Genomic DNA, 56956 nt, shown 5'->3' on the forward strand with positions numbered 1-56956 from the left:
CGTCATCGTTGCGTTTACAGGCATATCGCCATGATATTAAAGGTCTGGTGCTAAGTCCGTTCGGGAATGCCTCGTTTGCCGGGGTTTACCGTGATGAGAGCAGCGAGGAATAAGCATGATCATCTATATATTGCGTCGCCTGCTGTTGCTGCTGATCACCCTGTTTTTATTGTCGCTGGTGAGTTTCAGTCTTAGCTACTTTACGCCGAATGCGCCGCTGGAAGGTGCCTCACTGTTCGATGCCTGGTGGTTCTGGTTTAAAGGCCTGCTGCAATTTGACTTCGGTGTTTCCAGCACCAACGGCCAGCTGATCGACCTGCAACTGCGCGAGGTGTTCCCCGCCACGCTGGAGCTTTGCATTCTGGCCTTCATGCTGGCGCTGCTGGTGGGTATTCCGCTGGGAATTTGCGCGGGTGTGATGCGCAAAAAATGGCAGGATAAAGCCATCAGCGCACTGGCACTGCTCGGTTTCTCGATGCCGGTGTTCTGGCTGGCACTGCTGTTCACCCTGTTCTTCTCCCTGACACTGGGCTGGTTGCCAGTTTCCGGGCGCTTTGATCTGCTCTACCCGGTACAAAACGTGACCGGATTTGCACTGATTGATGCCTGGCTGAGTCCTTCACCGTGGCGCCATGAGATGTTGATGAGTGCCCTGACCCATATGATTCTGCCAGTGGTGGTCCTGGCGGTCGCGCCAACCACCGAGGTTATTCGTTTGCTGCGCAGCAGCACCAGCGATGTCATGGATAAAAACTATGTGAAAGCGGCAGCCACGCGCGGATTATCTCGCTTCACCGTGATTCGCCGCCATGTGCTGCACAACGCGCTGCCGCCCGTCATCCCGCGTCTGGGTTTGCAGTTTTCTACCATGCTGACGCTGGCGATGATTACGGAAGTGGTGTTCAACTGGCCGGGCATTGGCCGCTGGTTGATCAACGCCATTCGTCAGCAGGATTATGCGGCCATCTCTGCCGGTGTGATGGTGGTCGGCGGTTTGGTGATTCTGGTCAGCGTGCTGTCAGATATTCTGGGTGCGGCGCTTAATCCGTTGAAACACAAGGAATGGTATGCCTTACGATGATATCTATGCAGAGAAGCGGCTGCCCAGCCCGTTTCGTCTGTTTTGGCAGCGTTTTTATCGTGATACCAGTGGCATGATCGGATTGTACGGCTTTGGTGCCCTGTTATTCCTGTGCCTGTTTGGCGGCTTATTGTCGCCCTATGGCATTGATCAGCAGTTCCTCGGCTATCAACTGTTGCCCCCTTCCTGGTCGCGCTACGGGGATGTCTCCTTCTTCCTCGGCACCGATGATTTGGGCCGCGATGTATTGAGTCGCCTGCTGAGCGGCGTAGCGCCAACGGTTGGTTCGGCCATCATGGTGACGGTTTTAGCCGCGATCTGCGCCCTGATCCTGGGGGTGCTGGCTGGCATTACCCACGGTTTGCGCTCTGCGGTAATGAACCACGTGCTGGATACCTTGCTCTCCATCCCTTCGCTGCTGCTGGCAATCATTGTGGTGGCCTTTTTAGGCCCACGCCTTGAACACGCCATGCTGGCGGTATTGCTGGCAATCATTCCGCGCCTGGTGCGGGAGATCTATACTGCGGTACATAACGAGATGGAAAAAGAGTACGTGGTGGCGCTGCGTCTGGATGGCGCGCGCAATCTGAATATTCTGTGGAACGCGTTGCTACCCAATGTCCTGCCGCTGCTGGTCGGGGAATTTACGCGTTCACTCTCCATGGCCATTCTCGACATTGCCGCACTCGGTTTCCTCGATTTAGGGGCACAACTGCCCTCACCGGAATGGGGAGCGATGCTTGGCGATGCGCTGGAGCTGATTTATGTCGCGCCCTGGACCGTGATGCTGCCCGGCGTCGCGCTGATGGTCAGTGTGTTGATCGTTAACCTGCTGGGCGATGGCATCCGTCGCGCTGTAGAAGCGGGAGCTGAATAATGCCGTTACTGGATATTCGTAATCTCACTATCGAGTTCATGACCTCAGAAGGTCCGGTGAAGGCCGTTGATCGCATTAATCTGACGCTCAGTGAAGGTGAAGTGCGTGGGCTGGTGGGGGAATCCGGCTCCGGCAAAAGTCTGATTGCGAAAGCGATTTGCGGCGTAACCAAAGACAACTGGCGCGTCACCGCCGATCGTATGGTGTTCGATGATATCGATTTGCTGCGTTTGTCGCCGCGCGAACGACGCCGCATTGTCGGCCATAACGTGTCGATGATTTTCCAGGAACCCCAATCCTGTCTGGATCCTTCAGAAAGTATTGGCCGCCAGTTGATGCAGGCTATCCCGCGCTGGACCTTTAAAGGCCGCTGGTATCAGCGTTTGTGGTTCTGGCGCAAAGCGCGCGCCATCGAACTGTTGCACCGCGTGGGCATTAAAGATCATAAAGACATCATGCGCAGTTTCCCGTATGAATTGACGGAAGGTGAATGTCAGAAGGTGATGATCGCCATCGCACTGGCCAATCAGCCACGTCTGCTAATCGCCGATGAGCCGACCAATGCCATGGAACCCACTACGCAGGCACAAATATTCCGCTTGCTGAGCCGCCTGAATCAAAATAATAACACCACGATTTTGCTGATCAGCCATGACCTGCGCACCATGAGCCAGTGGGCCGATCGCATTAACGTGATGTACTGCGGTCAGACCGTCGAAACTGCGCAGAGTGAAGATTTAATGGACACGCCGCATCATCCTTATACCCAGGCGCTGATCCGCGCGATGCCCGACTTTGGCAGTGCGCTGCCGCATAAAAGTCGCCTGAATACGCTTTCCGGCGCGATTCCCTCACTGGAACATTTACCGATTGGCTGTCGACTTGGCCCGCGTTGCCCGTATGCGCAGCGTAAATGCATTGAGACGCCGCGCCTCACCGGCACTAAATCGCATCTGTTTGCCTGTCACTTCCCGTTAAATGTGGAGGGGCAGTAAGCATGGAAACGCTACTGGAAGTCCGCAATCTCAGTAAAACCTACCGTTACCGCACGGGACTGTTTCGTCGACAGCATGTCGAGGCGGTGAAAGGCGTGAGCTTCACCCTGCGTGAGAAACAGACGCTGGCGGTGATAGGTGAAAACGGCTCAGGCAAATCGACGCTGGCGAAAATGTTGAGCGGCATGGTGGCCCCGACGGCAGGTGAGATGCTGATTGACGATCATCCGCTGGAGTATGGCGATTACGGTTATCGCAGCCAGCGTATTCGCATGATTTTTCAGGATCCTTCGACCTCGCTTAATCCGCGCCAGCGCGTCAGTCAGATCCTCGATTTCCCGCTGCGCCTGAATACCGAACTGGATGATGAAGCGCGAGAGAAGCGCATTATTGCCACACTGCGCCAGGTGGGTTTGCTGCGCGATCACGCCGGTTACTATCCGCATATGCTGGCTCCCGGCCAGAAGCAGCGTCTGGCACTGGCTCGCGCACTGATCCTGCAGCCGAAAGTGATTGTTGCCGATGAGGCCCTCGCCTCACTGGATATGACCATGCGTTCGCAGCTGGTCAATCTGATGCTGGAACTGCAGGAGAAGCACGGCATCGCCTATATTTATGTGACGCAACATATCGGCATGATGAAGCACATCAGCGATCAGGTGCTGGTGATGCATCAGGGTGAAGTGGTGGAACGCGGCGGCACGGCTGATGTGCTGGCCTCGCCACTGCATGACCTCACTAAGCGGCTGATCACCAGCCATTTTGGCGAAGCCTTAACCGCTGAAGCCTGGCGCAAAGTGCGTTGATTGTTCATCACATCGCGAAAACGCGGTGCGATTTACCGCATTTGAGAGAGACGTGCTAGAATCCGCACGTCGATTAACGTCGGTCGCCTACTATTTAATCATTGCGACCGCCAACAACAATGACCATAAGGATTACAGCTATGGGTTTTCTTTCCGGTAAGCGCATTCTGATTACTGGCGTTGCCAGTAAACTCTCTATTGCCTACGGTATTGCACAGGCGATGCACAAACAGGGCGCAGAACTGGCTTTCACCTACCAGAACGACAAGTTGAAAAGTCGTGTGGAAGAGTTCGCTAAAGATTTGGGTTCTGACATTGTTCTGCCGTGCGATGTGGCAGAAGACGAGAGTATCACTGCGCTGTTCACCGAACTGGCAAAAACCTGGCCAAAATTTGACGGTTTTGTTCACTCAATTGGTTTCGCACCTGGCGATCAGCTGGATGGTGACTACGTGAACGCCGTGACCCGTGAAGGCTTCAAAATCGCTCACGACATCTCTGCTTACAGCTTCGTGGCGATGGCGAAAGAGTGCCGTGCAATGCTGAACCCGAATTCAGCCCTGCTGACCCTGTCTTATCTGGGTGCTGAGCGCGCAATTCCTAACTACAACGTAATGGGTCTGGCTAAAGCGTCTCTGGAAGCCAACGTACGTTACATGGCGAACGCGATGGGTCCAGAAGGTACGCGTGTTAACGCCGTATCTGCGGGTCCAATCCGTACTCTGGCAGCTTCAGGCATCAAAGATTTCCGTAAGATGCTGGCTCACTGTGAAGCCGTTACGCCAATTCGCCGCACTGTCACCATCGAAGACGTGGGTAACTCTGCGGCCTTCCTGTGCTCTGATCTGGCGGGTGGTATCACCGGTGAAGTGGTACACGTTGATGGCGGCTTCAGCATTGCCGCGATGAACGAGCTGGAACTGAAATAAGTTCTGAAGGCGAGCCGGGTGCTCGCCTTTTTTCTTAGCGAAGTCTCAGCTGTCTTCACCGATTTTCGCCCTGTTCACTTTCGACTGACGTCTCCCGCAAACTCACCTCTTCCTGCTAGCTACCGCTTGAATTTTCAGGCGTATAGATTCATTCGATCTTAATTATTCCCCTTCATTCTTTTGCCACAGCCAGTGCTTCAGCGACGATAAGCTAGCCTTTTGGTGGCGATGCGCTTTTCAGATTTGCCCGTCGCGTACCCAGACCGTTTTTTGCGCAAGGAATGACCATGGAACAACGCCGTTCTCCCGGCCATGACCACTGGTTTTATGAAAGCCAGACTCGCCCGCACACCCACGCCACCACGCCATTAGTGCCCGAAGCCGCCTTTCTCGAAGATCGCTTTTTATTAGGTCTGCAACAGGAAGCCACTGCTCTTCAGCCCCTGTTTACTCGTTTCCAGCCGGCGTTACTGGCCGCGCGCGATCTGAGCCAGATTTTGCTGCCGGATACGCTGAGCAACTCACTCACGCATACCTTAACGCTCTACGATCGTCTCAGTACCGCGTTGACGGTGGCGCAGGTTGCCGGTGTGCAGAGACTGTGTAATCACTACTCGGCGCGCCTCAACCCCCTGCCGGGCCCGGATTCCTCTCGCGAGAGTAACAACCGCCTGACACAAATCACCCAGTACGCGCGTCAGTTGGCGATGCAACCGGCTCTGATCAATGTCACTGGTATCAGCGCCCTGGATGCCGTCGGGCTCACTGAGCCAGATATCGTCACTCTCAATCAACTGGTGGGATTTGTCAGCTATCAGGCGCGAGTGGTCGCGGCACTGCAAGCCATGATGGGCTTACCGGTACGCTGGATACCTGGCGTATCACCACCAGCGGATGCCGATCCGGCGCTTTTTGACCGCGACACCGCATGGCAGCACGCGCTCAAACCGGTTGAGTTACGCTATGCCAGTGCCGATCAATTGGCGGCGATAACCTTCTGTCAGGGCATCGAAGGATTAGAGGACGCGATTTGGTTGCTGGTGCATGACGCGCAGGCGCTGTATGGCTGGGCGACTTTGCAACAGCGCATCGGTGAACATCATGATGAGCAATCCGCGTTGGCGCTGGCAACCTGCGCGCGCATCCTGGGTTGTCAGCGCCCGTTCACGCGTCATGCCGCTTGCCAGCGCGAAGCGTTGCTTGCAGATGTTGATAAAGCGGGAGAAGTGCAGCCGGTGATTGGCGTTACCGCTCAGCTGGTTCGCATGCCAGAGCGTTTTAGCGCAGCACACTTGCAGCCATTGCTGAATGCGGGATGGGGAACCGAGCGCATTTTCGCTCTGTTGCAAGCAGTGGCGTTTGCCAGCTGGCAGGATCGGTTATGGATGGCGCTGGGTGAAACGCGTTAATCCGGCAGATGGCGCCGCGCTTCGTCAAAGAAATGTTGAGCCAGCGGCGATGCCCTGCCCGGCTCAGCAACCACCAACGCGGCCTGGCGTCCCATGGGTGCCATCGCAATCGGCCTCCGCGCCACATTTTGCAGCATTTCCGGCAGTAAATGTCCGCGCGGCGACACCATCACGCCTAATCCCACCTGCGCGCTCTGTAATAGCTGCATAATCGAGGCACTTTCCACAATCACTCGCGGTAGCAAACCGGTTTCGCGCAGTTGGCTATCCACGTAACGACGGAAATAGCGCGTGGGTTCCGCAAGGCACAGCGGAAGCTGCGCCAGTTGCGCAAGTGAAACCGTGTCGTGTTGAAGTAAATCCGGGAAGTGCTCAGGATTAAAAATCGCCTCCACGCCGGGATCTTTCAACAGCGCGGTCTGAAAGTGTAATTCTCGCAGAGCGGTGAGCTCGAAGAAACCAATGCCGCCGTCCACCGTATGGCTATTAAGTGCCTCCAGCAGTTGGTCCGCACTCATGGCGGAGACACGATAATCCAGCTGCGGATAGCGCGTTTCAACCGCTTTTAATAACGCCGGCAAGGCGACACTGCACTGTGGCATCACGCCCAGGCGCAGCGTGCCGTTGACGCCATGCTTCAGCGACTCGACTTCCAGCTTCAGTCCCGAGTAAACCGACACGATTTCACGCGCCCAGGTCAGCACCCGTTCCCCTTCCGGCGTAAAGCCGTCAAAGTTGTTGCTGCGATTGATCAGCGATAAACCCAGTTCGCGCTCAAGGTTTTTTAACCGCATCGATAAGGTCGGCTGACTGACAAAACTGGCCTCTGCCGCGCGGCCAAAATGGCGCTCGCGCTCAAGATTGCATAAATAAATCAATTGCTTGATGTCGATGTTAATATCCGCCCTGAAGTCACGATCGCGCTATGTTAGCAAACCCGCGCAGCTTTATCCGTTTCACCATGCAAAAAGCACAAAGGCCGCCGTTTGGCAGCCTTCGGTTGAAAGTTAATGCCCCACCCGGCGCTTATCTCCGGCACTCTTAATGGCTTAGCTCTTGAAGGGGCGAAGTCATCATCTCCCATCTCAGCCGTAGGGATTTAACATTGATTGCTAATTTTATTATTAGCGTGATAACTAAATATGTTATGCCACGCCTAAGGCACTTTTCACGTCGTTAGCAATTTTCTCCACCTGCGGACCGTAAATGACCTGCACATCGTGATCGCTGACCCGGTTAACACCGTTGGCGCCAGTGGTCAGCAACGTTTGATCGACCACTTCATTCATCTCTTTCACGCGCACCCGCAGGCGGGTGAAACAGCAATCGACGTCCTCTATATTGGCCTCGCCGCCCAACCCGCTGATGATCACCTTAATACGTTCATCGGCTGTCACCTGCACGGTTTGCGGCTCCTCATCCGATTCTCGTCCAGGCGTTTCCACTCGCATGCGCGTAATGACAAAACGGAAGCCGTAATAGTAGATCGGCGCATAAATCACCCCCAGCGCTACCGTCCACCACCATTGGGTTTTACTGCCACCGAGTATACCGAACACCACCAGATCGATCGCGCCGCCCTGCACGTTGCCGATCATTAAATGCAGCATCGACATCAGCATAAATGACAGGCCGGTCAATAACGCATGCAGGATGTAGAGCACCGGTGATACGAAGATAAAACAGAACTCCAGCGGTTCAGTGATGCCGGTGGTGAAGGAGGTCAACGCACCTGCCATCACCAGCGCTTTAACCCGCTGTTTATGCTCCGGGCGCGCGGTGTGGTAGATCGCCAGTGCAGCAGCAGGCAAGCCGAACATCATCACCGGGATTTTACCCTGAGCCAGGAATTGGGTGGCACTGCGCACCGTCTCATCAGGTATAGCGCCTGGATGGGTGAGCGAAGTGTTGAAGATATTCAGTGCACCAACAATGGTTTGCCCGTCCACCGTCGCCATGCCACCGATAGGGGTGAAACGCACTGTTTCATTGAGTATATGGTGCAAGCCAGTCGGGATAAGCAGACGTTCGCCGGTTCCCAGCAGAAAAGCGCCGTACTGGCCGCTTTTCCCAATCATCTTGCCGACCCAGGCAATGCCTTCGCCGATCGTGGGCCAGATCAAGGCCAGCAGCACGCCAATCAGCGGCAAGACGATAACGGTGACGATGGGAACAAAGCGCCGCCCGCCGAAAAAGCTAATCGCCGTCGGCAATGGTTGCGTGTAAAAGCGATTATGCAGTGCCACGGTGACCAGCCCGGCAATCACGCCGCCAAGCACACTCATGTTGTAAGTAAAGATGCCCAGCATCTCGATGTACTCTGCCGAGGTCATCATCGCCGTGGTTTGATCCAGGCCTGCTTGCTGTAAGGCTTCTGGGGTCGTAGTAGCCGCCGTCAGCCCTTTGGCGGCCAGCGTAGCACTGATGCCCACATTCATCACGACATAGCCAATGACTGCCGCAAAAGCCGCAGTAGGCTTCTCCGCTTTCGCCAGACCGATGGCGCTGGCAACGGCGAAGAACACGGGCAGATTGGCAAATAAAGCCGCCGCCACTTTGCGGATAAAGCCAATAATCAGCTGTGGCACCTGTAGATTGGCAAAGGCATCACCGGTGACGGCGGGATTCTGCATCGCGGCAGCCAGACCGAGAAAGATACCGGCAGCGGCAATAACGGAGATCGGCATCATTAATGCTTTACCGAAGGCATGAATTTGGCTGGCAAGATTCTTCATGGTGCGCGCCCTTTCATCGATAGAAAGAGCAATTATTAGCCAGTTATTGGATTCTCACGTCGCAGCCCGGTCCTGCCAGCGGATAAAGTTTGAACTGCATCACGCTTCTGCGGGCTTGAACGCGATAAACGCCGCCTATCGCACCATTAAACCAATCAATTAGACAACTTTTGCTGTCAGTCGCACACTTCCTCACAACAGAAGTCATATTCTGATAACAATTCATAAACAATAAGCCTGCAACGACTATGAAATTTAAACGTAAAATTCAGCCTTATCGTGCCGCTGCTGGCGGCTGGGGTTCTTTGGAAGCAACCACCCGTTTCGTCCTTGATAGTAAAGCTGCGCTGAAAAACATGCGCAATTTGATGCGCATGAACAAAGCGCGTGGCTTTGACTGCCCGGGTTGTGCATGGGGTGATGACAACAAGAGCACCTTCAGCTTCTGTGAGAACGGCGCGAAAGCCGTGACCTGGGAAGCGACTCGCCGCGTGGTGGAGCCCGAGTTTTTCGCTCAGCACAGCGTGAGCACCCTGTATCAACAGAGCGACTATTTCCTTGAGTATCAGGGACGCCTGACGCATCCGATGCGCTATAACAGCGCCACCGATCACTATGAACCGATCAGCTGGGATGATGCGTTGGCGATGATTGCCCGTCACCTCAAGGCGATGGACCATCCCGACCAGATGGAACTTTACACTTCCGGGCGCGCCAGTAACGAAGCCTCATGGCTCTATCAACTGTTTGGCCGTGTGATGGGCACCAATAACTTCCCTGACTGTTCCAACATGTGCCACGAAGCCAGCGGCACCGGCTTGAAGCGCAGCATCGGCGTCGGGAAAGGCACCATTCGTCTCGATGATTTTGACCACGCCAATGCAATTTTCGTTATCGGTCAAAATCCGGGCACTAACCATCCACGTATGCTGCACAGCCTGCGCCACGCAGCCGATCACGGTGCGAAAATTGTGACGTTCAACACACTGCGCGAGCGTGGGTTAGAACGTTTTGCCGACCCGCAGAAACCACTGGAAGTCGTCACCTCCATGGCGGGAACCATTAGTTCTGCCTATTATCAGCCCAATCTTGGCGGTGACATGGCAGCGATTCGCGGCATGGTGAAAACTCTGCTGGAAGTGCAACGCGAGCGTTTAGCTGCGGGTGAACCGGGCATCTTCGATCAAGAATTTATCGACGCCAACACCCATGGCATTGAGAGCTATCTGGCTGCCGTGGATAACACGCGCTGGGACGATATCGTGCGTCAATCCGGCCTGAGCGAAGCGCAGATTCGGGAAGCGGCCGCGATCTACCAAAGTGCTGAGCGTGTCATCATTACCTGGGCGATGGGCGTGACTCAGCATAAACACTCCGTTGATACGGTGCGTGAGATAACCAACCTGCAACTGCTGTTTGGACAGCTGGGTAAAAAAGGCGCTGGCCTGTGTCCGGTGCGCGGCCACAGTAACGTGCAGGGGAACCGCACCATGGGGATCGATGAGAAACCCAATAAGCCGTTCCTTGATGCCTTAGGCGCGCATTTCGGCTTCGAACCGCCGCGTGAACACGGTCATAACACCGTTGAAGCGCTGGGCGCGATGCTGCGTGATGAAGTAAAAGTGTTAATCGCTCTGGGCGGCAACCTTGCGGCTGCCGCACCCGATTCCCCGGTGACGGAGGAAGCGCTTCAGCATTGCGGTCTGACCGTGCACATCAGCACAAAACTCAATCGCAGCCATCTGGTGCCGGGCCACGAAGGTTTGATTCTGCCGACGCTCGGCCGTACTGAGCGCGATCGTCAGGCCAGCGGTAACCAGTTCATCACCGTTGAAGACTCTTTCAGCATGGTGCACGCCTCAGAAGGTGTGGGTATTCCTCTGGCAGACACCCAGCGCTCCGAAACCGCGATTGTGGCCGGTATTGCACACGCCACGCTGGGCAGTGACAAGATTGACTGGCTGGGCATGGCCGATGATTACAACGTGATCCGCGATCACATTGGCGCCACCATTCCTGGCTTTGCTGACTTCAATAACAAGTGTGATATTCCGGGTGGATTCTACCTGGGTAGCGCAGCAGCGGAGTTGCGTTTTAATACACCAAGCAAACGGGCGGAGTTCAGCGCGGCAGCCTTGCCAACCTCGCTGTTCCCACAGCTGGGCAGCGAAGTGGAGGTGCCGTTCACGTTGCAAACTCTGCGTTCGCATGACCAGTACAACACCACCATTTACGGCCTCGATGACCGCTACCGCGGCGTGTATGGTCAGCGTGAAGTGGTGTTTATCCACCCGGATGACATGGCGTCACTCGGCTTCAGTGAAGGCCAATTGGTGGATATCGAAACACTGTGGAATGATGGCCTGACGCGTCGTGTGAGTGGCTTTAAGCTGGTGCCGTATAACATTCCGCGCGGTAATCTCGCGGCCTATTATCCGGAAACCAACCCGCTGGTGCCGCTCTCCAGCTATGGTGACGGCAGCGGGACGCCGACCTCGAAATCGGTGCCGGTAAAACTGGCGTTAACCGCCGCTGAACCGACCCAACGTATTGCCTGAGTCGTCAGCGTTATCAGAAGGTAAAAAGCCGCGTAATGCGGCTTTTTAGCCTGTTTTGGCCTTGCCGCGCGCCCCTGATTCGCGTAAAACTGTCCACCGCTCTTAGGCCACGAAACTAAATACATTATGTTCCAGGATAACCCGCTGCTCGCGCAGCTTAAAGAGAAGCTTCACGCGCAAACTCCGCGCGCCGAAGGTGTTGTGAAAGGCACGGAAAAAGGCTTTGGCTTCCTCGAAGTCGATGCCCAAAAAAGCTACTTCATTCCCCCTCCGCAGATGAAAAAAGTGATGCACGGTGACCGTATTTCTGCGGTGATCCACACTGATAAAGATCGCGAGAGCGCCGAGCCGGAAACCCTGATTGAGCCGTTCCTGACCCGCTTTGTGGGCCGCGTGCAGAAGAAGGACGATCGTTTGTCGATTGTGCCTGACCATCCGCTGCTGAAAGAGGCGATCCAGTGCCGCACTGCCCGCGACGTCACCCATGATTTTCAGAATGGCGACTGGGCCGTGGCGGAAATGCGCCGCCATCCGCTGAAAGGCGATCGCGGATTCTATGCTGAACTGACCGAATTCATTGTCACTGCGGACGATCATCTTGCGCCGTGGTGGGTCACCCTGTCGCGCCATAATCTGGAGCGCGAAGCCCCGAACGTTGGCTTCGGCGAAATGCTGGATGAGCACCTGCAGCGCGAAGACCTTACCGCGCTGAACTTCGTCACCATCGATAGCGCCAGCACCGAAGATATGGATGATGCGCTGTATGTTGAAGAGCAGGCTGACGGCAATCTGCAGCTGACCATCGCGATTGCCGATCCGACCGCTTACGTAGCGGAAGGCAGCGAGCTGGATAAGCTGGCTTCAAAGCGCGCGTTCACCAACTATTTACCTGGCTTCAACATCCCTATGCTGCCGCGCGAACTGTCTGATGACATCTGTTCGCTGCGCCCAAATGTGCGTCGTCCAGCGCTGGCCTGTCGCGTGACGCTCACGGCAGACGGCAGCGTAACGGGTGAAGTGCATTTCTTTGCGGCCTGGATCGAATCCAAAGCCAAACTGGTCTATGACGAAGTGTCAGACTGGCTGGAAAACGCCGGTAGCTGGCAGCCAGAGAATGAGGCGATCGCCGGGCAGATTCGCTTGTTGCATCGTGTGTGTCAGGCGCGCAGCGAGTGGCGTCAAACTCACGCGCTGGTGTTCAAAGATCGCCCTGATTACCGCTTTGTGCTGGGTGAAAAAGGCGAAGTGCTGGATATCATTTCTGAGCCACGTCGCATCGCCAACCGCATCGTTGAAGAATCGATGATTCTGGCTAACGTCTGCGCGGCCAAAGTGCTGCAGGAGAAGCTGGGCTTCGGTATCTATAACCTGCACACCGGCTTCGATCTGGCAAACGCAGAGCAAGCTGCTGGCGTGCTGGCCAGTCACGGTATTACCGTGGATCCTCAGGCGATCACCACGCTGGAAGGTTTCCGCCAGCTGCGTCGTGAACTGGATGCCCAGCCAACGCAGTACCTCGACAGCCGCATTCGTCGCTTCCAGAGCTTCGCTGAAGTCGGCACCGAACCGGGTCCGCACTTTGGTCTGGGCCTCGAAGCCTATGCGACCTGGACATCGCCGATTCGTAAATTCGGCGATATGATCAACCATCGCCTGCTGAAAGCCATTGTGCGCGGCGACAGCATTGCCCGTCCAAAAGACGAGTTCACCGCCATTATGAGTGAGCGTCGTCGCCTGAACCGCATGGCCGAACGTGATGTGGGTGACTGGCTGTATGCGCGCTTCCTCGCGCCCTCTGCCGGGACCGATCGCAAATTCAGCGCCGAGATCATCGACGTGTCTCGTGGCGGTATGCGCGTACGTCTGCTGGAGAACGGCGCCGTTGCCTTTATCCCTGCCCCGTTCATCCACGCGGTGCGTGATGAACTGGTGTGCTCACAAGAGAGCGGCACCGTGCAGATCAAAGGCGAAGTCGCTTATCGCGTGACCGACATTATCGACGTGACCATCGCCGAAGTGCGTATGGAAACCCGTAGCGTGGTGGCGCGCCCGGCTGCCTGAGCATGAATATCTGCGGGATAACAGCCGTTATCCCGCATTTTTCCCCCTAAGTTTTATCTGTTGTTAAATTTGCCTTCCGCTTCACACTTCTGATTCGAATCCCTGTCGTTAACAATTCATTACATTACTTTTAACTTGTTGTATCCGATCGCCTATTTTCCCGGTCTCTACAAGGAGTTAACTCATGAACAACGTCAAAACCGGATTGATCTGGTTAGCGGTGGCGTTAATTGGTGCGGGTGCGTTTGCCATGCTGGCGCTCAGCCGTGGCGAACACGTCAACGCCGTCTGGCTGGTTATTGCGTCCGTTGCCTGCTACAGCATTGCTTATCGCTTCTACAGCCTGTTTATCGCTGAACGTATTTTCGAACTGGATGATCGTCGCCGCACGCCTGCAGAACGGCTGAATGATGGTCTCGATTATGTGCCCACTAACAAATGGGTGCTGTTTGGCCACCACTTTGCGGCGATTGCCGGTGCAGGTCCGCTGGTTGGCCCAATCCTTGCGGCGCAAATGGGCTTTCTGCCTGGCACCATCTGGATTCTGGTCGGCGTGATGATGGCCGGTGCGGTGCAAGATTTCCTGATCCTGTTCATCTCCACGCGCCGCGATGGTCGCTCGCTCGGCGAAATGGCACGTCAGGAGCTGGGTTCGTTTGCGGGCGTGGTCACCATGCTCGGTGCGCTTGGCGTGATGATCATCATCCTGTCAGCGCTGGCGCTGGTGGTGGTGAAAGCGTTAGCCAACAGTCCGTGGGGACTGTTTACCATCGCCGCAACCATTCCAATCGCGCTGTTTATGGGCGTGTATATGCGCTATCTGCGCCCCGGCAAGATCGCTGAAGTGTCGATTATCGGCTTTGTGCTGATGATGGCGGCGATCATTTACGGTGGCGATGTGGCTGCCGATCCTTATTGGGGACCGCTCTTCACACTGAAAGGCACCGAACTGACCTGGGTGCTGGTGATCTATGGCTTCGTCGCCTCTTCGCTGCCGGTGTGGCTGCTGCTGGCTCCGCGTGATTACCTGTCAACTTTCCTGAAGATCGGCGTCATCATTGGTCTGGCAATTGGCATTGTGTTTGCGATGCCGGAACTAAAGATGCCGGCAGTGACCAAATTTATCGACGGTAGCGGTCCGGTGTTCTCGGGTGCGCTGTTCCCGTTCCTGTTTATCACTATCGCCTGTGGCGCCATCTCCGGTTTCCATGCGCTGGTCTCCAGTGGCACCACGCCAAAACTGGTGGAGCGTGAAAGTCATATCCGATTCATCGGCTATGGTGCGATGCTGATGGAATCCTTCGTGGCGATCATGGCGCTGATATGTGCCTCGGTGCTCGATCCGGGCGTCTATTTTGCGATGAACTCACCCGCAGCACTGATCGGTACCACCGTTGAGAGCGCTTCGCAAGTGATTAACGGCTGGGGCTTTGTCGTGACGCCGGAGATGCTGAGCGGTATCGCGCGCGATGTGGGTGAAAGTACTGTCCTCTCGCGGGCAGGTGGCGCACCAACCTTCGCCGTGGGGATGGCGCACATCATCACCGAGGTATTTAACAGCCGGGTGATGATGGCGTTCTGGTATCACTTCGCCATCCTGTTTGAAGCGCTGTTTATCCTGACGGCGGTCGATGCCGGTACCCGCGCCTGTCGCTTTATGGTGCAGGATTTGGTTGGCACCGTGGTGCCCTCCATGGCCAACAACCGTTCCTGGCTGGGCAATATGGCGGGCACCACGGTGGCCGTAGCCGGATGGGGCTTCTTTGTCTACCAGGGTGTCGTCGATCCGCTGGGCGGCATCAATACCCTTTGGCCGCTGTTTGGCATTGGCAACCAGATGCTGGCCTCAATGGCGTTGATTCTCGGCACCGTGGTGCTGTTCAAAATGAAGAAACAGCGTTACGCGTGGGTGACGATTTTACCGACCGCCTGGCTGTTTGTGACCTCCATGACCGCAGGTTGGCAGAAGATTTTCCACGAGAAGCCCTCCATTGGCTTCCTTGCACAAGCCAACAAGTTCCGTAAAGGAATTGATGAGGGGGTGATTATCGCCCCGGCGAAAACCGTGGCGGACATGCAAACCATCGTGTTTAGCAATCAAATTAACGCGGCCCTGTGTGGCTTCTTTATGCTGGTGGCCGTCACCATGTTGATTGCAGCGTTCTTTGTTATTCGCCGTGCCCTGGGCAGTCAGGTACCTACCACCCATGAGTCCGAAGTCTCCCTGCGTGAGGAGGTGCGGAATGTCTGAGTCCATTCATCGCTGGAAAAAACCGATTGGTGTCTGGCACATTCAGCATTGCTTACCGATCACACCCCAGGCCACCGGGCAAACTCTTAATCGCTGGCAACAAATATGGCAGGGATTGAAGCAAAGTTTTCGCTTAATGGTTGGCGTTCACGACTATCAAACTTATCTGAAGCATATGCGTGAGCACCATCCCGGGCAAACGCCGATGGATGAGCGAGCCTTTCATCGCTACTGCCTTGAGGCCCGTTTTCCCAGCCAGGCAGGCAAGCTCGGCAAGTGTCCTTGCTGACATTTTTAAGCCCCGATTTTCGGGGCTTTTTCGTGCCATTCTTTAGTGAAAACAAAAATATATTTGGTTTGCATCTTGTGCTAACGCAGGAGGTTGAATACTGTTGCTAAAATAATGAGATACCGCCTGCTCAGCATTTCCCCGGAGGAAGTTTCCATGACCGATGAACAAGGGCAAACGTTGCTATACACCCTGTTTGGCACAACCAGCCCTCATTGGCGTTTAACTTCAGATAGCGATGCTTTGCATTTTGCCGAAGATGAGAATGCCAATACCAATTTGGCGGTTCCATTAACCCCCGCGCAGGCCAGTTTGCTGCGTGCGATGACGGTGATCACCTCCAGTATCAACCTGACCCTCTCCCTGCGCGGTGCGCCGGTGCCTATGCACTTTGTCGGCCGCAAGGTCAACCAATCAACATGGGCCGGCACCTCTTCTGCCTGGGGTGATACCTCCTCCGTAGCGCGTGATTTAACGCTGGGTTTATCCTTCGCTGAACAAGTGGTCTCCGAAGCAAATTCGGTGATTGTGATCCTCGACCAACGCGGGAATATTCAGCGATTCAACCGCTTAAGTGAAGAGTACACGGGTCTGAAAGAGCAGGAAGTGATCGGCCGCAACGTGTTTCAGCTGTTCATGACCAAGCAGGAAGCGCAGGCTTCGCGACGCAACATTTCGGGTTTCTTCCGCGATGGCAATTCTTATGAAGTGGAACGCTGGATCAAAACCAAAAAAGGCCAGCGACTGTTTCTGTTTCGTAATAAGTTTGTGCACAGTGGTAGTGGGAAAAATGAAATTTTCCTCATCTGTTCTGGAACCGACATCACAGAAGAGCGACGTGCTCAGGAACGCTTACGCGTCCTCGCCAATACCGATACGGTGACCGGTTTACCGAACCGCAATGCCATCCATCAACAGATTAGTCTGGCACTGGAATTAGCCAATGGCAGTCAAACTGGCGTGGTTTATCTCGATCTGGACAATTTTAAGAAGGTGAACGACGCCTACGGCCATATGTTTGGCGACCAACTGCTGCAAGCGGTCTCCCTCGCCATTCTCAGCTGTCTGGGCAAAGATCAGACGCTGGCCCGTCTTGGTGGGGATGAGTTCGTGGTACTGGCAGAACATACCAGCCAGGCTGCGCTGGAAGCCATGGCATCACGTATTCTTGAGCGCCTGCGTCAACCGTTCCGCGTCGGTTTGATCGAAGTCTACAGCGGCTGCTCGATTGGTATCGCCCTGGCCCCGCTGCACGGCGAGGATCGGGAAAGTCTGATTCGCAACGCCGATACCGCGATGTATCACGCCAAAGAGAATGGGCGCGGTAAATTCTGCGTGTTCGCTAACGAGATGAATCAGCGTGTTTTCGAATATCTCTGGCTTGATACCAACCTGCGTAAAGCACTGGAGCTGGAGCATCTGGTGGTGTACTACCAGCCCAAATTAGATCGTGACGGCGAAGTGCGCAGCGCAGAAGCATTGGTGCGCTGGAATTCCGTCGAGCGCGGTCTGGTGCCGCCTGGCGACTTTATCTCGTATGCTGAAGAATCGGGCCTCATCGTGCCGCTCGGCCGCTGGGTGATGCTGAACGTTCTGCAACAAATTATTCAGTGGCGCAGCGAGGGAATTTACCTGCGCGTTGCCGTTAATGTTTCGGCTAAACAATTGATTGACCAAAGTATCTATACCGATTTAAAGCAGGCGCTGAGCGAAGCCGGCCTCACGGATTGTCCCATTGATATCGAGCTCACCGAAAGCTGCCTGATTGAGAACGAAGCCGGTGCACTCACGCTGATGAAGCAGTTCCAGGAACTGGGGGCTCAGGTTCATCTTGATGACTTTGGTACAGGTTATTCCTCGCTTTCTCAGTTGGCTCGCGTTCCCATTGATGCAATCAAACTGGATCAAAGTTTCGTACGTAACATCAACAAACAACCGGTGGCGCAATCTTTGGTCCGTGCCATTGTCGCCGTGGCCAAAACCCTCGATCTGCAAGTCATTGCGGAAGGGATTGAAACCAAAGCTGAGGAGAAGTTTGTGATGACCAACGGTGTCGATGGGCGTCAGGGTTATCTTTATGCAAAACCAATGCCCGCAGAACAGCTCGGGCATTGGCTGGCTAAGCATCCTGCCCGCGTTTAAAGCTGCTCTCGATTATCCGGCTTTGCGCAGGGATGCGCTATGACGGTTCTGTAGTTGCACCAGTCGTTCCATGTAAGCAATGTCTTTAGGCTCCAGTGTAAAGGCGTAATCCACCCAGTCTTCCGTAATATCCATCAGCTCGGCACGCGAGAGTTGCAGTACGCGCTGGCGCGCTTTCAACATGGCACGCACACCATTCAGCTTCGGACGTAGAGTATCGATAAAGGTACGCGTGGTACGATAAGCATCACCTGGCTGGAAGACTTTATCTACCAGACCGCGCGTCTCATACCACTCTGCGCTATGCGATTCCCCTTCACAGATCAGCTCTTCGGCCAGTTTCATGCCGGAACGCCGTGCCACCAGTGAATAGCCGCCCATGCCAGGGAACAGATTGAACGCGATCTCCGGGAACCCCATCCGTGCAGAGTTCTGCGCCAGAATGAAGTGATGGGCCAGCGCGGCTTCAAAGCCACCACCCAATGCACTCCCTTCAATCATCGCCAGCGTCACCGCTCCGGTATCAAAACCCCGCGCTGCCGAATGGATGCAATCCACGCAGGCACGCGCATAGGCCCGCAGCGCTTCACGACGGTTGTTACGAATGCACTCTACAAAGAAACGTAAATCGCCACCGGCGTTGAACATCTGCGGCACCAGCGAACCCGTCACCCAAAAATCAATCGGCAAACCCGAACGCTGAGCGGCATAGCTCAGATTCATGATCTCCTCGATTAATTCGTGGTTGAAACTGGGGCGCGGTTGGGCACGCAGCATCATCCACATGGTGTGTCGACCCTCTTCATAGTAGGCCGCCAGCTGGGTGGTTTGTCCGACTTCGGTAAACAATCTGCAAGTTGGTTGGTTAATTACTGTCATAGTCTCATCCTCTAGTTATGTGATGCGTTAAACGCAACATCAGCGTAATCCAGAGTGAGGCCAGACCAAATGAGAGATTGATTTATAAAGTAAAATCCAGAGATATCCCCGACCATGGGGTCGGGGAAAGATAAGCAGGCTTACTTGATGGCAGCGCGCTGTCCTACCGCCACATGAAAACGCTTAACGCGTTTTGAATAGACGGCGGTGATAATCGGTACTAATACAGAAGTCACAATAACGGATGTCGCCACCAGTGCGGTGGCTGCGGGAGCGACCGGTTTAAACTGTGGCAGCATCTCGGCAATCAGCACCGGCGTCGCCACTGCCGCGCCTGCGGTGCTGGATGCTGCGATCCCAGCCGTGCCATCACCACCACCAATTAATCGGTCGGCAATAATGAGTGGGATACCGGTGATGATGATGACGGCAACACCGAGCAATACGCCCAATAAACCGGTTTGTGCGATCACCGCCAAATCGATGGTGTTACCCAAAGCGAAGGCAAAGAACGGGATTAAGGTATGTACGGCTTTGCCAAAGAATTCGCGCAATTCCGGGTCAAGATTGCCAAGCGCGAAACCGACAATAAAGGGCAACACCGCGCCAACAAACACGTGTGGCTCAAACGAAGCAATGCCTGCGGTCCCCAGGATCACCATGGTCATCAGCGGACCCGATTCCAGCGACATCAGCACAAACGCGCCTGCTTCTTCTTTTGAACCGTATTGCTGCATGATGGAGGCATAAAGGCCGCCATTGGTCATGTCCATCGCAGCAACCAAAGCTAGCGTGGATAAACCAGCAAACATACCGACTTCTACGCCATTTTCCGGCATCATGCGGGATGCCACGGCAGCCACTACCCAGGCAACGGCGATTTTGGTTAATACCAGGGTGCCGGATTTACGCAGCACGGTTCCGGTTGCGCTGAGTTTGATCGATGCCCCCATGCAGAAAAACCATACCGCCAGAATCGGCACAGTGCCCGTCATCAGGCCGTTAGTAAAAGAGCCAAAGTATTTTCCTGCGCCGGGTGAAAACGTGTGGCAAAGCGCGCCCAAAAACAGCGGGATTAACATCATACCGCCTGGAATCTTATCGATTGCACGTTTGATATGCATAGTTGTGTCACCTTTACTGAGCCAGAAGGAGGTACGTTATCGTTCGCCGGATGGCATGGCAGGCAAGATAACCACTGGCAGTCAGGGAAAAAGTGATCGAATCGATATTAATGAAACGGTGTTTTATTTTTATAGATTTGACATTTCTTTTTTATGATATGCATCGCCATACCAGCGCTAAATAGCAAAAAATTAAGGCGCCCTCAGGCGCCTCAATGAAGTTTCAATGTTTAATTCTGCCCGTACCATGCATTCTTGCCATGCTTACGCAGATAATGCAGATCGAGTAAATTCTGCGAAATCGGAGGCAATTCGCTGCGCAGTTGTTCCGTGTGAAGTGCCATGTAAGCCACTTCTTCCAGCACCACCGCACTGTGCACAGCTGCATCCGCGTCTTTACCCCAGGCAAAGGGGCCGTGCGAGTTGACCAGCGCAGCAGGAATGTCGGTGGGTTTAATGCGGCGTTGCGCAAAGCTTTCGATAATCACCTGCCCGGTGTTCCATTCATACTCTTGTTGTATCTCTTCACGCTTCATCGCACGCGTACAGGGAATGGTGCCGTAGAAATCATCCGCATGTGTTGTACCCAGAGCCAAAATGTCGCGTCCGGCCTGCGCCCAGATTGTGGCGTGGCGTGAATGGGTATGTACGATGCCACCAATCTCCGGCCAGGCAAGATACAGCGCGCGATGGGTGGCCGTATCGGATGACGGACGTAGCGCCCCTTCCACCACTTTGCCGCTGGCTAACTCCACCACCACCATATCGTCGCGCTGCATATTCTCGTATTTCACGCCCGAAGGTTTGATCACCAGCAGACCATGGTCGCGGTCAATGGCGCTAACGTTGCCCCAGGTGAAAGTGACCAGGTTATAGCGCGGTAAGTCAAGGTTGGCTTCCAGCACCTGCTGCTTGAGCAATTCCAGCATGATTATTTCTCCTGCGAACTGTGATAGCTGAATTGTGCTGAACAAGCAGAGAAAACGTTATGGATCGAATCGCTGTAAAAGCAGCGGAAAGTCGCTGAGACCGAAGAAGTGTGGCGTAAATTAAGAATTTTCTATCCTGGAGGAATTTAGCTTTGCTTCAGCTGGCTAAAGTCAGGAGCGGTACGGTTTCCACCGGTTAATTCGCCCATTAAAGCGCTGTACGCGGGCATCAAAGTGAACAATGAATGACACGCAGGGATGACGTACTTCGTTGCGCAACATCTATACTTACAAGGTTGCCTCTGTACATACAATCAAGGAGAAAGAGATGACGACAACAATGAAACGTATGACCGTTGCGGTATTAGCTGCCACCCTGGTTGTTGCCTTGAGTGGTTGTTCGAACTGGTCAAAACGCGACCGTAATACCGCCATCGGGGCGGGTGCGGGTGCAATCGGTGGTTCTGTCCTGACTAACGGAAGTGCACTGGGTACAGTGGGTGGTGCAGCCGTTGGCGGTATTATCGGCCATCAGGTTTCTAAATAACGATAAAGATTCAGGCTACGCAGCGCATCTACAGCATCACGGGCCGCACAGTGTGCGGCCCGTTTTTATTAACCACCGGCTAATTTAACCTTCATGCCTTTGGCTTCAAGTAGTGCTTTCAAGAGATCACGTTTATCGCCTTGAATCTCGATCACGCCATCTTTGAGTGACCCACCACAACCACATTTTTTCTTCAGTTCTGCTGCCAGCTTGTTGAGCGCATCGTCATCCAAATCGATACCGGTAATCAGGCAGACGCCTTTGCCTTTACGGCCGCTGGTCTGGCGTTGAATGCGCACTATGCCGTCCCCTTGCGGGCGCGGCGCTTTTTCTTCTTCCTGTGCGATTCGGCCAGTTTCAGTGGAGTAAACCAGTCGGTTGTCCTGAGCCATTAGGCCTCCTGTAAACTTTGCAGGATAGTGTGCAGCGTTGCAGCCGGATCATTGGATTGGGTGATCGGACGCCCAATCACCATGTAATCCACGCCAGCCAGTTTTGCCTGCTGTGGCGTCATGATACGGCGTTGATCGCCCGCATCACTGCCTGCCGGACGAATACCTGGGGTCACCAGTGCGAAATCCTGACCTAACACCTGTTTAAAGTGCTCAGCTTCCTGAGCGGAACAGACCACGCCATCCAGGCCACACTCACGCGTCAGGCGAGCCAGACGTTCCGCCTGCTGAGCGGGAGAAAGCGTAATGCCGAGACCTCTGAGATCGTCTTCATCCATGCTGGTTAATACGGTTACCGCAATCAACAATGGCGCATCTTTGCCAAAAGGCAGCAGCGCTTCACGAGCCGCATTCATCATCCGCGCCCCGCCACTGGCGTGAACATTAACCATCCACACACCGAGATCGGCAGCCGCGGCTACCGCGTGCGCGGTTGTATTCGGAATATCATGAAACTTCAGATCGAGAAAAACGTCAAAACCACGCGACTGCAGTGTTTTCACCAGTGACGGGCCAAATAGCGTAAACATCTCTTTGCCGACTTTCAGGCGGCACTGGCTCGGGTCAATGCGGTCCACAAACTGCAGTGCGCTGTCGAGATTATGATAGTCGAGCGCCACCAGAATCGGTGAAGTGGTTACAGGCATAACGTTTCCTCAAAGGCAGGCACCCGCGGGCGCAATGGACAAACGGCAAGCATTCTACCCGTGCATGCCCTTCCCGACAATCTCACAGCGCGCTTTAAACCGATGATCGACCGAAGGCTGCACAGTGCCACGACTCTCTCTAAGAATTCAAGATCATAGTATGTTGTAACTATCATGCGGTTATAATAAAAAAACGGCCGTTACTGGCCGTCAAGTCCGCGGATTGGTTTCACAGAAGACCATGCGCGGCAGGATGGGCAATGCCAATAAAGCGCATGCGCGGTAAATCCGCACTTTTGGCAGCGGTAGCGTGGTTTGGTGCGAATCTGTTCGCCCACCATATCGCGCAGCACCATCAGGCTCTCTTTGGCACGACCGTCTTCTGCTTCATGCAGGTGGAAATCCATCAAGCGATGGAACACGCGCATGGTCGGATGGCGCTGTAACTGGCGATTAATGTATAACTGCGCCGCTTCAGGCCCCTGCTGCTGTTCGAGGATATCAGAGAGGTAAAGTTCAGCGGCCGCGCCGGTATTCTCCTCAACGCAGCGTTGTAAAAATTGCGCCCAATCTTCAGGCTGATTCAGTCGCTGATAGCAGGTTTCGAGCATCGATAAGGTTTCGCTCACCAGCTCTTTATCTTGATCCAGTACGCGCTGCAGGCGGGCCGTTGCTTTAGCGTATTCGCCCTGCTCCATAAAGATGCGGCCCATCATAATGGAAACGCGCGCGCTTTGGTGATCGGCCGATTCACCCTTTTTCAGTAAGCTCATGGCGCGATCAAGATCGTCACTGCTCAACGCCTGAAGCGCAAGCTCGCAGTAGAAATGGGCAATTTCGCCCTTGTGCTTCTCTTTGCCGAGCTTGACCAATCTTTCCGCCACTTCGATGGCTTTCTGCCAGTCACTGGTTGCCTGATGAATCTGTATCAGCTGTTGCAGCGCACCGATACGGAAGTCGGTTTCATCAATAAGCTGGCTAAACATGTCCTCGGCGCGATCGTAAAACCCGGCGGCCATGTAATCGCGTCCCAGTTGCTGGATAGCCAACAGGCGCTGTTCATAGCTCAGGGAAGCGCTTTCCATCAGGGATTGGTGGATGCGAATGGCGCGATCAACTTCGCCGCGTGAACGGAACAGATTGCCGAGCGTCAGGTGAGCTTCAACTGTGCCGCTGTCCTCCTTCAGCATATCCAGAAAGAGATCGACAGCTTTGTCCTGTTGATTGGAAAGCAGGAAGTTTACGCCGGCAACGTACTCACGTGACAGACGATTGGCTTCCTGTTGCTTATCCTGATGTGCACTGCGACGGCCCATATACCAGCCATACGCCGCAGCAACAGGGAGAAGCAAAAACAGCAATTCAAGCATCGAAACTTAATCCCGACGACCAGCAGTAGAAGAATTTGTCACAGCCGTTGATTGTTCGTTCTGCGCCTGCATGCGTTTCAGCTTGCGCTGCGCGTGAGCGAGAGAAACACGTATCCGCAACCAGAAAAGACAGCAAATTGCCCATCCAAGCAGGAATCCGGCACCAAACAGGCTCGCCAGCAATGTGGAGATGCGGAATTCACCCTGCGCCAGCAGATAGTTAAAAGTGACGATTTGGTCGTTATGCGCTCCAAGCGTGACGGAGATGATAAAAATGACCAAAACCACGAGAAAAATCAGCAAATATTTCACAATGCGTCCTGTCGTGAGGTTATCCAGTAGAAGTATGCCAAAAAAGTGCCGCCGATGCTGCTTATCAGCACATCACTTAGCGCATTTTCCGTAAGCGCAATCAATCATATGGGGGCGCGCGCAGAAATTACAATCCATCATCACGCTGCTTAATCTCCTGCTGCTCTTCGCGCGGCACCGTAAGCGGGCCACAAAAACGCTGCGCCAGCCATGTGGCAACCGTAACCAGCAGCCAGGAAATCAGGGTGGCCACCACCAAATCGCGCGGCCAATGCATACCCAGCAGTAAACGACTGCCCATGACCATGGTAGCCCAGGAAAACAGCACGACCACGGTCACGATGTGGCGCCTTGGCCAGAGTAAGCCAATCACCAGCAGCGCCCAACTGGCAGCAAACATGGTATGTCCGGAAGGAAAGGCAAAGCCGGTTTCAAACGCCCAGTGTTTTTTTAGCCATTGCGGCAACTGAGTGTCGTTAGCCACTAAAGTCGACACCAACTGACTGCGCCCCTGACGGTTTTGCTGATAAAACGCCCCTTCATCAATACCGTAACTCTTCTCCAGCCAAACCACATAGGGACGGGGTTCCTGCACCTGCTCTTTAATGAAAGATTTGGTGTACTGGCCAGCAAGAATAGCGCCGTTCATGAAGAGGATCAGTAAAATGGCGGGTTTAAGCCGGAAGCGTAAGCACCATAAAACCCAGGCGCTGAGGATAACGCTGGTCAAAATGCCCCATGGGCTGGTGACGGTTTCGGTCATCCAAAAGAGTACCCGTAAAAACGCGCTACTCTCACCTGGCTGCCATTGCCAGCCAGAGAGCCAGACAGCAACTGGCATGATTAATAACAAAAGCATTCCCAGGGTGGTGCGCTGCGCAATTTTTAACATCCGTTTCCTTTTAGATCCGCTGATATTCGCGTGGCTGGCATAACTTTAGCTGAAAAAAGAATAACATACCCGTTGCAGCTTAGATAATTGTGCTTTATCACTACAATAACTCTGACTGATTAACGGCCCGGGTACAGGTTGTGGCACAATATTGTCAGTTTTGTCGGGCCAATCGGGCCCGTGCGTTGTCATGATGATAGCGCATCCTCTGAAGGTTCTGGAGAGTCACATGCAGCTTAAACGGGTAGCAGAAGCCAAACTGCCCACGCCATGGGGAGATTTCCTGATGGTTGGTTTTGGAGAACTGGCAACCGGCCAGGATCATGTCGCGCTGGTTTACGGTGATGTTAGCGATCACAATCCAGTGCTGGCCCGCGTTCACTCCGAGTGTCTTACCGGTGACGCACTGTTCAGCCTGCGCTGCGACTGTGGTTTTCAGCTGGAAGCGGCGCTCACCGCTATCGCTGAAGAAGGTCGTGGCGTGCTGTTATATCACCGTCAGGAAGGCCGTAATATCGGTCTGCTGAACAAGATCCGCGCCTATGCCCTGCAGGATAAAGGGTACGATACGGTGGAAGCGAATCATCAACTGGGATTTGCCGCTGATGAGCGTGATTTCACCCTGTGTGCCGATATGTTTAAACTGCTGGGCGTCAATGAAGTCCGCCTGCTGACGAACAATCCACGCAAAGTCGAGATTCTGAGCGAAGCGGGAATTAATATTGTTGAGCGCGTGCCATTAGTGGTCGGGCGCAACCCCAAAAATGCCCACTACCTTGATACCAAGGCGGAAAAAATGGGTCATCTGCTGCCAAAAGCGTAACGCAGAAAGCAAAAAGCCGGGAAATCTCCCGGCTTTTTCTTTAGTTCAGCATATTACGTATCACATAATGCAATATGCCGTCGTTCTGGTAATAGGTCAGCTCATTGCCGGTATCGATACGACACCGGGTTTCCAGCGTCTCTTTTTTACCATCGACGCGCGTCAGGGTGACATTCACAGTACAACCCGGTTTCAACTGGGAAAGGTTTTCGACATCAATAAACTCCTCCCCGGTTAATCCCAGTGTTTTGCGCGTGACGCCAGCAGGGAATTCCAGCGGCAGGATCCCCATGCCGATCAGGTTAGAGCGATGGATACGCTCGAACGACTCAGAAATAACCACGCGCACACCTTGTAAACGTGGGCCTTTCGCAGCCCAGTCGCGGCTGGAACCTGAGCCATACTCCTTCCCGGCGACCACTGCCAGTGGCACACCTTCGGACTGATACTTCATGGCAGCATCGTAGATCGCCAGCTGTTCATTGCTGGGGAAGTGTTTGGTGTATCCCCCTTCCACGCCCGGCACCATTTCATTACGAATACGAATGTTGGCAAAGGTCCCGCGCATCATCACTTCGTGGTTACCACGACGCGAACCGTAGGAGTTGAAATCGGTGCGCTCAACACCATGCGACAGCAAATAGCGTCCAGCAGGACTTTCCGCTTTGATGCTGCCCGCTGGCGAAATATGGTCGGTGGTGACAGAGTCACCCAGCATTGCCAGAATGCGCGCGCCTTTAATATCCTGGACAGGCTCCGGTGTTTTGCCCATATCGTCAAAGAACGGCGACAGGCGGATGTATGTCGATCCCTCATCCCAGTCATAAGTCGCGGCTTCACTGACTTTGATTTGCTGCCACTCAGGCGTACCGTCGAAGACCTCGGCGTATTCCTTATGGAACATATCACTGGTCACTTTCTGCACTGCGGCGGCGATCTCTTCTGGTGATGGCCAGATATCCTGCAGAAAGACATCCTTGCCCTGCCGGTCCTGCCCGATGGGATCGTTCTGCAGGTTGAGTTTCATGTTACCGGCAAGTGCATAAGCCACCACCAGCGGTGGCGACGCCAGCCAGTTAGTTTTCACCAGCGGATGGATGCGCCCTTCGAAGTTTCGGTTACCCGACAGCACAGCACCGACGGTCAGATCGCCCTCTTTAATCGCGCTTTCAATTTCATCTGGCAATGGGCCCGAGTTACCGATGCAGGTGGTACAACCATATCCCACCAAATTGAAACCTAATTCATCCAGATAAGGTGTCAGTTGAGCCACCGCGAGATAATCCGACACCACTTTTGATCCCGGTGCCAGCGAGGCTTTCACCCAGGGTTTGCGCATCAAGCCACGCTCAACCGCATTTTTCGCCAGCAGGCCCGCCGCCATCAAGACGCTGGGGTTGGACGTATTAGTACAAGAGGTAATGGCAGAAATGACCACCGCGCCATCTTCCAGCTGATAGCTATCGCCGGTCTCGCTGTCGCGATACGTGACGGTCTTGTGCGCTTTCTGCGCATGGTTAACTTCAAGTTCGTTGCTGGCATCAAAAGCGGCGGGTACCTCGCCTAAAGAGACGCGGTCCTGCGGTCGTTTTGGACCGGCAAGGCTGGATTCAACGTCTGCCATATCCAGTGCCAGTGAACTGGTAAAACGGGGTTCATCACCCGGATTACGCCACATCCCCTGTTGCTTCGCATACGCTTCAACTAATTCGACTTGTTCAGCATCGCGCCCGGTCAGCGTCATGTAGCTCAGGGTGACCTCATCGATGGGGAAGAAACCGCAGGTTGCACCATATTCCGGTGCCATATTGGCGATGGTTGCGCGATCAGCCAGCGGCAAATCGGCCAGGCCATCACCGTAAAATTCCACGAACTTACCCACCACGCCATGCTTACGCAGCATTTGCGTCACGGTTAACACCAAATCGGTCGCGGTAATACCAGGGCGTAGTTTCCCGGTGAGTTTGAAACCGACAACGTCGGGGATTAACATAGACACGGGTTGCCCTAACATAGCGGCTTCGGCTTCAATACCGCCAACACCCCAGCCTAATACGCCCAACGCGTTGATCATCGTGGTATGGGAATCTGTGCCGACTAAGGTATCAGGATAAGCGACCTCTTTGCCTTCTAGCGTTTCATGCCAGACGGATTTCCCCAGGTATTCCAGGTTAACCTGATGGCAGATACCGGTGCCGGGCGGCACTACGCGGAAACGATTAAACGCTTTTTGCCCCCAGCGCAGGAAAACGTAGCGTTCGTGGTTGCGCTCCATCTCCAGACGCACGTTTTCTTCGAAAGCATCTTCATCACCAAAATGGTCAACGGTCACCGAGTGGTCAATTACTAAATCGACCGGTGATAAGGGGTTAACTTTGGCCACATCGCCGCCGAGGCGTTTTACCGCTTCACGCATCGCCGCCAAATCCACTACCGCTGGCACACCGGTAAAGTCTTGCATCAACACGCGTGCTGGGCGATAGGCAATTTCCCGATCGGCATGGGCATCTTTCTGCCAGCCAACCAATGCCTGAATATCTTCAGCCGTCACCGAATCCCCATCCTGCCAGCGCAGTAGGTTTTCCAGCAACACCTTCATGGATTTGGGTAAGCGATCGATATTGCCCAGTTGCTGGGCGGCTTTAGGCAGGCTGTAGTAGTGATATTTTTTTGCCCGAACGTCCAGCGTATCCTGACTTTGCTCCCGTAACGTTAACGACATAGCTCCTCCTTTAATGGGCCTCTCTTTTAAACCTCAATAACCGCAAGGTTTAGCTTAAAGATAGACCACATTTTCGTTAACGATTTGATAACAACACGAAATGACACATAAAGGCACAAACAAAAATGCCCCGACGTTTGTCGGGGCATTAATAAAAGTCAGTACAATTTGAGTTATTGGATTATATCATTGCCCACACGGCCGCAGCCCAAAATGCAATGGAAAAGGCATAAACGCCAAACCATGAAAAAGTCGTGGTATTCATTGAGTCGCTCCCTCCCGTATTCCGGGCAAAAAAAGTCCACCGTCTTCAGCGTTGTACTGATGACACCGTTTTTTTAGAGCTGAGTGTTAAAGGACGGGCTTTTAAAATGCCCACCGGATAATCCGGTAAAGAGAGGAATAGATGTCTATATATAGAACAAAACGCAGACTGCGTTATTTCGACTTCGGATCCATGAAAGATTCGATAAAGTTACGCTGGTTGTCACTCAGTTCCCACGACGCAGGAATCGCCACAGGCTGTTCAGCGCTCTTGACTTCTTTCGCTTTGCACGTTGACGTGTTCGGCTGACGCGCAGAAACCGGAGACTTACGGCTGAGTGTATTTGCCCACATGGCTTAACCCCACATACGCCAGATCATCAATGCCACCACTACCCAGAACAGTGCTGAAGCAGCGAAGACGGTCAACCAAGCCTTGCGACGCACGTTACCAGAGCGCTCAACCTTGGCAGTTTTAGTACGAAAATCTTGTTGTACAGTCAGTCTAGTATTCATAGTTTTTGATAATCACTCTCAATAAAACGATTGTTGATAACGATTAAGATTTAGGACGAATCCTAAACTTGTTAAGTCCGAAAATCCAGTTATTTTTATTGAGCACAACGATTAACACTATTTATCAAAACCCAAACAATTGATGAGATAAATTTAATTACTGATCAAGCTATTCATCTAATACATACATTGTAAATTTGGGTTAAAACAAATTTAGTACCATTCTAAATTTGAGTTTAATTTAAAGAGCCCCACGAAAAGGCCTTTCTCATCAGTTGATAACTGGAGTATGGGAATATTCCTGGCGGTCCGCAAAGCGGCAGCGTCAATTTTGTGTACTGTTTCTCATTTAATGACTAACAATGAAAAAACATGTGATCGATGTTTCATTTACAAAAAAATAATGAAGTTTTTTGAGAATCTTGTGGCGCTAACCAGAGAGAATTTCACAAGATGCCCACTGGACACCTCGTGAAAATAATGAGTTAGGGGATTATTTGAAAGGTAACTTGATATCGCGGAACATCGCTTCGATATCTTCATTAGAACGTAATGCGACCGCGGCATCCACGACATCACGCGTCAAATGCGGTGCGAAACGTTGAATAAAATCATACATATAGCTTCGCAGGAATGTGCTGCGCCTAAAGCCAATTTTGGTTGTACTATTGGTAAAAATTTCTGATGCTTCGATTCGCACCAAATCCGGATCGGAAACCGGATCCACTGCCATACTGGCAATCACACCTACCCCTAAGCCCAGACGCACATACGTTTTGATCACATCAGCATCGGTGGCCGTAAAGACAATACGCGGCGTTAATCCTGCACGGTTAAATGCGGTATCCAGCTCTGAACGGCCGGTGAAGCCAAAGGTGTAGGTCACGAGCGGGAAATCAGCCAGCTCTTCAATCGTCACATTCGATTTGCCTGCTAGCGGATGGTCTGGCGTCACGACAATGGCGCGGTTCCAGTGATAGCACGGCAACATAATCAGGTCGTCGTACAGATGCAGCGCTTCGGTCGCGATCGCAAAGTCAGCATTCCCCTTCGACACGGCTTCAGCAATTTGCGTTGGCGATCCCTGATGCATATGCAGCGATACGCGTGGGTAACGCTCGATGAAGCCTTTAATCACGCCAGGCAAGGCATAACGCGCCTGAGTATGCGTGGTCGCCACATACAGCGAGCCTTTGTCGGGCCAGGTATGTTCACCCGCGACAGATTTAATCGCATCGACCTTCGATAACACTTCACGTGCTATCCGGATGATCTCTTCACCCGCAGGCGTCACCTGAGTGAGATGTTTCCCGCTACGCGCAAAAATCTGCACGCCGAGTTCATCTTCCAGCATACGCACTTGCTTACTGATACCCGGTTGTGAGGTATAGAGACCTTCAGCGGTGGAGGAGACGTTGAGGTTGTGATTAACCACTTCAACGATGTAACGCAACTGCTGCAATTTCATAGTTATATCTTCCCGGTAGCGACAGAGGGGCATTCCCTGCAGGCGTGTTTCCGCCTTGATTAAGGGTTGAAGGAGGGAAAGCGTGTCAGCGAAACGAAAAAAAAGCTATAACCACTATATCAGTTAAAGAAAGAATGTAGAACGATTAGCTATAAGGATGATGAAAAGGCCAGCAGATGCTGGCCTTGAGGGGAATTACTTCTTCGCTTCCTGCCACTTACCGTCGATATAGAACATCGACCAGCCTGTCGCTTTGCCCTCCTTCTCGGAGGAAACATACTGCTGCTTAGTTTTACGGCTAAAACGCACTAACGTTTTATTGCCTTCCGGATCCGCCGCTGGCGCTTCCGCCAGGTATTTCAGCTTCTCTGGCAGACGGTCAGCAAAACGTTGCAGCTCTTCCACCAGCGGCGCACGCGTTTCACGCGATTTCGGGAAGGTGTTGGCCGCCAGGAATACCCCTGCCGCACCGTCACGCAATACAAAGTAGGCATCTGATTTTTCACACGCCAGCTCAGGCAACGGTACCGGGTCTTCCTTCGGTGGTGCAACTTCACCATTGCGCAGAATCTTGCGAGTATTTTTACACTCGTCGTTGGTGCAGGCCATGTATTTGCCGAAGCGCCCCATTTTCAGGTGCATTTCGGAACCACACTTTTCACACTCTACGATCGGGCCGTCATAACCTTTGATGCGGAATTCGCCCTGTTCGATTTCGTAGCCGTCACATTCCGGGTTGTTACCACAGACGTGCAGCTTACGCTGATTGTCGATCAGGTAGCTGTCCATCGCGGTGCCACACTTCTGGCAACGACGACGGGCACGCAACGCATTGGTTTCAGCATCATCGCCTTCCAGTACGTTGAGAACCTCATTTTCCGGAATCAGATTGATGGTCTGTTTGCAGCGTTCTTTGGGTGGCAGCGCATAACCGGAGCAGCCGAGAAATACGCCGGTACTGGCGGTACGGATACCCATTTGCCGGCTACAGGTCGGGCAGTCGATCGAGGTCAGCACCATCTGGTTCGGCTGCATGCCGCCCTCTTCTGGCTCTTTCTCGGCCTGACCTAACTGCTGACTGAAATCGCTGAAGAAGGAATCCAGCACCGCTTTCCACTGCGCTTCATTATTGGCGACCTGGTCAAGGCTGTCTTCCATGCGCGCGGTGAAGTCATAGTTCATCAGTTCACGGAAATTCTGTTCCAGACGATCGGTGACAATTTCACCCATCTTCTCAGCATAGAAGCGGCGGTTTTCTACCCGCACGTAACCGCGATCCTGAATGGTGGAAATAATTGAGGCATAGGTCGATGGACGGCCAATACCCCGTTTTTCCAACTCACGGACTAAGGAAGCTTCGCTGAAGCGGGCTGGCGGCTTGGTGAAGTGCTGGCTTGGCATCAGCTCCTTCAGGTCAAGCATGTCGCCGACATTGACCGGTGGCAGCGTCAAATCTTCATCGTTTTTACGCAGGGCTGGCATCACTTTTGTCCAGCCATCGAAACGCAAAGTGCGGCCTTTCGCTTTCAGTTTAAAGTCTGCTGCACCCACCGTCAGGGTGGTGGAGTCATACTGCGCCGGCACCATCTGGCAGGCCACAAACTGACGCCAGATCAGCTGGTACAGTTTCTGCGCATCAGCTTCCATATCTTTCAGCTGTTCTGCCTGGATGTTGACATCCGAAGGTCGAATCGCTTCGTGAGCTTCCTGCGAATTATCTTTACTGGCGTACGTGATTGGCGACTTTGGCAGATACTTCTTACCAAAACTCTTCTCCACAAAGCCGCGTGCCATCGCCACCGCATCCTGACTCAGGTTGGTGGAGTCAGTACGCATATAGGTGATGTGACCCGCTTCGTAGAGACGCTGCGCCATCATCATGGTTTTCTTCACGCCAAAACCAAGACGAGTACTCGCCGCTTGCTGCAGCGTCGAGGTAATAAAAGGCGCAGAGGGTTTGCTGCTGGTCGGTTTGTCTTCACGATCCAGCACTTCGTAACGCGCTTTTTCCAGCACGGATACCGCAGCATGAGTTTGCTCGCGATTAACCGGACGGAACGCTTTATCACCCTGATGCGTGACCTGCATTGCCAGCGCGTCGCCTTTCGGCGTAGAGAAATCCGCATCGATTTCCCAATACTCTTCCGGCACGAACGCTTTGATTTCGTGCTCGCGCTCAACCACCAGTCGCACAGCCACAGACTGAACACGACCCGCCGACAAGCCACGGGCAATTTTCTTCCACAGCAGCGGGGAAACCATGTAACCCACCACGCGGTCCATAAAGCGACGCGCCTGCTGCGCATTAACACGTTCAATATTCAGTTCGCCCGGTTTTTCAAACGCCTGACGAATCGCATTTTTGGTGATTTCGTTGAACACCACGCGGCTAAACCGCTTGTCATCGCCACCGATCACTTCCCGCAGGTGCCAGGCAATGGCCTCCCCTTCGCGGTCAAGGTCCGTTGCGAGGTAGATGTGGTCAGCATCGGCGGCAAGGCTTTTCAATTCGGCTACGACTTTTTCTTTACCCGGCAGAATCTGATAGTCCGCTTCCCAGCCATGCCAGGGATCGACCCCCATGCGGCTGACCAATGCGGCCTTCTCATCCTTCTTAACCTTTTTTCCTGTTTTCGCCTTTTCCCCGTCGGTAGTTTTACGGGCAGTTGAACCGCTGGTCGGCAAATCACGGATATGACCGACGCTGGATTTCACCACGTAGTCATTACCGAGGTATTTATTGATTGTTTTGGCCTTTGCCGGGGACTCAACGATTACGAGTGCTTTACCCATATGTACCTTTACCTAATTGAAACGTCCTGATAAACGGGAGAGGATTCGGTGCCCCAAAACCCAACGGGTTCAATATTGCTGCCAGCTTTTCACATTTCAAGGCAGCGGGGATAATCTCAGGTCAGATTGCATCGACTTATGCAACTTTATGATTAGAAGCGGGTTTTCCATCTGACAGCACCACACATCCGGGTGTGATCTCCCTGAAAGCTGAATCGCCCACACTCTACCTGATAAAATCCGTTACGCAACTTAATTAGCATTCTGATTAATTTTGCGCCAGTTTTGCTGGCGGACGTTGATTTGATGAACAGCGCAACTCGCTAGTAATATAGAAGGAGAACGATTGCTGTCAAAAAAGAGGTGAACAATGTCAGTAGAAACGGAATCCATTTCACGCCAGGCGTTACTGGAAATAGCCAATCAAATGATCAAGCAGCACGACGATTATTTAGCCGGGATGGAAGCCAATGACGTGATTCAGCAGGGCGAGATATTGGTGTTTCGTGGGCCTTATTTCTTAGATGAAGAAGGCCTGCCGAGCGCGAAAACCACCGCTGTGTTTAACGTGTTTAAATCCCTTGCCGTTGAGCTCTCCTCACGCTATCACCTGGCATAAAAAAGCCCGGCATTTGCCGGGCTTGCTCACAACAGTGGCTTATCACCACGCTGCCATATTTTCAGAATTAACCGCTCGGCCGCCAGACTGGCGCTGTTGGTGAAGCGATCCATCATTTTCTTCTTCCGCGCATAGTGCACGCCCAGCACATTGAACCGATCCATCTGCTTGATAATCAGCGCATCGCTGGTGCCGATCTCATCAATCAGCCCCAAATCCAGCGCCTGGCGTCCATACCAGTGTTCCCCGGTGGCCACTTTTTCCAAATCCAGTGTCGGACGCATCTGCTGGACAAACTCTTTGAACAGCAGATGGGTTTCGTTGAGATCTTCCTGGAATTTTTCACGTCCCTCATCGGTGTTCTCACCAAACAAGGTCAGCGTGCGCTTATATTGACCCGCGGTGTGCAGTTCAACGTCGATATCATTGCGTTTCAGCAGACGGTTGAAGTTGGGAATCTGCGCGACCACACCAATTGATCCAATGATAGAGAATGGCGCCGCGACGATGCGATCCGCGACACAAGCCATCATATAACCCCCGCTCGCCGCCACTTTATCGACGACGGCAGTTAACTGCAGGCCCGCATCACGCAGACGCTGCAGCTGAGAAGCGGCCAGGCCATAACCGTGCACCACGCCACCCGGGCTTTCCAGACGCAGCAAGACTTCATCACCCGGCACAGCCACCGCCAGCACCGCGGAGATCTCCTCACGCAAAGAACTGACTTCGCCCGCATCCATACTGCCTTTAAACTCCAGCACATAGAGTGTCGGTTTAGCGGCTTCGCTCACACCAGCTTTGGCATTGCGCTTCTCGGTTTTGGCTTTTTGCTTCTCTTCTTTTTTATGCTGCTTCAGCCACACTTTTTGCGCCTGTGGCTTCATCTTCGCCAACTGCAGGTCTTCCTTCATTTCACGATAATCATCGTCGAGATGAGTCAAGCGCAGTTGACCACCGCTGTGGCGTTTACGCATCGCGGCATTGAGCACAATCAGAACAATAGCTGCGAACGCCACCACCACGGTGACGGCCTTGGCCAGAAATAATCCATAACTGGAGAGTAAATCCATTCTGCCGCCTTATTAAACAGTGAATTACAAACAATGGCTGAGTTTACCCGCTTTAACGACTTTCGTCGCCTGAAATGCCCGCAGGCGGCACAGAATGCGAGGCGCGGTGATTGCACCTGGCGACAAATTGAGGCATAAAGCCCAAAACCCTCTGACTTGCCAAAGGACATCGCTGTGCATTATCAACCGAAAAGCGATCTGCTGGAAAATCGCATTATCCTCGTCACCGGCGCTTCTGACGGCATTGGTCGCGAAGCGGCGCTGACCTATGCGCGCTATGGCGCACGCGTCATTTTGATGGGCCGCAACGCCGAAACGCTGCAGCAGACTGAACACGCCATCAATCAGCTGAATAAGCAGCCCGCATCCCATTTGCTGCTGGACTTGTCGCATGCCACGCCAGAAAGCTGCGCTGAGGTGGCCGATCAGATCGCCTCCCTGGTGCCACGGCTCGATGGTGTACTGCACAATGCCGGGATTCTGGGTGAGATCGTCCCACTGGCGGAACTCGATCCTGCCGTCTGGCGCAAGGTGATGCAGATCAATCTTGACGCCACCTTTTATTTAACTCAGGCCTTGCTGCCGCTGCTGCTGAAATCAGACGCCGGTTCACTGGTGTTTACCACGTCGAGCGTCGGCCGTACCGGCCGTGCAGGCTGGGGGGCCTATGCGGTGTCGAAATTCGCCACCGAAGGCATGATGCAGGTACTGGCGGATGAGTATAAAAATCGTCATCTGCGGGTAAATTGCATCAATCCTGGTGGCACTCGCACTAAAATGCGCGCCAGTGCTTTCCCGGAAGAAAATGCCAGTTTACTGAAAACGCCTGCTGATTTGATGCCGCTTTACCTTTATTTGATGGGTGATGACAGCCGTCGCAAAACCGGGATCAGTTTTGATGCCCAGCCGGGACGTAAACCGGGGGCAGCCAGCGCATGAGTGATCGTCATCAGCAACGACAGCAGCGTTTAAAAGAACAGGTTGATGCGCGGATTGCTGCCGCGACAGAAGCGCGCGGCATTTTGATGGTGTTCACCGGCAACGGCAAAGGCAAAACCACCGCCGCCTTTGGTACGGCTTTACGCGCTTGCGGGCACGGTAAAAACGTTGCCGCCGTGCAGTTTATTAAAGGTGAATGGCCAAATGGTGAGCGCAATTTGCTGGAACAGCATGGCGTGGAATTTCAGGTGATGGCCACCGGCTTTACCTGGGATACTCAAAATCGGGAGACCGATACTGCCGCCTGCCAACAGGTTTGGCAGGCGGCAAAGCGTATGCTTGCCGATGAGCATGTGGATTTAGTGATCCTCGATGAAATCACCTACATGGTTAGTATGGATTATCTGGATCTGGATGAACTGGTGCGCGTGCTGGGACAACGTCCGGTTCAACAAAGTGTGATTATCACCGGTCGAGGCTGCCATCGAACCTTGCTCGAGATGGCGGATACCGTGACCGAGATGCGCCCGGTTAAGCATGCATTTGATGCAGGCATTCAGGCTCAGCAGGGAATAGATTGGTAAAACAGTGACGCCGCTGCATGCGGCGTCACGGGCATATCAGGAACCGCGCTTGTTAGTTCCACTGGTCCGCGTGCTGCTGTTGCGGCTGCTACTGCTGCCGCCGCGACGTGGGCTGCCGCTTACATTACTATGACGTTTTACCGCGCGACGAATCTGATTGGCTTTAGTACGACGACGGTCTTTTTCAACCGCGACTTTCGTCACCGTCTCTTCCGGCATATCCACCAGCGTACGCAGGTAGTTAACCGCCGGTAATTCCATCTCCATCCAGCCACCGCGAGGTAACCCTTTTGGCAACTGAATATCGCCATAACGGACGCGCATCAGGCGGCTAACCTGCACACCTACGGCTTCCCACAAACGGCGGACTTCACGGTTACGTCCTTCGGTCAGGGTGACGTTATACCACTGGTTGATGCCTTCACCGCCAGCAAACTTAATGGTTTTGAACGATGCCGGGCCATCTTCTAACTGCACACCTTTACTGAGCTGACGAATTTTATCGTCATCCACTTCGCCGAATACACGCACCGCATATTCACGCTCAACTTCACGGCTTGGGTGCATCAGACGGTTCGCCAGTTCACCATCGGTGGTGAACAACATCAGACCACAGGTGTTAACGTCCAGACGACCCACAGCGATCCAGCGTGAACCGCGCAGACGCGGCAGACGGTCGAATACCGTTGGACGCCCTTCAGGATCGTTACGGGTACAGAGTTCGCCTTCTGGTTTGTAATACGCCAGCACGCGGCAGACTTCAGTGGCGGATTCAGCAATCGAAACCAGATGGCCATCAATACGAATTTTCAGGGATTTATCATTTTCAATGCGATCGCCCAGCGTCGCCAGTTTGCCATCGACGCTGACGCGTCCGGCTGAAATCATCGTTTCAATTTCGCGGCGTGAACCGTGACCAGCACGCGCTAATACTTTTTGTAGTTTCTCACTCATGGAGATGCCTCGTTGTCGCCTTCCCAGGCGTCGTGGTAAGAAGAGGTACGATACGGGGATTACCAGTTCCCATATCAGAATCTGTTACCGCTGAGCATAGCGCATGCCATCTCAGGCGGCCCGCGATTTTACACTAACGCAAGTTTCGTTAACACCTTTTCCTTTGCTGCCGATAATAAAGGCCAAAGGCTGCGTCACCCGTTTAGTGCCATATGCCTAAACATTTACGCTGCTTATAGATACACCAACCACACTTCTCTTCTTTATGCGCCAAGTGACTGAATTTTTAACATTTACTCTTGGCTCTATATGCCTGGTTATTACCCCCCTCTTTAGACCCGTGATACATTAGCACTTTTCAAGACTGGTCTGCTAGGATTGCGCACCACGCTTAAGGATAATCCCAAACATAAAATCTAAACCCAAACTGCAAAACAGGATAAAAAACTAATTAACCGGGATAAATAAGGCTCATTAGTCCAGTAATTTTAAATTACCAGTTAATTGGCGCTGCAGGTTGGATTAAGTCTGTATTTTCGCATTATTTGATTCAGATTAAATTTGATGAATTGTTCTGATAAAAAAATTGTGTAAAATTTAAGCCTGAAACAGAGTGTGCCGTATTTATAAAAGCGTAACCTTTACTATTTACACTCGTTTCTCTAACAAGCCACTAACAAAATCACTGTGGCATTGTTGATAATATAAACCGGCGCACGCAGGAATTGACGCGTTTATTCATTCACGGAATGAATTTAATTTGCATGTCGAAAGTCTTCACCAGGGATTTTCCTGACATGCTTAAAAGAAGATGACTATCATGAAAACCTCTCTGCTTTGGCCTGCCCTCGCGGCGCTGGCACTGAGCGGCTGTTCCGTGGGCCATACTGAGTATAGTCGAGCGGCGCTTGAACACGTGGATATGAGCGTGACAGGCATCCCGACGGTATTGGGTCTGGGTATCCTCGGTACAACCATCCCTTTAACACCAGAGTACAGCCTGACAGCTGCGCACGTCGCCACCACTGCCGTACAGCGTGTGAAGGCTTATCATCCTTATTGCGACGTCGCCATTATCTATCATAAGAATAGCCCGGAAACGCTGGCAAAATTCCGCACCAGCAAAGTCGGTGAACCCATTAAGATGTACGGCTACAGCTTTATTTCAGCCATGCCCGTGGAATCAAGTGGTGTTAATTTAGCGCGCACCGCTATTACCAATAAATGGAATAAAAAACCGTGCATGGCAATGGCATCAAATGCTGGCGTTGTACAGGGAATGTCGGGGGGCGCGGTATATAATGCTGACCAGACAATTGGCGGAGTGATTGTGGGCTACAGCCATGAAATTTCCAATGTGCGCAGCAAACAAGTCATTCTGAAAGATGTTTCGCTGTATATTCCGTACGGTGATTTTAAACATTGGCTGGAAAAGAATATAGGCCAGACGACGTTAACGCCGCCTGACCACGCGTGATTAGAGGAACGGGCGCGTGTCGCCGACCCCTTCACGAACCACAACCGGTACATCGCTGGTGAGATCGATCACCGTCGTCGGCTGCTGCCCTAACGTGCCGCCATCAATGATCAGATCCACCAGCTTACCGATGCTGTGCTGAATCTCTTCCGGATCCGATTCCGTGAAGTCATTACCGGGCAACATCAGCGAAGTAGACATCATCGGCTCATTCAATCTCTCCAGTAACGCCAGCGCCACCGGATTGGAAGGTACGCGCAAACCAATAGTTTTACGCTTGTCATTCATCAAACGACGCGGCACCTCTTTGGTCGCTTTGAGAATGAAGGTGTAACTGCCCGGCGTATTGTTTTTCAGAATACGAAACGCGGTATTGTCCACCTGCGAATACGTCGAGAGCTCAGACAGATCGCGACACATCAACGTAAAATTGTGGTTGCCATCTAACTGCCGGATACGGCAGATACGCTCCATCGCGTTCTTCTCTTCCAGTCTGCAGCCTAGCGCGTAACCCGAATCGGTGGGATAGACAATCACGCCACCTTTATTAAGATAATCGACCGCCTGATTGACCAGACGCGGTTGCGGGTTATCTGGATGAATGTGAAAAAATTGACTCATAAAAACCTCATGTCACCTGTCTGCAATAGCCACGGCGGGCGCTAACGCGGGAAAGCGTTCCCAGATGGGTTCAACGCCGCCCGGCAGCCATAACTTGCGCCCCAGTTCTATCCACGGACAGGGTTGGTGAAAATCTGATCCCTGCGATCCCGCCAGCTGATTGTCGCGCGCATAAGTCGCGAGCTGCGTGCGCTCGTTGGGTGCCTGCTGACACTGTGCCACTTCCATTGCATCACCACCGACCTCGGCGAAATGGGCAATCAGTCGCTTAAGCCACTTTGCAGACAATCCATAGCGACCCGGATGTGCGAGTACCGCAACGCCGCCAGAATGATGAATGGCATCAATAGCTTGTTTAATTGTACACCATTGCGGCGGCACATAGCCGGTTTTCCCACGGGCAAGATAGTTCTTGAACACTTGCGCCATGTTATCGGCTTTACCCATCTCGACCAGATAACGGGCGAAATGACCGCGGGTGATCACACCGCCCTGAGCCAGGCGTTGCGCCCCAGCCAACGCATCAGGAATGCGGGCACGTTCGAGACGCTCTGCAATCAGCTGAGCCCGTTCAACGCGGCATTGATGCTGTTGCTCAAGAAACAAGGTCAGTGCCGGATGCTGGCAATCCACATTTAAACCTACGATATGAATTTCGTGGTTTTCCCACAATGTAGAGGCCTCTAATCCGGCCAGAATACGAATCGGTAGATTCTGTTGCTGCACAGCGGCTTGCGCTTCTGCCACGCCAGCAACGGTGTCGTGATCGGTAATCGCCAGTACCCCTACTTTCATTTCGACGGCACGTTGCACCAACTCGGTAGGGGTCAGCAAACCGTCAGACGCCTGGGTATGGCTGTGTAAATCGTAAAGGGGAAAACGGGCAATATCCGACAAGGTAACTCCAGCAGCAACTTAACTCGGCTGGCATGATAACGATTTTGACCCTGACTGAAAAAGGGTATTGACTTTTTTCATCTGAACCAGTTAACTAGTACACAAGTTCACACGTAACGGGTATCTCATCATGACTAATTTTGGTACGCATGCAAAAGGTTGGTGGCGCGATAATCCTTTAAACGGGCGACGTCGTCGTGCACAACATGCGTAACCATTGTGCAGATACCTGAGCCCGCCACCGAGCGGGCTTTTTTTTGAGCGAAATTCAGAGATGACAATAATGGCTAATGCGAAACCTACATTGAAGTTGATTACCGGTACCGCGCCCTACCGCGAAGATCCGGCCGCAGTGTTCCATCAAATTTGCGGCGCACGTCCGGCAACTCTGCTGCTTGAATCTGCCGACATCGACAGCAAAAAGAATCTGAAAAGCTTACTGATTGTGGATAGCGCCCTGCGCATCAGCGCACTGGGCAACGTGGTGACATTACAGGCGCTGTCAGAAAACGGTCGCATCATTCTGCCACTGCTGGATGAAGCACTGCCGCAGGATGTCAGCATTGAAGCGCGTCCGGATGGCCGCGTGCTGCATTTCCCGCTGCCTCAGGGGTTGCACGATGAAGATTCACGTCTGAAAGCATTGTCTGTTTTCGATGCGCTGCGCCTGATTCCGCAACTGGTGAACAGCCCAGAGGAAGAGCGTGAAGCGATGTTCCTCGGCGGATTGTTTGCTTATGACCTGGTGGCCGGATTTGAAGATTTACCCGAGCTGCGTAATGAGCAAAGCTGCCCGGATTACTGCTTCTACCTGGCAGAAACCCTACTGGTGATTGATCACCAGACGCGCAGCGCTCGTCTGCAGGCGAGCTTGTTCAGCCCGTCCACCAGCGAATTCCAGCGCTTGCAGAGCCGTGTTGAGCAGCTGCGTGGTCAAATGACGCAGCCTGCCCCGGCTTTGCCGGTTCAGCGCGTTGAGCAAATGGCGTTGAGCACCAACCAGAGCGATGAAGAGTATTGCAATGTGGTGCGTGAAATGCAGGAAGCGATTCGCATTGGCGAAATCTTCCAGGTGGTACCATCACGCCGCTTCTCGCTGCCGTGCCCTTCTCCGCTGGCCGCTTATGACACGCTGAAGCACAGCAATCCAAGTCCGTATATGTTCTTTATGCAGGATCAGGACTTTGCGCTGTTTGGCGCTTCACCAGAAAGCTCACTCAAGTATGACGCCACTTCACGTCAGATTGAGATCTACCCGATTGCCGGTACGCGTCCACGTGGCCGACATGCCGATGGTTCACTGGACCGCGATCTCGACAGCCGTATCGAACTGGAAATGCGCACCGACCACAAAGAGCTGGCGGAACACCTGATGCTGGTGGATCTGGCGCGTAATGATCTTGCTCGCATCTGCGTGCCTGGTAGCCGCTATGTGGCAGACCTGACCAAAGTAGACCGTTACTCTTTCGTGATGCATCTGGTCTCTCGCGTGGTTGGCACGCTGCGTGACGATCTTGATGTCCTGCACGCCTATCGCGCCTGTATGAACATGGGCACCTTAAGCGGCGCGCCAAAAGTGCGTGCCATGCAGTTGATTGCTGAGAAAGAAGGCACGCGTCGCGGCAGCTACGGCGGTGCGGTAGGTTATTTCACCGCACACGGCGATTTGGATACCTGCATCGTGATTCGCTCCGCTTGGGTGGAAGATGGTGTTGCAACCGTCCAAGCCGGTGCCGGTGTGGTACTGGATTCTCAGCCTCAGGCTGAAGCGGATGAAAGCCGCAATAAAGCGCGCGCGGTATTACGTGCCATCGCCACAGCCCATCATTGCAAGGAGATTTTCTGATGGCCGATATCCTGTTGCTCGATAACATCGACTCCTTTACCTATAACCTCGTTGATCAGCTGCGCACCTTTGGTCACAACGTGGTGATTTACCGCAATAACGTGCCGGCTGAAGTGCTGATTGAACGACTGCAGCAGATGGAAAATCCGGTGCTGATGCTGTCGCCAGGCCCCGGCGCGCCGAAAGATGCCGGCTGCATGCCTGCGTTACTGCAAGCACTGCGTGGTCTTCTGCCGATTATCGGCATCTGCCTCGGTCATCAGGCGATTGTTGAGGCTTATGGTGGTCATGTAGGCCAGGCCGGTGAGATTCTGCACGGCAAAGCCTCTTCGATTAATCACGACGGTGAAGCGATGTTTAGCGGCCTGAGCAATCCGCTGCCGGTGGCCCGTTATCACTCGCTGGTGGGCAGCAATACGCCTGCCGAATTGACCGTTAACGCCAGCTACAACGGCATGGTAATGGCCGTTCGCCATGATGCCGACCGTGTGTGTGGCTTCCAGTTCCACCCCGAATCCATTCTCACCACCCAGGGCGCACGTTTGTTAGAGCAAACGCTGACCTGGGCGTTGGCGAAATAATAGGGAGATTGTGATGCAAAATATTCTGGAAAAACTTTACCAGGCACAAACCCTGAGCCAGGCGGAAAGCCATCAGCTATTTAGCGCCATTATTAAAGGTCAGCTCGAGCCGACCCAACTAGCCGCTGCGCTGATTGCAATGAAAGTCCGTGGCGAGCGCCCGGAAGAGATCGCGGGTGCCGCTACGGCACTGCTGGAAGATGCGAAACCGTTCCCGCGTCCGGATTACACTTTCGCCGATATCGTTGGCACCGGCGGTGACGGCAGTAACAGCATTAACATCTCCACCGCCAGCGCCTTTGTCGCCGCAACCTGTGGGCTGAAAGTGGCCAAGCACGGCAATCGTAGCGTGTCGAGCAAATCCGGCTCGTCCGATCTGCTGGCGGCTTTTGGTATCGATCTGGATATGCCCGCTGAAAAAGCGCGTAAGGCACTGGACGATCTTAACGTCTGCTTCCTGTTCGCGCCGCAATATCACAGCGGATTCCGTCACGCGATGCCAGTGCGTCAACAGTTAAAAACCCGCACCTTGTTTAACGTGCTGGGCCCTTTAATCAATCCGGCGCGACCCCCACTGGCGGTTATCGGCGTGTACAGTCCGGAACTGGTGCTGCCGATTGCCCAAACCCTGAAGGTGCTTGGCTATCAGCGTGCGGCAGTGGTGCATGGCGGCGGGATGGATGAAGTGGCGCTGCACAGTGCGACTCAGGTCGCTGAGCTGCGTGACGGTGAAATCACCAGTTATCAGCTGACGCCTGAAGACTTCGGTTTTGGCTTCCATGATAAAGAAGCCCTGGCGGGCGGCACGCCGGAAGAAAACCGTGACATTCTGGCGCGTTTGCTCCAGGGTAAAGGCCAGCCAGCCCATGAGCAGGCCGTTGCGGTGAACGTCGCAATGTTGCTGAAAGTATTCGGAAATGAAGATTTGCGCGACAACGCTCAGCGCGCCATCACCGCAATTCGCAGTGGTCAGGCTTACGAGCGCGTTGTTGCTCTGGCAGCGAGAGGATGAGATGAGTATTAAGGGCACCGTTTTAGAGAAAATTGTTCAGGATAAAGCCGTCTGGGTTGAAGCACGCAAGGCACAGCAGCCTCTGGCGACCTTCCAGAACAGCTTGCAGCCTGCAGGACGCCACTTTTACGATGCGCTGCGCGGCACGCGCACCGTGTTCATCCTGGAATGCAAAAAAGCCTCCCCGTCGAAGGGTTTGATTCGCGAAGATTTTGATCCTGCGACCATCGCCGGCGTTTATCGTCATCACGCCTCGGCCGTTTCCGTCTTAACTGACGAGAAGTATTTCCAGGGTGATTTTGAGTTTCTGCCGATCGTCAGCGCCGCGATTACTCAACCGGTACTGTGCAAAGACTTTATTATCGATCCTTACCAAATCTACCTGGCGCGCCACTATCTGGCCGACGCCATTTTGCTGATGCTGTCGGTTCTGGATGATGAGCAATATCGTCAGCTCGCCGCCGTGGCGCATAGCCTGAAAATGGGCGTACTGACTGAAGTCAGTAATGAAGAAGAACTGGAGCGTGCGATTGCGCTGGAAGCTAAAGTGGTCGGTATCAATAACCGCGACTTGCGCGACCTATCGATTGATCTGAATCGCACCCGTCAACTGGCACCACGTTTAAGCCACGGTGTGACGGTCATCAGCGAATCGGGCATCCATAACTATGCGCAGGTGCGTGAGCTGAGCCACTTCGCCAACGGCTTCCTGATTGGCTCCGCACTGATGGAAGAAGCCGATCTGAATGCTGGCGTGCGTCGCGTATTGCTCGGTGACAACAAAGTCTGCGGCCTGACCCGGCCTGACGATGCACGCATTGCGCACGAAGCGGGCGCGATTTATGGCGGTGTGATTTTCGCCGAAGGTTCACCGCGTGAAGTCAGTGAAGAACAAGCACAAAACGTCATAGCGGCTGCGCCACTTAAGTATGTCGGCGTATTCCGCAATAACTCTGTAAGTGACATTGTCACGCATGCCAGTTCACTCAAACTTTCCGCTGTGCAACTGCATGGTGATGAAGATCAGGCGTTCGTCGCAGAACTGCGCAGCGCCCTGCCAGAAGAGGTGAAAATTTGGAAGGCGCTGAGCATTAGCGGCAGCCTTCCAGCCCGCGATTGGCCGCATGTGGAGCGTTACGTGTTTGATAATGGCCAGGGCGGCAGCGGACAGCGATTCGACTGGTCACTGCTGCAGGGTGAAGATCTCAGCAACGTGCTGCTGGCCGGCGGATTAAGCGCCGACAACTGCGTGGAGGCTGCACAACTGGGCTGCGCCGGACTGGACTTTAACTCTGGCGTTGAATCCGCACCCGGCATCAAAGATGCCAGTAAAGTCGCGGCGGTATTCCGCACGCTGCGCGCCTATTAATTTCGCTCGCCCGCCGATGCGCGGGCCGCATAAGGAAGATGAGAGATGACGACGTTATTGAATCCCTACTTTGGCGAGTTTGGCGGTCAATATGTACCGCAGATTCTGATGCCCGCTCTGCGCCAGTTGGAAAGCGCCTTTGTCGAAGCGCAGCGCGATCCAGAATTTCAGGCTGAATTTACCGATCTGTTGAAAAACTATGCTGGCCGTCCCACCGCATTAACGCTTTGCAGCAATCTGACCAAAGGCACAAAAACCCGCCTGTATCTGAAGCGTGAAGATTTGCTGCACGGCGGTGCACATAAAACCAACCAGGTGTTGGGCCAGGCGCTGCTCGCCAAGCGCATGGGCAAAAATGAAATTATCGCTGAGACCGGAGCCGGGCAGCATGGCGTGGCTTCAGCGCTGGCGTGCGCGCTGCTGGGCATGAAATGCCGCATTTATATGGGTGCAAAGGACGTTGAACGTCAGTCACCTAACGTGTTCCGTATGCGTTTGATGGGCGCGGAAGTGATTCCGGTGCACAGTGGTTCGGCCACGCTGAAAGATGCCTGTAACGAGGCGCTGCGTGACTGGTCTGGCAGCTACGAAACCGCGCACTACATGCTCGGCACCGCAGCGGGTCCGCATCCCTTCCCGACTATTGTGCGTGAGTTCCAGCGCATGATTGGCGAAGAAACCAAAGCGCAGATTCTGGAGCGTGAAGGTCGTCTGCCGGATGCAGTGCTGGCCTGTGTGGGTGGCGGTTCAAATGCCATCGGCATGTTCGCTGACTTTATTGATGACACCAGCGTCGGTCTGATCGGCGTTGAACCTGCGGGTCACGGCATCGAAACCGGCGAACACGGCGCGCCACTCAAGCACGGTCGCGTCGGTATCTACTTCGGCATGAAAGCGCCAATGATGCAGACTGAGGAAGGCCAGATCGAAGAATCCTATTCGATCTCAGCCGGCCTCGATTTCCCTTCTGTTGGCCCACAGCACGCCCATCTCAACAGCATTGGTCGCGCCGAGTATGTGTCGATTACCGATGATGAAGCGCTGTCAGCGTTCAAAGAGTTGTGTCGTGCAGAAGGCATTATTCCGGCTCTGGAATCCTCTCATGCTCTGGCGCACGCCTTGAAAATGATCCGCGAGAACCCAGAGAAAGAGCAGTTGCTGGTGGTTAACCTGTCCGGTCGCGGCGACAAAGACATCTTCACCGTTCACGATATTTTGAAAGCTAAGGGAGAGATCTGATGGAACGTTATAATCAGCTGTTTCAACGTCTGTCGGCGAAGAAAGAAGGCGCATTTGTTCCTTTCGTCACCCTTGGCGACCCGACCCCTGAACTGTCACTGAAGATCATCGATACATTGGTAGCAGGCGGAGCCGATGCGTTAGAGCTGGGCATTCCGTTCTCCGATCCGCTGGCGGATGGCCCAACGATTCAGGGGGCAACCCTACGTGCCTTCGCGGCGGGTACCACTGTCGCGCAGTGTTTCGAGATCCTTGCCGCCGTGCGCCAGAAGTATCCTGAACTGCCGATTGGGCTGTTGATGTACGCTAATCTGGTGTTCAGCAAAGGTATCGACAACTTCTACGCACAATGTGAAGCCGTCGGCGTTGATTCCGTTCTGGTGGCGGATGTACCGGTTGAAGAGTCTGCACCGTTCCGTCAGGCTGCGATGCGACATAACGTTGCACCCATCTTCATCTGCCCGCCGAATGCCGATGATAATTTGCTGCGGGAGATTGCCTCACACGGTCGCGGTTATACCTATCTGCTGTCGCGCGCGGGCGTAACGGGTGCAGAAAATCGCGCCAGCCAGCCGCTGAATCATTTGATTGAGAAGCTGAGCGAATATCATGCTGCACCACCGTTGCAGGGATTTGGTATCTCAGAAGCAAGCCAGGTGAGAGAAGCCATCGCGGCAGGCGCAGCGGGTGCGATTTCGGGATCAGCTATTGTGAAGATCATCGAACGTAACCAGAACGATCCCGACACGCTGTTAGCGGAACTGAAAGCGTATGTCAGCGATCTGAAAGCTGGCACGCGCTAAATCCTCAGGACCCTGTTCGCGATGGCGGATAGGGTCTTCTCTTGATTATTCCAGCCTGAACGTTTGCTCATCGCCTGAGCCATCAGGATAAGTCAGCTTCATCGTCAGCTTGTCGTTTCTGATTTGCCACGTCAGCTTCTCGTCTTCTGGCCCCTCACGCCAACGTCCACTGCTATCTGGATTATCTGACATCAAGATAACGCTCTCGCCCTGGACCCGGCAGCGCACGGCCCAGCGTGATTGATCGGAGGGCCGGATATAGTGCACCCACGCCACGCCCTGCTCATCCACCTTATCCAGCTGCATGATTTTGAAGCTGCGACCAAAGCTCAGCGCGGTAGCCGCTTTGCACAAGGTCCCCAGGTGTGGATTGATTAACGGTTCTGCCTGCGCGCTGGGCACTGGCAAAATTTGTGAAGCAAATAGCTGGAGGTAGGACAGATAGCTCATTGTCGCTATCGCCAGAATGGCACGCTTTTTCATTATTGTTTTCCCTGCCTGATGCTTAAATTTGCACCTGTCGGCTTATCGTCTTGTTGTTTTATTATTCGTTTTGCCCTGCTTTTTTAGCTTACCGTTTGCCTTGCTGCCGTCATTGGATCAATAAGTGGTAAAAATCGCGTATTTCCATCTTTTTCACCCCAGGCGATTTGCCGATTTGCAAAGCGCATACCACAATTAATCTCACCGTCTCGTCGCGGTGAAACACCATCTAAGACAGGGAGATAACCAATGAATTTTTTCAAAGTCGTTGCAGGATTATTAATGGCTGCGGTCATGGCGATCACACTTAGCGCCTGTGCACCAACAGCAACAAAGGAAGGAACCGGGGGCTATATCGATGATACGGTGATCACCACCAAGGTTAAGGCACAGTTGTTGAATGACGACTCGCTGAAATCCACCGAAATCAACGTCGAAACCTTTAAAGGAAAAGTGCAGTTAAGCGGCTTTGTCAGCTCACCGCAGATGGCGAACCGTGCAGTGACGGTGACCCGCAGCGTGGCAGGGGTTAAATCTGTGGTTAACAATATGCAGATTAAGTAATAGCGTATCGATACTGCAGCGGGCGGCCTTTGGGTCGCCCGTTGTGTTTCAGCGGGTGCCTCAGAAACGGTAACCCACACCAAAGAAGAACACCCACGGATCGATGCGCGTGTTGATATTCTGTTGTTCACCGTTGGCTTTAAATTTCACTTCAGTATCGATGTCCATGTACCACAGCGATGCGTTCAGCATCCAGTCGCGGTTGATTTGATAATCCATCCCCACCTGACCCGCCACACCCCAGGAATCTTTGACGCTTAAATCACTTAAGCCCGCGTCCTGGCCGGTTTGATTAAATTTGGCATCGTAGAACGTGGTGTAGTTGATACCTACGCCAACATATGGGCGCACCGGGCTGCGGCTATCGAAGAAATAATACTGTGCCATCAGCGTCGGCGGCAGCTGGCGCACGGTAGCCAGATTTCCGGTGGCACCAAGACCAACCTTGTGACGGAACGGTGTCGCCGCCAGCAGCTCCACACCGATGTTGTCTGTCGCCATGTAGGTGAAGGTCAAGCCTAGTTGGGTGTCGTTACTCACGTTAAAGCCGCCCATACCCAGCACATTGTCAGAGCCTTCGGTTGGACGAACAGTCGCGCTACCGGCACGCATGAAAAAATCCCCCGCCTGATGAGCCAGTGCCAGTTGCGGGATAGCCAGAGCCATGAGCAATGCGCATTTTGCCAGTTTCATAATCACTCCTTTGCAGAAAAGTAAGGTCTTAATCGGGATCGCGGCACAAGATCTAACCCTTTTTCGGTAAAAGATCATCTGCATCAATTCAAATTAATCACTTAAAAAACAATGAATTGATTCAGATCAATTTTCGGCATTGCGCGCCTGAAAGAAAAAACGCTGAGGAGGTTTTGAGGGCAGATGAAGAGGCTTTGCTGCTTTTATGAACCGGGTACGAACTTTAATTCCCCATTCTTTACCGGAGATGACACAAAGTTATGGTCTTGCGGGTGCCCGCCAGCCCACAGAACATGTACAATCGCCGGGTTAATTAACCCGGTTCCATCAAGGAGAGTACATGTCTATCACGGCAAGCTCGTTATACCGTGACACAGGAAATTTTCTGCGTCATCAGCTGGTTACTATTGTGCTGATGGCGTTGTTGACGTCGTTCATTACGGTGATTGTCGGTCATGCATTAACCCCAGGCGAAGACCAGTTATCCCTGCTTAGCCAGGCTGACGACAGCGCGACATCACTGTTTGAATTGGTACAGAATATGTCACCGGATCAGCAGCGCATCCTGCTGCGCGCTTCCGCAGCCGGCACCTTTGCCGCGCTGATCGGCAACACGCTGCTGCTGGGCGGTATGCTGTGCCTGATCCCGCTGGTCTCCAATGGCCAACGCGTGAGTGCCCTGCGAGCAATCGGTGCCTCCGCGCCACTGCTGCCGAAACTGCTGCTGCAGACCTTCCTGATTACCTTGCTGGTGCAAATTGGCTTTATGGTATTGATGGTGCCTGGCGTGATTCTGGCGATTCTGCTCTCACTGGCACCGGTAATGCTGGTCAGCGAGAAAATGGGTGTGATTGGCGCGATGCGCGCCAGTATGAAACTGGCATGGAAGAACATGAAAGTCATCGCCCCTGCCATTGTGCTGTGGTTGCTGGCGAAGATTGTGCTGATGTTCCTCATCTCATCACTCACAGTGCTGCCGGTGAACATCGCGTCGGTGGTGATGAACGCGCTGGGTAATCTGGTCTCCGCGATTCTGATTATCTATTTGTACCGACTGTATATGCTGTTACGTTAACAGCGATGGCGCTCTGCGGAGCGCCTTTATTGAACGCTCCTGCCCTAACTGGAAACGCTATGAAGCAGTTACTCGATTTTCTTCCCCTGGTAGTTTTCTTCATCTTCTACAAGCTGTACGACATCTTTGTCGCTTCTGGTGCCCTGATTGTCGCCACGGGCCTGGCGTTGGTGGTCAGCTGGGTGCTGTATCGTAAACTGGAAAAGATGACCCTCTTCACCTTCGCACTGGTGACGGTATTCGGCACGTTGACGCTGGTGTTCCATAACGATGAGTTCATCAAATGGAAGGTCACCGTGATCTATTCCCTGTTCGCGTTGGCACTGCTCTACAGCCAGTTCTTTATGGAACAGCCGCTGATTCAACGCATGCTCGGCAAAGAGCTGCAGTTGCCCGGTGTTGTGTGGCGTCGATTGAATATTGCCTGGGCCATCTTCTTCTTCGTCTGCGGCCTGGTAAATATCTATGTTGCGTTTTGGTTATCACAAGAGTTTTGGGTTAACTTTAAAGTGTTTGGTCTGACCGGCCTGACCCTACTGTTTACTCTGTTTAGCGGCGTGTACATCTGGCGACAGATGCCGCAACAAGAACAAAAATAAGCTACTCCGCCCGACAATGTCGGGCTTCTCTTCACCTGCAGAAGAACTGAGCAATGGACGAAAAACATAAATTGCCGCAAGGCGAAATGGTCTCGCGCACCCTGGCGATGCCAGCGGATACCAATGCCAATGGTGATATTTTTGGCGGCTGGTTGATGTCACAGATGGATATGGGCGGCGCTATCATGGCCAAGGAGATCGCTGAAGGTCGTGTGGTCACCGTACGCGTTGATGGTATGTCGTTCCTGAAACCGGTAGCCGTGGGCGATGTCGTGAGCTGCTATGCGCGTTGCATACGTACCGGCAACAGTTCGATGACCATCAATGTAGAAGTGTGGATCAAGAAGGTTTCGTCTGAGCCAATCGGTCAAACGTATTGCGCCACTGAAGCGGTATTTGTTTACGTTGCCGTGGATAACAGCGGGAAATCCCGTCCGCTGCCACCTGGCAAAGCCAATCTTGCCGTTTAACAGCGATAAAAAAAGCGGTCAATGACCGCTTTTTCTTTGCCTTCAACCCAGGCTTACTCGATGTTAGCGCCGCCGTTGATGCGGAACACGATGTTCATGGTCAGTCCTTTTCCTGGACGACCCGGCTGATAACGCCACTTTTTCATCGCCTGCTTCACTTCACGCTCGAACATGTTGCGCGGTTCGGCTGACAGAACTTCCACATTATCGACACGACCGTCGCTATCCACATCAAACTGCACGCGTACACGGCCTTCCACGCGTAATGCAAACGCACGCGCCGGATAGGCAGGTTTGCTCACGTTCATCGCCTTAGGCCCGTCAGAGACGGTTTGCGTTGGCGCTGGGTTACTCTTCGGTGCCGTGGTCGGACGCGTCTGAGTGGTCGGGATATCCTGCTTGACCGGATTCTCCTGCGGCTTCACTTCCTTACGTGGCTTCGGCTCGACCTTTTTCTCTACCTTCGGCTTAGGTTTTGGCTTGGGCTTTGGTTCAGGTTTCGGAATCGGCACCGGCTCGACTTTAGGCGGCTCGGGTGCAACCTCCGGCTCAGGTTCGGGCTCTGGCGGCGGCGGCGTCACCACCGCGGGGGCCGGTTCTGGCTGCACTTCAGGTGCCACCATGGTCACGCTGATTGGCTGGGATGCTTTCGGAACCTCAATGGTCTGATGAAACGATGCATAGAGAATGCCCGCAATCAGCGAGCCGTGGAGTACCACGGACAAGATCATAGCTACGGGGGTACGTGTAGGAAGAGGCGTAGTCAACGTCGTCATATCAGTCATATTCATTGAGTGAAGCGCAGATTTTAAATGCAAATAGCAATCAGTTTCAATAAGCGATGTGTATGCCACTCGCAGAAAGGCGTTTTTTAGCGGGGATTGCGCTATATGACGGTGGATTTATCTTTCATTTGCACTCTGATTAACGATCACTTAACGTGTCTCGCAATTTCGGCAAGTCTAACGGGAGTACCCCATCGTGCTTTACGTCATTTATGCGGAAGATACCGCAGATTCACTGGAAAAACGCAATTCCGTACGCCCTGCGCATCTCGCGCGCTTGCAGTTACTGCAGGATGAAGGTCGGCTGATCGCCGCTGGCCCAATGCCTGCTGTCGATAGCAACGATCCGGGTCCGGCAGGCTTTACCGGTTCAGTGATCATTGCCGAGTTTTCCTCGCTGGAAACCGCACAATCCTGGGCTAATGACGACCCGTACATTGCCGCTGGGGTGTATGAGAAAGTGGCGGTCAAACCGTTCAAGCGCGTATTTTAATCGATGTGGCAGTCTGTTTTACTGCTGGTAGCGGTGTTAACGCTGATTGGCAGAGCACTCTGGATTTGGCGTCAGCAAGGCTGGCGCCAGGCCCGGCAGCACATTGTGATGTTAGTCGTGCTGGCGGCCGCATTACAGATCGTCAATGTCTCTCTGGTGTTACGCGGCGCTTAACGGCCGCGTAAGCCATTTACATATTCTGCGTGATGAACAGGATAGATCGGCGATGCTGCTGCGCCACCTGATGACGAATGGCATGGATACGTTTATAGCGACGTGACTGCCCTTCCAGCCAACGTGCACGACGGCGGTGTACCTGACGTAACATTCTCCAGCGTGCCACTTCATTTCTGCTTCGTCTCATCACATCCTCATCAGACAGGCTAAACTCGCCAGGCATTATAAAGATCTGATTGAAAATGCCAAATCGAAAGCTTCATTGAACTGTCATTCACGATTAAAGGTTTCACTAGTGCTATTCAGCACGTAAACTTTCCTCATCAAAGCGCGAACAGGATGTCCACTTAATGACTACATTTTATACCCTAATCAGTTGGTTGCTGCTGTTCGGCTACTGGTTGCTGATTGCGGGTGTCACGCTGCGTATCCTGATGAAACGCCGCGCAGTGACGTCTGCCATGGCCTGGTTGCTGATCATCTATATTCTGCCGCTGGTGGGTATTATCGCGTATCTGTCTTTTGGTGAACTTCATCTGGGTAAACGCCGGGCTGAGCGCGCACGCACCATGTGGCCCTCCACCGCCAAGTGGCTTAACGACCTCAAACAGTGCCGCCATATCTTTGCCACCGAACACAGTGACGTGGCACGTTCATTATTTGAACTCTGTCACCATCGTCAGGGCATTGCGGGTGTCAAAGGTAATCAGCTACAGCTGCTCACTAACTCTGATGATGTGATGCACGCGTTGATTCGTGATATCCAACTGGCTCGGCACAACATCGAGATGGTGTTTTACATCTGGCATCCGGGCGGCCTGGCGGATGAGGTCGCGGAGTCACTAATGGCGGCTTCACGCCGGGGTGTACATTGCCGCCTGATGCTGGACTCTGCGGGCAGCGTGGCATTTTTCCGCAGCCCATGGGCGAATATGATGCGCAATGCCGGTATCGACGTGGTTGAGGCGTTACAAGTGAGCCTGCTGCGTGTGTTCCTGCGCCGTATGGATTTGCGACAGCATCGTAAAGTGGTGCTCATCGATAACTATATTGCCTACACCGGCAGCATGAACCTGGTCGATCCTCGCTACTTCAAGCAGGATGCAGGCGTGGGCCAATGGATCGATTTGATGGCGCGTATGGAAGGGCCGGTCGCGACCACGATGGGCATCGTTTACGCCTGTGACTGGGAGATTGAAACCGGCAAACGCATTCTGCCGCCCGCGCCGGATGCCAACATCATGCCCTTTGAGCAGGAAAGCGGTCATATCATCCAGGTGATCGCTTCGGGGCCGGGCTTCCCGGAAGATATGATTCATCAGGCGTTGTTGACGGCGGTCTATTCCGCACGCGAACAGCTGATCATGACGACGCCCTATTTCGTCCCCAGTGACGACCTGCTGCACGCCATCTGCACCGCTGCGCAACGCGGTGTGGAAGTCAGCATTGTGGTGCCACGCCACAATGATTCGCTGTTGGTGGGCTGGGCCAGCCGCGCGTTCTTTACCGAGTTGCTGGAAGCAGGCGTAAAAATTTATCAATTTGAAGACGGTTTGCTGCATACCAAAAGCGTGCTGGTCGATGGACAGCTGAGTCTGGTCGGTACCGTAAACCTTGATATGCGCAGCTTGTGGCTTAATTTTGAAATCACGCTGGTGGTGGATGATGATGGATTTGGCAGCGATTTGGCCACGGTGCAGGATGACTATATCGCCCGCTCACGCTTACTGGATGGTGCGCGCTGGGCTAAACGTGCGTGGTGGCAACGCATCGTTGAACGACTGTTTTACTTCTTTAGCCCTTTACTGTAAAACGAGCGACAAGATTACCGCCTCAGAGTAAGCAGGAATGACCATGGATTTAAATAATCGCCTTACCGAAGATGAAACGCTGGAACAGGCCTACGACATTTTTCTAGAACTGGCCGGTGATAACCTCGATCCGGCTGACATCATTCTGTTCAATCTGCAGTTTGAAGAGCGCGGCGGTGCGGAGTTGTTTGACCCGTCGGAAGACTGGCAGGAGCACGTCGATTTCGATCTCAACCCGGACTTCTTTGCGGAAGTGGTGATTGGTTTGGGTGAAGCGGACGGCGAGCCGATTACCGATGTGTTTGCGCGCGTGCTACTGTGCCGCGAGAAAGACCATAAGCTGTGCCACATTCTCTGGCGTGAATAATCGCTGACGCATAAAACAACGCCGGGCAATTGCCCGGCGTTTTCTTTTCGACCTTATAAGGGGTCGACCTTCAGACAGGATACTGCGTGGCGGAAACTGCCCTCCAGCAACGGACGCGTTTTTGCACACTCAGGTCCGGCAATCGGACAGCGAGTGCGGAATACGCAGCCCGAGGGCGGATTGATCGGTGAAGGCAGTTCACCCTCCAGTAGCTGGATCTGTTTGTTTTTTTCCAGATCCGGATCCGGAATGGGTACCGCAGACATCAGTGCACGGGTGTAAGGATGCTGTGGATTGTTGTACACCGAGTCATAAGTGCCCAACTCAACCGCATGACCGAGATACATCACCAGTACACGATCAGAGATGTGCTTCACCACCGCAAGGTCATGCGCAATGAAAATGAGCGATAATCCCATTTCACGTTGCAGCTGCTGCAGCAAATTCACTACCTGCGCCTGAATCGACACATCCAGCGCCGAAACCGGTTCATCGCAAATAATCAGCTTGGGTTCGAGGATAAGCGCACGCGCAATGCCAATACGCTGACACTGACCACCGGAAAACTCGTGTGGATAACGGTTGATGAGGTTTGGCAGCAACCCAACCTTCATCATCATGTTTTTTACCTTATCCTTCACTTCCTGCTTTGGCATCTTCGGGTAATAGGTGCGCAGCGGCTCGGCAATGATGTCGCCAATGGTCATGCGCGGGTTCAGCGAGGCCAGCGGATCCTGGAAAATCATCTGGATATCGCTGCGCGCCTGGCGCCACTCATCCTGACTCTGCCCCAATAAATCACGTCCCAGCCAGGCCACACGACCGTCGGTGGCTTTCACCAGGCCGATGATGGCGCGTGCCAGGGTTGATTTACCACAGCCCGATTCGCCCACTACGCCGAGGGTTTCCCCCTCATACAAGCGCAGGCTGACGCCATCCACTGCTTTCAGTGTTTTTGGCGGCTGCCAGAACCACTGTTTGCCGTCTTTAATTTCGAAATGCACCTTAAGATCGGCGATTTCCAGTAAGACTTTCTTCTCTTCGATGACGGTGCTCATGCTAATTCCTCCACCGGTTTGAAGCAGGCACGCAGACGCCCTTCCGCGAAAGGCTCCAGCGGCGGTGACTTGGCACAAACGTCCATCGCAAAGGCGCAACGTGGCTGGAACGGACAGCCCTGTGGCAAGCGCAACAGGTTAGGCGGGTTGCCAGGAATGGTGGTGAGTGACTCACCCTCTTCCGCATCCAGACGCGGCACCGCACTCAGTAGGCCAATCGAGTAAGGATGCGCAGGCTGATAAAACACATCGCGTGCACGGCCATACTCCATGGTACGCCCGGCGTACATCACCAGCACTTTGTCACAGATACCCGCAACCACACCAAGATCGTGGGTGATCATGATGATCGCGGTATTGAACTCGCGTTTCAGCTCGTTCAGCAGCGTCATGATCTGCGCCTGCACCGTCACATCCAGTGCCGTGGTCGGTTCATCAGCAATCAGCAATTTAGGACGACATAGCAGCGCCATGGCGATCATCACACGCTGACGCA

At 53.5% G+C, this 56956-nt stretch carries 56 protein-coding genes, 1 pseudogene and 1 other annotated feature (2 of these 58 running past the window's edge); of the genes and pseudogenes, 31 read left to right on the forward strand and 26 right to left on the reverse strand.

Annotated elements, in window-relative coordinates:
* From sapA to QMZ65_RS01605, 7 genes are all read left to right on the forward strand, one after another.
* Nucleotides 1-113 carry the 3' end of an ABC transporter substrate-binding protein SapA gene (gene sapA, locus QMZ65_RS01575; protein WP_283215262.1) on the forward strand. Its footprint begins 1510 nt before the window's first position, so 113 of the gene's 1623 nt are visible here — the last part of the coding sequence; its start codon lies off the left edge, out of view; it ends in the stop codon at nucleotides 111-113.
* A gap of 2 nt (nucleotides 114-115) precedes the next feature.
* The gene (gene sapB / locus QMZ65_RS01580; protein WP_034821411.1) at nucleotides 116-1081 is read left to right on the forward strand and encodes a putrescine export ABC transporter permease SapB; all 966 of its coding nucleotides are present in this window, start codon (nucleotides 116-118) and stop codon (nucleotides 1079-1081) included.
* Nucleotides 1068-1958 (forward strand): putrescine export ABC transporter permease SapC, encoded by an 891-nt coding sequence (sapC, locus tag QMZ65_RS01585; protein ID WP_283215263.1) that lies wholly within the window; start codon nucleotides 1068-1070, stop codon nucleotides 1956-1958. Before sapB ends, sapC begins: the two co-directional genes overlap by 14 nt.
* Nucleotides 1958-2953, forward strand: a complete 996-nt coding sequence (gene sapD, locus QMZ65_RS01590; RefSeq protein WP_045814412.1) for a putrescine export ABC transporter ATP-binding protein SapD — start codon at nucleotides 1958-1960, stop codon at nucleotides 2951-2953. The genes sapC and sapD overlap by 1 nt, the downstream gene beginning before the upstream one ends.
* A gap of 2 nt (nucleotides 2954-2955) precedes the next feature.
* Entirely contained in the window at nucleotides 2956-3759 is an 804-nt protein-coding gene (gene sapF / locus QMZ65_RS01595) for a putrescine export ABC transporter ATP-binding protein SapF (protein WP_160867428.1), read from the forward strand.
* 140 nt (nucleotides 3760-3899) lie between these two features.
* Complete coding sequence (fabI, locus tag QMZ65_RS01600; protein WP_007892455.1) at nucleotides 3900-4688, forward strand: enoyl-ACP reductase FabI; 789 nt, start codon at nucleotides 3900-3902, stop codon at nucleotides 4686-4688.
* Nucleotides 4689-4975: 287 nt separating this feature from the next.
* The gene (locus tag QMZ65_RS01605) at nucleotides 4976-6097 is read left to right on the forward strand and encodes a CMD domain-containing protein (protein ID WP_160833596.1); all 1122 of its coding nucleotides are present in this window, start codon (nucleotides 4976-4978) and stop codon (nucleotides 6095-6097) included.
* Here QMZ65_RS01605 and QMZ65_RS01610 read toward each other — a convergent pair.
* A complete protein-coding gene (locus tag QMZ65_RS01610) occupies nucleotides 6094-6990 on the reverse strand; it encodes a LysR family transcriptional regulator (protein ID WP_097117015.1) in 897 nt (298 codons plus the stop codon). The genes QMZ65_RS01605 and QMZ65_RS01610 overlap by 4 nt on opposite strands.
* A 252-nt stretch (nucleotides 6991-7242) precedes the next feature.
* The gene (locus QMZ65_RS01615; protein ID WP_283215264.1) at nucleotides 7243-8832 is read right to left on the reverse strand and encodes a PTS transporter subunit EIIC; all 1590 of its coding nucleotides are present in this window, start codon (nucleotides 8830-8832) and stop codon (nucleotides 7243-7245) included.
* Nucleotides 8833-9080: 248 nt separating this feature from the next.
* On the opposite strand from QMZ65_RS01615, the gene QMZ65_RS01620 reads away from it, so the two are divergent.
* The 5 genes from QMZ65_RS01620 to pdeR all read left to right on the forward strand — a co-directional run bounded on the left by QMZ65_RS01620 (nucleotide 9081) and on the right by pdeR (nucleotide 18133).
* Complete coding sequence (locus QMZ65_RS01620; RefSeq protein ID WP_097117013.1) at nucleotides 9081-11390, forward strand: FdhF/YdeP family oxidoreductase; 2310 nt, start codon at nucleotides 9081-9083, stop codon at nucleotides 11388-11390.
* 126 nt (nucleotides 11391-11516) lie between these two features.
* Nucleotides 11517-13451 (forward strand): exoribonuclease II, encoded by a 1935-nt coding sequence (locus QMZ65_RS01625; RefSeq protein ID WP_283215265.1) that lies wholly within the window; start codon nucleotides 11517-11519, stop codon nucleotides 13449-13451.
* A gap of 184 nt (nucleotides 13452-13635) precedes the next feature.
* Nucleotides 13636-15702 carry a carbon starvation CstA family protein gene (locus tag QMZ65_RS01630; protein WP_211728451.1) on the forward strand — a complete coding sequence of 689 codons (2067 nt, stop codon included), beginning with the start codon at nucleotides 13636-13638 and terminating at the stop codon, nucleotides 15700-15702.
* Nucleotides 15695-15991: a YbdD/YjiX family protein gene (locus QMZ65_RS01635; RefSeq protein ID WP_160833601.1), complete on the forward strand. Its 297-nt coding sequence runs from the start codon at nucleotides 15695-15697 to the stop codon at nucleotides 15989-15991. Before QMZ65_RS01630 ends, QMZ65_RS01635 begins: the two co-directional genes overlap by 8 nt.
* A gap of 156 nt (nucleotides 15992-16147) precedes the next feature.
* Entirely contained in the window at nucleotides 16148-18133 is a 1986-nt protein-coding gene (pdeR, locus tag QMZ65_RS01640; protein WP_034821445.1) for a cyclic di-GMP phosphodiesterase, read from the forward strand.
* Nucleotides 18134-18145: 12 nt separating this feature from the next.
* On the opposite strand, the gene QMZ65_RS01645 is transcribed toward pdeR, so the two are convergent.
* The 3 genes from QMZ65_RS01645 to araD form a co-directional block, all read right to left on the reverse strand.
* The gene (locus QMZ65_RS01645; protein WP_034821448.1) at nucleotides 18146-19012 is read right to left on the reverse strand and encodes a crotonase/enoyl-CoA hydratase family protein; all 867 of its coding nucleotides are present in this window, start codon (nucleotides 19010-19012) and stop codon (nucleotides 18146-18148) included.
* 140 nt (nucleotides 19013-19152) lie between these two features.
* Complete coding sequence (kdgT, locus tag QMZ65_RS01650; protein WP_211728450.1) at nucleotides 19153-20136, reverse strand: 2-keto-3-deoxygluconate transporter; 984 nt, start codon at nucleotides 20134-20136, stop codon at nucleotides 19153-19155.
* Between the two features lie 230 nt (nucleotides 20137-20366).
* Nucleotides 20367-21065: an L-ribulose-5-phosphate 4-epimerase gene (gene araD / locus QMZ65_RS01655; RefSeq protein WP_097117009.1), complete on the reverse strand. Its 699-nt coding sequence runs from the start codon at nucleotides 21063-21065 to the stop codon at nucleotides 20367-20369.
* 328 nt (nucleotides 21066-21393) lie between these two features.
* On the opposite strand from araD, the gene osmB reads away from it, so the two are divergent.
* Nucleotides 21394-21612 carry an osmotically-inducible lipoprotein OsmB gene (gene osmB / locus QMZ65_RS01660; RefSeq protein ID WP_034821457.1) on the forward strand — a complete coding sequence of 73 codons (219 nt, stop codon included), beginning with the start codon at nucleotides 21394-21396 and terminating at the stop codon, nucleotides 21610-21612.
* Between the two features lie 68 nt (nucleotides 21613-21680).
* Here the strand turns inward: osmB and yciH are convergent, their stop codons facing one another.
* From yciH to pgpB, 5 genes are all read right to left on the reverse strand, one after another.
* Complete coding sequence (gene yciH / locus QMZ65_RS01665) at nucleotides 21681-22004, reverse strand: stress response translation initiation inhibitor YciH (RefSeq protein WP_097117008.1); 324 nt, start codon at nucleotides 22002-22004, stop codon at nucleotides 21681-21683.
* Nucleotides 22004-22711 carry an orotidine-5'-phosphate decarboxylase gene (gene pyrF, locus QMZ65_RS01670; RefSeq protein WP_283215266.1) on the reverse strand — a complete coding sequence of 236 codons (708 nt, stop codon included), beginning with the start codon at nucleotides 22709-22711 and terminating at the stop codon, nucleotides 22004-22006. Before pyrF ends, yciH begins: the two co-directional genes overlap by 1 nt.
* A 200-nt stretch (nucleotides 22712-22911) precedes the next feature.
* Nucleotides 22912-24081, reverse strand: a complete 1170-nt coding sequence (gene lapB, locus QMZ65_RS01675; protein ID WP_058959800.1) for a lipopolysaccharide assembly protein LapB — start codon at nucleotides 24079-24081, stop codon at nucleotides 22912-22914.
* 6 nt (nucleotides 24082-24087) lie between these two features.
* Nucleotides 24088-24393 carry a LapA family protein gene (locus QMZ65_RS01680; RefSeq protein WP_283215267.1) on the reverse strand — a complete coding sequence of 102 codons (306 nt, stop codon included), beginning with the start codon at nucleotides 24391-24393 and terminating at the stop codon, nucleotides 24088-24090.
* A gap of 127 nt (nucleotides 24394-24520) precedes the next feature.
* On the reverse strand, nucleotides 24521-25285 hold the full coding sequence (pgpB, locus tag QMZ65_RS01685; protein ID WP_211728446.1) for a phosphatidylglycerophosphatase B: 765 nt from the start codon (nucleotides 25283-25285) through the stop codon (nucleotides 24521-24523).
* Nucleotides 25286-25514: 229 nt separating this feature from the next.
* On the opposite strand from pgpB, the gene ribA reads away from it, so the two are divergent.
* Complete coding sequence (ribA, locus tag QMZ65_RS01690) at nucleotides 25515-26108, forward strand: GTP cyclohydrolase II (protein WP_283215268.1); 594 nt, start codon at nucleotides 25515-25517, stop codon at nucleotides 26106-26108.
* Nucleotides 26109-26148: 40 nt separating this feature from the next.
* Here the strand turns inward: ribA and acnA are convergent, their stop codons facing one another.
* From acnA to topA, 5 genes are all read right to left on the reverse strand, one after another.
* Nucleotides 26149-28830: an aconitate hydratase AcnA gene (gene acnA, locus QMZ65_RS01695; protein WP_283215269.1), complete on the reverse strand. Its 2682-nt coding sequence runs from the start codon at nucleotides 28828-28830 to the stop codon at nucleotides 26149-26151.
* Nucleotides 28831-29268: 438 nt separating this feature from the next.
* Nucleotides 29269-29448 (reverse strand): YciX family protein, encoded by a 180-nt coding sequence (locus tag QMZ65_RS01700; RefSeq protein WP_097117004.1) that lies wholly within the window; start codon nucleotides 29446-29448, stop codon nucleotides 29269-29271.
* 3 nt (nucleotides 29449-29451) lie between these two features.
* The gene (locus QMZ65_RS01705; RefSeq protein ID WP_071845610.1) at nucleotides 29452-29610 is read right to left on the reverse strand and encodes a YmiA family putative membrane protein; all 159 of its coding nucleotides are present in this window, start codon (nucleotides 29608-29610) and stop codon (nucleotides 29452-29454) included.
* 493 nt (nucleotides 29611-30103) lie between these two features.
* Entirely contained in the window at nucleotides 30104-31078 is a 975-nt protein-coding gene (cysB, locus tag QMZ65_RS01710; protein ID WP_034821485.1) for an HTH-type transcriptional regulator CysB, read from the reverse strand.
* 195 nt (nucleotides 31079-31273) lie between these two features.
* A complete protein-coding gene (topA, locus tag QMZ65_RS01715; protein WP_283215270.1) occupies nucleotides 31274-33871 on the reverse strand; it encodes a type I DNA topoisomerase in 2598 nt (865 codons plus the stop codon).
* Nucleotides 33872-34241: 370 nt separating this feature from the next.
* On the opposite strand from topA, the gene QMZ65_RS01720 reads away from it, so the two are divergent.
* On the forward strand, nucleotides 34242-34490 hold the full coding sequence (locus QMZ65_RS01720) for a YciN family protein (protein ID WP_097117002.1): 249 nt from the start codon (nucleotides 34242-34244) through the stop codon (nucleotides 34488-34490).
* A gap of 26 nt (nucleotides 34491-34516) precedes the next feature.
* Here the strand turns inward: QMZ65_RS01720 and sohB are convergent, their stop codons facing one another.
* On the reverse strand, nucleotides 34517-35563 hold the full coding sequence (sohB, locus tag QMZ65_RS01725) for a protease SohB (protein WP_097117001.1): 1047 nt from the start codon (nucleotides 35561-35563) through the stop codon (nucleotides 34517-34519).
* A 174-nt stretch (nucleotides 35564-35737) separates the two neighbouring features.
* On the opposite strand from sohB, the gene QMZ65_RS01730 reads away from it, so the two are divergent.
* Complete coding sequence (locus QMZ65_RS01730; RefSeq protein WP_283215271.1) at nucleotides 35738-36502, forward strand: YciK family oxidoreductase; 765 nt, start codon at nucleotides 35738-35740, stop codon at nucleotides 36500-36502.
* A complete protein-coding gene (gene cobO, locus QMZ65_RS01735; protein WP_058959807.1) occupies nucleotides 36499-37086 on the forward strand; it encodes a cob(I)yrinic acid a,c-diamide adenosyltransferase in 588 nt (195 codons plus the stop codon). The genes QMZ65_RS01730 and cobO overlap by 4 nt, the downstream gene beginning before the upstream one ends.
* Nucleotides 37087-37122: 36 nt before the next feature.
* Here the strand turns inward: cobO and rluB are convergent, their stop codons facing one another.
* Nucleotides 37123-38040, reverse strand: coding sequence for a 23S rRNA pseudouridine(2605) synthase RluB (rluB, locus tag QMZ65_RS01740; protein ID WP_034821500.1), 918 nt, complete (start codon nucleotides 38038-38040; stop codon nucleotides 37123-37125).
* A gap of 820 nt (nucleotides 38041-38860) precedes the next feature.
* On the opposite strand from rluB, the gene QMZ65_RS01745 reads away from it, so the two are divergent.
* Complete coding sequence (locus QMZ65_RS01745) at nucleotides 38861-39517, forward strand: serine protease (protein ID WP_034821503.1); 657 nt, start codon at nucleotides 38861-38863, stop codon at nucleotides 39515-39517.
* Here the strand turns inward: QMZ65_RS01745 and QMZ65_RS01750 are convergent, their stop codons facing one another.
* Nucleotides 39518-40138 (reverse strand): L-threonylcarbamoyladenylate synthase, encoded by a 621-nt coding sequence (locus QMZ65_RS01750; RefSeq protein WP_045814395.1) that lies wholly within the window; start codon nucleotides 40136-40138, stop codon nucleotides 39518-39520.
* A 12-nt stretch (nucleotides 40139-40150) separates the two neighbouring features.
* The gene (gene rnm, locus QMZ65_RS01755; RefSeq protein WP_097116999.1) at nucleotides 40151-41035 is read right to left on the reverse strand and encodes an RNase RNM; all 885 of its coding nucleotides are present in this window, start codon (nucleotides 41033-41035) and stop codon (nucleotides 40151-40153) included.
* 154 nt (nucleotides 41036-41189) lie between these two features.
* Nucleotides 41190-41294, forward strand: a sequence feature (Trp leader region).
* Between the two features lie 24 nt (nucleotides 41295-41318).
* Here rnm and QMZ65_RS01760 point away from each other — a divergent pair.
* The 5 genes and pseudogenes from QMZ65_RS01760 to trpA all read left to right on the forward strand — a co-directional run bounded on the left by QMZ65_RS01760 (nucleotide 41319) and on the right by trpA (nucleotide 47885).
* Nucleotides 41319-42881 (forward strand): anthranilate synthase component 1, encoded by a 1563-nt coding sequence (locus QMZ65_RS01760; protein WP_283215272.1) that lies wholly within the window; start codon nucleotides 41319-41321, stop codon nucleotides 42879-42881.
* Nucleotides 42881-44474: pseudogene (trpD, locus tag QMZ65_RS01765) on the forward strand (bifunctional anthranilate synthase glutamate amidotransferase component TrpG/anthranilate phosphoribosyltransferase TrpD). Before QMZ65_RS01760 ends, trpD begins: the two are co-directional and overlap by 1 nt.
* Before the next feature lies 1 nt (nucleotide 44475).
* Nucleotides 44476-45843 carry a bifunctional indole-3-glycerol-phosphate synthase TrpC/phosphoribosylanthranilate isomerase TrpF gene (gene trpCF / locus QMZ65_RS01770; RefSeq protein WP_283215273.1) on the forward strand — a complete coding sequence of 456 codons (1368 nt, stop codon included), beginning with the start codon at nucleotides 44476-44478 and terminating at the stop codon, nucleotides 45841-45843.
* A gap of 45 nt (nucleotides 45844-45888) precedes the next feature.
* On the forward strand, nucleotides 45889-47082 hold the full coding sequence (trpB, locus tag QMZ65_RS01775) for a tryptophan synthase subunit beta (RefSeq protein ID WP_045814391.1): 1194 nt from the start codon (nucleotides 45889-45891) through the stop codon (nucleotides 47080-47082).
* On the forward strand, nucleotides 47082-47885 hold the full coding sequence (gene trpA / locus QMZ65_RS01780) for a tryptophan synthase subunit alpha (protein WP_283215274.1): 804 nt from the start codon (nucleotides 47082-47084) through the stop codon (nucleotides 47883-47885). Before trpB ends, trpA begins: the two co-directional genes overlap by 1 nt.
* Nucleotides 47886-47930: 45 nt before the next feature.
* Here trpA and QMZ65_RS01785 read toward each other — a convergent pair whose 3' ends face one another.
* On the reverse strand, nucleotides 47931-48368 hold the full coding sequence (locus QMZ65_RS01785) for a hypothetical protein (protein ID WP_283215275.1): 438 nt from the start codon (nucleotides 48366-48368) through the stop codon (nucleotides 47931-47933).
* 83 nt (nucleotides 48369-48451) lie between these two features.
* Nucleotides 48452-48664 (reverse strand): hypothetical protein, encoded by a 213-nt coding sequence (locus QMZ65_RS01790; protein WP_283215426.1) that lies wholly within the window; start codon nucleotides 48662-48664, stop codon nucleotides 48452-48454.
* Here QMZ65_RS01790 and QMZ65_RS01795 point away from each other — a divergent pair.
* Complete coding sequence (locus tag QMZ65_RS01795) at nucleotides 48618-48932, forward strand: BON domain-containing protein (RefSeq protein WP_034828856.1); 315 nt, start codon at nucleotides 48618-48620, stop codon at nucleotides 48930-48932. The genes QMZ65_RS01790 and QMZ65_RS01795 overlap by 47 nt on opposite strands.
* Before the next feature lie 60 nt (nucleotides 48933-48992).
* On the opposite strand, the gene ompW is transcribed toward QMZ65_RS01795, so the two are convergent.
* A complete protein-coding gene (ompW, locus tag QMZ65_RS01800; RefSeq protein WP_097116991.1) occupies nucleotides 48993-49625 on the reverse strand; it encodes an outer membrane protein OmpW in 633 nt (210 codons plus the stop codon).
* Between the two features lie 340 nt (nucleotides 49626-49965).
* On the opposite strand from ompW, the gene QMZ65_RS01805 reads away from it, so the two are divergent.
* Genes QMZ65_RS01805 through yciA form a run of 3 tightly spaced genes read left to right on the forward strand, consistent with a single transcriptional unit; the run spans nucleotide 49966 to nucleotide 51769 of the window.
* The gene (locus QMZ65_RS01805) at nucleotides 49966-50700 is read left to right on the forward strand and encodes a YciC family protein (protein ID WP_034828852.1); all 735 of its coding nucleotides are present in this window, start codon (nucleotides 49966-49968) and stop codon (nucleotides 50698-50700) included.
* 59 nt (nucleotides 50701-50759) lie between these two features.
* A complete protein-coding gene (locus QMZ65_RS01810; protein ID WP_038646666.1) occupies nucleotides 50760-51299 on the forward strand; it encodes a septation protein A in 540 nt (179 codons plus the stop codon).
* A gap of 53 nt (nucleotides 51300-51352) precedes the next feature.
* The gene (gene yciA / locus QMZ65_RS01815) at nucleotides 51353-51769 is read left to right on the forward strand and encodes an acyl-CoA thioester hydrolase YciA (RefSeq protein WP_097116990.1); all 417 of its coding nucleotides are present in this window, start codon (nucleotides 51353-51355) and stop codon (nucleotides 51767-51769) included.
* A 53-nt stretch (nucleotides 51770-51822) separates the two neighbouring features.
* On the opposite strand, the gene tonB is transcribed toward yciA, so the two are convergent.
* The gene (tonB, locus tag QMZ65_RS01820; RefSeq protein WP_200570156.1) at nucleotides 51823-52545 is read right to left on the reverse strand and encodes a TonB system transport protein TonB; all 723 of its coding nucleotides are present in this window, start codon (nucleotides 52543-52545) and stop codon (nucleotides 51823-51825) included.
* Between the two features lie 205 nt (nucleotides 52546-52750).
* On the opposite strand from tonB, the gene QMZ65_RS01825 reads away from it, so the two are divergent.
* Nucleotides 52751-53047, forward strand: coding sequence for a YciI family protein (locus tag QMZ65_RS01825; RefSeq protein WP_034828845.1), 297 nt, complete (start codon nucleotides 52751-52753; stop codon nucleotides 53045-53047).
* A gap of 3 nt (nucleotides 53048-53050) precedes the next feature.
* Nucleotides 53051-53221 (forward strand): hypothetical protein, encoded by a 171-nt coding sequence (locus QMZ65_RS01830; protein ID WP_166936081.1) that lies wholly within the window; start codon nucleotides 53051-53053, stop codon nucleotides 53219-53221.
* Between the two features lie 16 nt (nucleotides 53222-53237).
* Here the strand turns inward: QMZ65_RS01830 and QMZ65_RS01835 are convergent, their stop codons facing one another.
* Complete coding sequence (locus QMZ65_RS01835) at nucleotides 53238-53411, reverse strand: YciY family protein (protein WP_097117257.1); 174 nt, start codon at nucleotides 53409-53411, stop codon at nucleotides 53238-53240.
* A gap of 163 nt (nucleotides 53412-53574) precedes the next feature.
* Between QMZ65_RS01835 and cls the strand changes: the two genes are divergently transcribed.
* Together cls and QMZ65_RS01845 are read left to right on the forward strand one after the other, a co-directional pair.
* The gene (gene cls / locus QMZ65_RS01840; protein WP_034828843.1) at nucleotides 53575-55035 is read left to right on the forward strand and encodes a cardiolipin synthase; all 1461 of its coding nucleotides are present in this window, start codon (nucleotides 53575-53577) and stop codon (nucleotides 55033-55035) included.
* A gap of 37 nt (nucleotides 55036-55072) precedes the next feature.
* Entirely contained in the window at nucleotides 55073-55402 is a 330-nt protein-coding gene (locus QMZ65_RS01845; RefSeq protein WP_196250121.1) for an HI1450 family dsDNA-mimic protein, read from the forward strand.
* A gap of 53 nt (nucleotides 55403-55455) precedes the next feature.
* Here QMZ65_RS01845 and oppF read toward each other — a convergent pair whose 3' ends face one another.
* Both oppF and QMZ65_RS01855 read right to left on the reverse strand, forming a co-directional pair.
* A complete protein-coding gene (gene oppF, locus QMZ65_RS01850) occupies nucleotides 55456-56460 on the reverse strand; it encodes a murein tripeptide/oligopeptide ABC transporter ATP binding protein OppF (RefSeq protein WP_200570146.1) in 1005 nt (334 codons plus the stop codon).
* Nucleotides 56457-56956, reverse strand: the end of a protein-coding gene (locus QMZ65_RS01855; protein WP_097116989.1) for an ABC transporter ATP-binding protein. It continues 520 nt past the right edge of the window; the window shows 500 of its 1020 coding nt (coding positions 521-1020); its start codon lies off the right edge, out of view; its stop codon occupies nucleotides 56457-56459. Before QMZ65_RS01855 ends, oppF begins: the two co-directional genes overlap by 4 nt.

Origin of the sequence: Pantoea sp. EABMAA-21, from assembly GCF_030053335.1 — a bacterium.
In the GTDB taxonomy this organism is placed as follows: Bacteria; Pseudomonadota; Gammaproteobacteria; order Enterobacterales; family Enterobacteriaceae; genus Pantoea; species Pantoea communis.

Coding starts and splice junctions, on each gene's coding strand:
- rluB (WP_034821500.1), bottom strand. CDS start 38,040: ATGAGTGAGAAACTACAAAAAGTATTAGCGCGTGCTGGTCACGGTTCA.
- QMZ65_RS01635 (WP_160833601.1), top strand. CDS start 15,695: ATGTCTGAGTCCATTCATCGCTGGAAAAAACCGATTGGTGTCTGGCAC.
- pyrF (WP_283215266.1), bottom strand. CDS start 22,711: ATGCCTGTAACCACTTCACCGATTCTGGTGGCGCTCGACTATCATAAT.
- sapD (WP_045814412.1), top strand. CDS start 1,958: ATGCCGTTACTGGATATTCGTAATCTCACTATCGAGTTCATGACCTCA.
- QMZ65_RS01760 (WP_283215272.1), top strand. CDS start 41,319: ATGGCTAATGCGAAACCTACATTGAAGTTGATTACCGGTACCGCGCCC.
- ribA (WP_283215268.1), top strand. CDS start 25,515: ATGCAGCTTAAACGGGTAGCAGAAGCCAAACTGCCCACGCCATGGGGA.
- trpCF (WP_283215273.1), top strand. CDS start 44,476: ATGAGTATTAAGGGCACCGTTTTAGAGAAAATTGTTCAGGATAAAGCC.
- trpA (WP_283215274.1), top strand. CDS start 47,082: ATGGAACGTTATAATCAGCTGTTTCAACGTCTGTCGGCGAAGAAAGAA.
- QMZ65_RS01795 (WP_034828856.1), top strand. CDS start 48,618: ATGAATTTTTTCAAAGTCGTTGCAGGATTATTAATGGCTGCGGTCATG.
- QMZ65_RS01630 (WP_211728451.1), top strand. CDS start 13,636: ATGAACAACGTCAAAACCGGATTGATCTGGTTAGCGGTGGCGTTAATT.
- QMZ65_RS01830 (WP_166936081.1), top strand. CDS start 53,051: ATGTGGCAGTCTGTTTTACTGCTGGTAGCGGTGTTAACGCTGATTGGC.
- yciH (WP_097117008.1), bottom strand. CDS start 22,004: ATGGCTCAGGACAACCGACTGGTTTACTCCACTGAAACTGGCCGAATC.
- QMZ65_RS01805 (WP_034828852.1), top strand. CDS start 49,966: ATGTCTATCACGGCAAGCTCGTTATACCGTGACACAGGAAATTTTCTG.
- kdgT (WP_211728450.1), bottom strand. CDS start 20,136: ATGCATATCAAACGTGCAATCGATAAGATTCCAGGCGGTATGATGTTA.
- sohB (WP_097117001.1), bottom strand. CDS start 35,563: ATGGATTTACTCTCCAGTTATGGATTATTTCTGGCCAAGGCCGTCACC.
- osmB (WP_034821457.1), top strand. CDS start 21,394: ATGACGACAACAATGAAACGTATGACCGTTGCGGTATTAGCTGCCACC.
- tonB (WP_200570156.1), bottom strand. CDS start 52,545: ATGACGACGTTGACTACGCCTCTTCCTACACGTACCCCCGTAGCTATG.
- ompW (WP_097116991.1), bottom strand. CDS start 49,625: ATGAAACTGGCAAAATGCGCATTGCTCATGGCTCTGGCTATCCCGCAA.
- QMZ65_RS01750 (WP_045814395.1), bottom strand. CDS start 40,138: ATGAGTCAATTTTTTCACATTCATCCAGATAACCCGCAACCGCGTCTG.
- QMZ65_RS01625 (WP_283215265.1), top strand. CDS start 11,517: ATGTTCCAGGATAACCCGCTGCTCGCGCAGCTTAAAGAGAAGCTTCAC.
- QMZ65_RS01835 (WP_097117257.1), bottom strand. CDS start 53,411: ATGAGACGAAGCAGAAATGAAGTGGCACGCTGGAGAATGTTACGTCAG.
- QMZ65_RS01810 (WP_038646666.1), top strand. CDS start 50,760: ATGAAGCAGTTACTCGATTTTCTTCCCCTGGTAGTTTTCTTCATCTTC.
- QMZ65_RS01790 (WP_283215426.1), bottom strand. CDS start 48,664: ATGACCGCAGCCATTAATAATCCTGCAACGACTTTGAAAAAATTCATT.
- sapC (WP_283215263.1), top strand. CDS start 1,068: ATGCCTTACGATGATATCTATGCAGAGAAGCGGCTGCCCAGCCCGTTT.
- QMZ65_RS01615 (WP_283215264.1), bottom strand. CDS start 8,832: ATGAAGAATCTTGCCAGCCAAATTCATGCCTTCGGTAAAGCATTAATG.
- sapB (WP_034821411.1), top strand. CDS start 116: ATGATCATCTATATATTGCGTCGCCTGCTGTTGCTGCTGATCACCCTG.
- oppF (WP_200570146.1), bottom strand. CDS start 56,460: ATGAGCACCGTCATCGAAGAGAAGAAAGTCTTACTGGAAATCGCCGAT.
- yciA (WP_097116990.1), top strand. CDS start 51,353: ATGGACGAAAAACATAAATTGCCGCAAGGCGAAATGGTCTCGCGCACC.
- QMZ65_RS01705 (WP_071845610.1), bottom strand. CDS start 29,610: ATGAATACTAGACTGACTGTACAACAAGATTTTCGTACTAAAACTGCC.
- lapB (WP_058959800.1), bottom strand. CDS start 24,081: ATGCTTGAATTGCTGTTTTTGCTTCTCCCTGTTGCTGCGGCGTATGGC.
- QMZ65_RS01720 (WP_097117002.1), top strand. CDS start 34,242: ATGTCAGTAGAAACGGAATCCATTTCACGCCAGGCGTTACTGGAAATA.
- cls (WP_034828843.1), top strand. CDS start 53,575: ATGACTACATTTTATACCCTAATCAGTTGGTTGCTGCTGTTCGGCTAC.
- QMZ65_RS01645 (WP_034821448.1), bottom strand. CDS start 19,012: ATGACAGTAATTAACCAACCAACTTGCAGATTGTTTACCGAAGTCGGA.
- QMZ65_RS01620 (WP_097117013.1), top strand. CDS start 9,081: ATGAAATTTAAACGTAAAATTCAGCCTTATCGTGCCGCTGCTGGCGGC.
- QMZ65_RS01845 (WP_196250121.1), top strand. CDS start 55,073: ATGACCATGGATTTAAATAATCGCCTTACCGAAGATGAAACGCTGGAA.
- araD (WP_097117009.1), bottom strand. CDS start 21,065: ATGCTGGAATTGCTCAAGCAGCAGGTGCTGGAAGCCAACCTTGACTTA.
- QMZ65_RS01605 (WP_160833596.1), top strand. CDS start 4,976: ATGGAACAACGCCGTTCTCCCGGCCATGACCACTGGTTTTATGAAAGC.
- pdeR (WP_034821445.1), top strand. CDS start 16,148: ATGACCGATGAACAAGGGCAAACGTTGCTATACACCCTGTTTGGCACA.
- QMZ65_RS01785 (WP_283215275.1), bottom strand. CDS start 48,368: ATGAAAAAGCGTGCCATTCTGGCGATAGCGACAATGAGCTATCTGTCC.
- sapF (WP_160867428.1), top strand. CDS start 2,956: ATGGAAACGCTACTGGAAGTCCGCAATCTCAGTAAAACCTACCGTTAC.
- trpB (WP_045814391.1), top strand. CDS start 45,889: ATGACGACGTTATTGAATCCCTACTTTGGCGAGTTTGGCGGTCAATAT.
- QMZ65_RS01700 (WP_097117004.1), bottom strand. CDS start 29,448: ATGTGGGCAAATACACTCAGCCGTAAGTCTCCGGTTTCTGCGCGTCAG.
- QMZ65_RS01745 (WP_034821503.1), top strand. CDS start 38,861: ATGAAAACCTCTCTGCTTTGGCCTGCCCTCGCGGCGCTGGCACTGAGC.
- pgpB (WP_211728446.1), bottom strand. CDS start 25,285: ATGTTAAAAATTGCGCAGCGCACCACCCTGGGAATGCTTTTGTTATTA.
- topA (WP_283215270.1), bottom strand. CDS start 33,871: ATGGGTAAAGCACTCGTAATCGTTGAGTCCCCGGCAAAGGCCAAAACA.
- cobO (WP_058959807.1), top strand. CDS start 36,499: ATGAGTGATCGTCATCAGCAACGACAGCAGCGTTTAAAAGAACAGGTT.
- cysB (WP_034821485.1), bottom strand. CDS start 31,078: ATGAAATTGCAGCAGTTGCGTTACATCGTTGAAGTGGTTAATCACAAC.
- acnA (WP_283215269.1), bottom strand. CDS start 28,830: ATGTCGTTAACGTTACGGGAGCAAAGTCAGGATACGCTGGACGTTCGG.
- fabI (WP_007892455.1), top strand. CDS start 3,900: ATGGGTTTTCTTTCCGGTAAGCGCATTCTGATTACTGGCGTTGCCAGT.